The sequence below is a fragment of the Streptomyces xingningensis genome, from assembly GCF_054957865.1.
In genome coordinates, this window is record NZ_JBDJPF010000034.1 from 1 (window position 1) to 56,558 (window position 56,558).

Below are 56,558 nucleotides of genomic sequence, written 5' to 3' on the forward strand. Positions count from 1 at the left end.
GCGCAGCCCCTCCTGCCCTCCCCCCCCAAACCGCGAAGCGGTGCAGAAACACTCCACACCCAGCCCTGACCCGCAGATGACAACACACCGCCACCACCACCCCACCGTCAGGGCCGGCCACAGCCCCTCCCCTCCCCCCAATCCCCCCAATCCCTATGCCGGAGGCATCGGCTTGATGACGGCGAACGGTGCCCCGAAGGGATCCGCGAGCCAGGCGATGCGGCCGACATCCGGGATGTCCGAGGCCGGCAGCAGGACCGAGCCGCCGTGCTCGGTGGCCTTCGAGGCGGCGCCATCCACGTCCGCCACGCTGAAGTAGGGGACCCAGCGCGGCTCGTCGCCCTCCTGGAGCGGTGCCACGCCGCCGAAGGACGCCGGTTGCTGCTCGCCCTCGGCAGTGGACAGGATCTGGTAGGTCATGTCGGGGACCTGCATGTCCTCCGAGCGCCAGCCGAACAGGGAGCGGTAGAAGGCGAAGGCGGCCGTGGCATCGGTGACATGGAGCTCGACCCAGCAGAGGGCGTTGTCCTCGGAGGCCTGCTCCAGGCCCTGGAAAGCGGCGGGCTGCCAGACGGCGAAGTCCGCACCGCCGGGGTCGGTGAGACAGCTCATCCGCCCGGCGTCCATGACGTCGAACGGGGCGACCCGCACCCTGCCGCCGCCCTGCTCCACGGCCTTGGCCGTGGCGTCGGCGTCGGGGGTACGGAAGTAGACCGTCCACGCGGAGGAGGCTCCCTCTTCGGTGAGCGGCCCCACGGCCGCCACCGTCTTGCCGTCCTGCTGGAAGAAGCCATAGCCGCCCGCCTCGGGCCCGGCCGACTGGAACTCCCAGCCGAACACGGACCCATAGAACTCGGCGGCCGCCCCCGTGTCAGGGCTGCCGAGGTCGAGCCAACTGGGTGCCCCGGTCACAAAGTCAGTGGTGAGCATGGTGGTGTGCCCCTTTTGGTCTTTTGGCCCCTGTAGAGGTGCCGCCGATAGAGGTGCCGATAGAGGTGCCGATTCGACGGATTCAGTCTGGCACCGGCCACTGACAACCACTCGGTCGTGGAAGTCCGGGCGCCCCGGCGTGCACTACCGCGGTGGCGGCGCGACCATGGAATTGACGGAGCTGAGCAGGCTGACGCGCTACGCGCTCAGGAGGCACATCATGCTCACCGCGAAAGACATCATGCACAAGGGCGCGCACTGGATACCCAAGACCGAGACGCTGGAACACGCCGCCCGGCGGATGCGCGACCTCAATGTGGGGGCTCTGCCGGTCAGTGACGAGGACGAGCGCCTGTGCGGGATCATCACGGACCGCGACATCGTGATCAACTGCGTGGCGGAGGGCCATGACCCGTCCCGGTGCACCGCCGCCGATCTGGTCCATGGCACGCCGCGCTGGGTCGAGGCGAGCGCACCCGTGGACGAAGTGCTGTACGAGATGGGGAGCCGTCGCATCCGCCGTATGCCGGTGATCGAGAACAAGCGGCTGGTCGGCATGATCAGCGAAGCCGATGTGGCCCGGCACCTGCCCGACGACCAGGTCGCCGCGTTCGCCGGGCGCATCTACTCGCCCGCTCCCCCGGCGACCTGACGGACACAGCCCGGGAGTCCCTGGTCAGGCGAGGGAACCGCCGTCGATGTTGAGGGCGGTGCCGGTGATGAAGGAGGCAGCGGGACTGGCGAGGAAGACGATTCCGGCCGCGATCTCCTCGGGCCGGCCGTAGCGTCCCATCGCATTGGTGGATCGCTGGGCGTCCGAGTTTGGGCCGTCTTCCGGGTTCATATCGGTGGCGGTGGGACCGGACTGGACGACATTGACGGTGACGCCGCGGTGGGCGAGGTCCTGTGCGGCGCCCTTGCTGTAGGCGACGATCGCGGCCTTGGTCGCCGCATAGTCGGCCATGCCGGGACGCCCCGTGCGGGCGGCCAGATTGGAGCCCACCGTGATGATGCGTCCGCCCTCGCCGAGCACGGTGGAGGCGGCCCGTATCGCCGCGGTCACCCCGCCGACATTGACGGCGTACTGGTGATCGAAGGCGGCGATGTCTGCGGCCGGGTCGTCGACCGTACCGCGTGCGGCCACGCCCGCGTTGTTGACCAGGATGTCCAGGCCCCCGAAGTCCTTGGCCACGGTGGCCACCAGTCCGGCGACCTCGGTGGCCTGGGCCTGGTCCGCCCGGTAGGCGGCGGCCCGGACGCCGATGGCCTCGAGCTCCCGGACCACCGCCCGCGCCTTCTCCGCGGAAGCGGCATAGCTGATCGCCACCTGTGCCCCCGCCTGTGCCAGAGCGCGCGCGGTGGCCGCGCCGATGCCGCGCGAGCCGCCGGTGACCAGGGCGACCTTGCCCGCCAGTGCCTTGCTCATATGAGTCCTTGCCCCCGTCGAATTCTGTACCGATTGGTAGGTAAGTTGGAAGCTATCATATCGGTCGGTACAGAAGTTGACGGGGACAAGGACGGGAGGGAGGAAGGAGCAAGCCATGGTGACCGGACGTCCGCGTGAGTTCGACATCGACGAGCGGCTGGACCGCGCCCTGAGTGTGTTCTGGCGGCAGGGGTACGAGGGGACGGCGCTGTCCGATCTGACGGCGGCGATGGGCATCAACCGCCCCAGCCTGTATGCCGCTTACGGCAACAAGGAGGCGCTGTTCCGCAAGTGCCTGGACCGCTATCACGAGGGTCCGGCCCGTCATGTGGGCGAGGCCCTGGAGAAGCCGACGGCGCGCGCCACGGCCGAACATCTGCTGCGGGGGGTCATCGGCGTCACCACCCGCGAGGAGGGCCCAGGGTGCCTGCTGATCCAGGGCGCCCTGGCCACCAGCGCCCAGGCCGGACCCGTCCGCGAGGAGGTGGTCGCGCGCCGCCGGGCCACCGAGGAGGCTTTGCGGGAGCGGTTCCAACGGGCCCTGGAAGGTGGCGAGTTGGCGCCTGGGACGGATGCCGCCGATCTGGCGCGCTATATCAGCATGGTCTCGTACGGCATCGCGGTGCAGGCGGCGGGCGGTGCCACCGCCGAGGAGCTGGGGCGGGCGGTCGATCTCGCGCTGGGTGCATGGCCCGGAGCGTAGAGGTCCGCCCGGCAGGGGAGTAATCCCCCGGGTCCCCTCACGCACGGAGGCGCGCATGCGCACCCGCCACCGCCTGGCCGCCGATGCCGCTCTGCTCATCACCGCCGCCGCCTTCGCCGTGCCCCTGGCGTGGCTGCTGCTGGCGTCCGTCGACTCCGGCGCGGGCCTGAGCGTACGGGTCCCGAAGTCGCCCACCACGGAGAACTTCTCCGCCGTGCTGACCGACGAGATCACCTTCACCCCGATGCTCAACAGCCTGCTGCTGTGCGGCGGTGCGACCGCCCTCACGGTGGCCTGCGCCGCCCTGGCCGCCTACCCGCTGTCCCGCTTCCGCTCGCGCTTCAACCGGCCGTACCTGCTGACGGTCCTGTTCTCCACCTGTCTGCCCATCACGGCGATCATGGTTCCGGTGTACGGCCTGTTCGTACGGATCAACCTCGTCGACACGGTGTACGGCACGGCGTTGTTCATGGCGGCCGCCCAACTTCCGTTCGCCATCTGGCTGATGAAGAACTTCATGGACGGCGTGCCCAGGACCCTCGAGGAAGCGGCCTGGACGGACGGCGCGGGCTGGCTGCAGACCCTGATCCGGGTCGTCCTGCCGCTGATGGGACCGGGGGTGGCGGTGGTGGCGATCTACTGCTTTGTGCTGATGTGGGGGAACTTCTTCGTCCCGTTCCTGCTGTTGCTCTCGCCCGATCAACTTCCGGCGTCCGTAACCGTGTTCACCTTCTTCGGGAACTACGGTCAGGTCGCCTATGGTCAGCTCGCCGCCTTCTCGGTGCTCTACTCCACGCCCGTGGTGCTGCTGTACGCACTCATCGCCCGCCGGCTGGGCGGCGGCTTCACGCTCGGCGGGGCGGTCAAGGGATAGGCCCGTACGGCGCGGGTGCGACCGGGGTATGACGCCGTCCGTCTGGAGGACTACGGACCGGGGCAACCGGTGCCCAAAAGTGCGACACCATATTCCGGTCCTTTGGCTGACGCCTCGCTGACCTGCACGTTCGAGAATTGGAAGTGCTGATTCCCCCCACCTTCCAAGGAGATCCCGTGTCCCCTGTGGCTCCCCCGACCACCCCCCGCACCGGTGCGGTCGTCGCCCGGGCGGCCGGCCTGAGCAAGGTCTACGGCCATGGCGAGACCCGGGTGACCGCCCTGGACTCGGTCTCCGTGGAGTTCCGCCGCGCGGAGTTCGCGGCGATCATGGGGCCGTCCGGCTCCGGCAAGTCGACGCTGATGCACTGCATGGCCGGACTGGACACCGTGTCCGCCGGATCCACCCGGATCGGTGACACCGAGCTGTCCTCGCTCGGCGACCGGCAGCTGACCAGGCTCCGCCGGGACAAGGTGGGCTTCATCTTCCAGGCGTTCAATCTGCTGCCGACCCTGTCGGCGTTGGAGAACATCACGCTGCCGATGGACATCGCGGGCCGCCGGCCGGACCCCGAGTGGCTCGGGCAGATCGTGACCACGCTGGGGCTGGGCGAACGGCTGGCGCACCGGCCCGGCCGGCTCTCCGGCGGTCAGCAGCAGCGGGTGGCCGTGGCCCGTGCGCTCACCGCCAAGCCCGAGATCATCTTCGCGGACGAGCCCACCGGGAACCTCGATTCCCGCTCCGGCACCGAACTGCTGGGCTTTCTGCGGGAGTCGGTACGGGCGCTGGATCAGACGGTCGTCATGGTCACCCACGACCCCGTGGCCGCCGCCTACGCGGACCGGGTGGTCTTCCTGGCCGACGGCCGGATCGTCGACGAGCTGCACGAGCCGTCCGCCGATGCGGTACTCGACCGGATGCGCAAATTTCCCGGGGGGAACCCCCGGATCTCCGTCTTCGAGGCCAAGGGCCGCGCCGGCTGACCGCGCCTCCGGACCCCATCCGACAGCGGCGACCGGCCGACTCGTAGACCTCACCCAGGACAAGCTGTGATTCGTACTGCCCTGCGCAATCTCCTCGCGCATAAATCCAGGCTGTTGATGACCGCCCTCGCGGTCCTCCTCGGCACCGCCTTTGTCTCCGGCACGCTGGTCTTCAGCGACTCCGTGGGGCAGGCCTACCGGGACAGGCTGGCCAAGAGCCTCGACGACGTCGCGGTGTCGGTGACCCCGGAGCGCCCCGGCACCGACCCCAAGGACCGGGGCGCGCTGGACTCCCGGGTGGTCGGCACCGTCCGCGCCCTGCCCGGCGTCGCCTCCGTACGGCCGTCCGTCACCGGTACCGTCACGGTCGCGGACCGGCAGAACAACCCGGCCGGCAACGAATGGGGCAGCTCCGGGGCCAACTACGTACCCGGCAAGGACGGCAGGGACAGCCGCTACCCGATCGTCGGGGGCCGGGGCCCGGCCTCCGGCGACGAGATCGCCCTGGACGCCGGAACGGCCGGGAAGACGGGTGCCAAGCTCGGCGGCACCGTCCGGCTGGCGGTCGACGGGCCGGTCATCACCAAGAAGCTGGTCGGCATCGCCGGGACCGACGACCCCCGGGTGAGCGCGGGCGGCAGCCTGGCGCTGTTCGACACCGCGACCGCTCAGCAACTCTTCGGCAAGCGGGGCGAGTTCAGCGAGCTCGTGGTCTCCGCCAGGCCCGGCACCGAGCAGCGGAAGCTGGCCGCCGAGGTGCGTGCGGCGCTGCCGCGGAACTTCGAGGCCCAAAGCGGCGAGCAACTGGCCGCCGAGCAGGCCAAGATGATCGACCAGGAGACCCGGACGATCCGGAACACCTTCCTGGCCTTCGCCGGGATCGCGCTCTTCGTCGGCGTGTTCATCATCGCCAACACCTTCACCATGCTCATCGCCCAGCGCAGCCGTGAGATCGCGCTGCTGCGTGCGGTGGGTGCCTCCCGCCGTCAGGTGGTCCGCTCGGTGCTGATCGAGGCCGGGCTGCTGGGCCTGGCCGCCTCCATCGCGGGCTTCGGTCTGGGCCTCGGCGTCGCCCTGGGCATGCGCGCGCTGCTGGCCTCCAACGGCGCCCAGCTGCCGGACGGTCCGCTGGTGGTGGAGCCGAGCACTGCGCTGACCGCCCTGGCGGTCGGTGTCCTGGTGACCGTGTCGGCCGCCTGGCTGCCGTCCCGCAAAGCCGCGAAGATCGCGCCGGTGGAGGCGCTGGCCGCCGTGGACCAGGCGCCGACCGCCCGCAGCCTGGTGGTGCGCAACTCCCTCGGCGGCGCGCTGACCGCACTGGGCGTGGCGATCATGCTCTATGTGACGACGCTGCGCGACAGCGGGGGTCTCAACGCCGCCATGGCGGGTTCGGCGCTGACGCTCGCGGGCGTGATCGTCCTCGCTCCGCTGCTCTCGCACCCGGTCGTCAGGCTCTTCGGCAAGGCGGCGGTCCGCGTCTCGGGCGTCAGCGGCAAGCTCGCCCAGCGCAATGCGCTGCGCAATCCGCGCCGTACGGCCGCGACCGCCTCCGCCCTGATGATCGGCCTCGCCCTGATCACCGGTCTGACCGTGGCGGTGGTCTCCGCGAACCAGGGCGTGGACCGGATGGGCGCCCAGGACCTGACCGCCGACTACAAGGTCAGCTCGGCCGGTCACCAGGGACTCTCCCCCGAGGTCGGCAAGCGGCTCGCCGGGCAGCCGGGCGTCCGGGCGGCCGTGCCGCTGCGCCTGGTGGGCTTCCAGACCGACGGCCGTCCCTCGCTGCTGACCGGCACGCGCCCGGCCGAACTCGGCAAGGTCACCGAGGTGCGCTTCATCAGCGGGTCCGCCGCCGGCATCCGCGACGGCAGCGTCGCGGTGTCCGAGGGCTTCGCCAAGCGGCATGCCCTGAAGCCCGGTTCACGGCTGCCCATGGAGTTCTACACCGGCAAACGGTCCGCCCCCAAGGTCTCCGCGGTCTACGCGGACAATGACGTGCTGAGCGATGTCGTCGGCACCACCGCCCTGGCCGACCCGCACCTGGACAAGGTGCGCGACGACGAGGTGCTGATCAAGGCCGCACCCGGCAAGGCGGACAGCCTGCCCGGCAAGATCAGGGAGACGCTGGGCGGCAACCCGCTCATCAAGGTGCAGAGCCAGGACGACCTGCGCCGGTCCGAGGCGGGGAGCCTCGAGGACGTCCTGTATCTGATGTACGGGCTGCTCGGCATGGCCGTGGTCATCGCGGTCGTCGGCGTGGTCAACACCCTTGCCATGTCGGTCTTCGAGCGTACCCGGGAGATCGGGATGCTGCGCGCGATCGGCCTGGCCCGTACCGGGGTGAAGCAGATGGTGCGGATCGAGTCGGTGATGATCGCGTTGTTCGGCGCGGTGCTGGGCGTGGGGGTGGGTGTCTTCCTCGCCTGGTCCGGCGGGCATCTGCTGCGGTCCTCGTTCCCCGAGTACCGGATGGTGGTGCCCTGGGGCCGGATCGGGCTGTTTCTGCTGCTCGCCCTCGCGGTGGGGGTGCTGGCGGCGGTCTGGCCGGCCCGCCGGGCGGCGAAGCTCAACACCCTCGAGTCGATCGGGGCGCAATGACGGCCCGATCGACTCCAGGGTGTCCCCGGGCCGCAAAAGACGCCGGACGGGCCGCAGTTGCGGCCCGTCCGGCGTCTTCCGGGTCGGCTAGAACACCGACTCCGCCTCGTTCATCCGGTCCTCCGGCACCCGCTTGAGCTCGGTGATCGCGTCGGCCAGCGGCACCATGGTGATCTCGGTGCCGCGCAGCGCGGTCATCCTGCCGAAGTCGCCGCGGTGGGCGGCCTCGACGGCGTGCCAGCCGAAGCGGGTGGCCAGCACGCGGTCGTATGCGGTGGGGGTGCCGCCGCGCTGGACGTGGCCGAGGATGACCGGCCGGGCCTCCTTGCCGAGGCGGCGTTCCAGCTCACCGGCGAGCTTGGTGCCGATGCCGGCGAAGCGCTCATGGCCGAACTGGTCTATGGCGCCCTTGGCGTAGTCCATGGTGCCGTCGGCCGGGTGGGCGCCCTCGGCCACGCAGATGACGGCGAACTTCTTGCCGCGGGCGAAGCGTTCCTCGACCATCTTCACCAGGTCGGCGGGGTCGAACGGCCGCTCCGGCAGGCAGATGCCATGGGCTCCGCCGGCCATGCCGGATTCCAGGGCGATCCAGCCGGCGTGCCGGCCCATGACCTCGACGACCATCACCCGCTGGTGCGACTCGGCGGTGGTCTTCAGCCGGTCGATGGCCTCGGTGGCGACGCCGACGGCCGTGTCGAAGCCAAAGGTCCGGTCGGTGGAGGAGATGTCGTTGTCGATGGTCTTGGGCACGCCCACCACCGGCATGCCCGCGTCCGAGAGCATCCGGGCGGCGGTCAGGGTGCCTTCGCCGCCGATGGGGATGAGGGCGTCGATGCCGTACTCGCGGGAGAAGTCCTTGGCGCTCTCGCAGGCCTCGCGCAGCCGGGCCCGCTCCAGGCGGGCGGAGCCGAGGATGGTGCCGCCCCGGGCGAGGATGCCGCTGACCGCGTCCAGGTCGAGCTTGCGGAAGCGTCCGTCCAGCAGGCCCTTGAAGCCGTCTTCAAAGCCGATGACCTCGTCACCGTGCTCGACGAGCGCGCGGTGCACCACCGAGCGGATGACAGCGTTCAGGCCTGGGCAGTCGCCGCCCGCGGTGAGAACTCCGATGCGCATGGTGCTGTGTCTCCTGCTCGCTACTGGTACCTGTGAGCCGGACCCGATTGTTCCATGGGCCCGCCGGTGCTGCCGCATCCCACGACCGCCTTCACGGCCACCCGCCTGACGCGCGCCTTATCCAGGGACGCAGGTATTGTCAAGAGGTCAATGCCACCCTAACGGGTAATTTCACACGATGGACAAGCACGGCCATGGAGCAAGGAGAGCACGCGTGACGCGCAGCGTGTACGTGACCGGGACCGACCGGGGCGACGGACGCCAGGTCATCGAGCTGGGGGTCATGGAGCTCCTGACCCGCCATGTCGACCGGGTCGGGGTCTTCCGCCCGCTCGTCCATGGCGATGGACCGGACCGCCTGTTCGATCTGCTGCGGTCCCGCTACCGGCTCGAGCAATCCCCCGAAAGCGTATACGGCCTCAGCTATGCCGAGGCGTCCGCCCTGCAGGCCGAGAAGGGCACCGACGAGCTGGTCGCCCACCTCGTGGAGCGCCACCTCGCGGTGGCCCGCGAGTACGAGTACGTCCTGGTGCTCGGCACCGACTACGTCGGCTCCAATCTCCCCGACGAACTGGCCCTCAACGCCCGCCTGGCCAACGAGTTCGGCGCCTCCGTGATCACCGTGGTCGGCGGCCAGCGGCAGACCGCCGAGTCGGTACGGGCCGAGGCACGCAACGCCTACCGCGCCTACCAGGCGCTGGGCTGCGATGTGGTCGCCCTGGTCGTCAACCGGGTCGCCCCGGCCGACCGCGAGGCCATCGCCGAGCGGCTCTCGGCGAGCCTGCCCGTCCCCTGCTACGCATTCCCCGAGGACGCCTCGCTCTCCGCGCCCACCGTCGCCCAGATCGTCCGCAAGCTGGGCGCCGAGGTGCTGCTCGGCGACGACGCCGGGCTCGCCCGGGACGCCAAGAACTTCGTCTTCGGCGGCGCCATGCTGCCCGCCTTCCTGCCCGCACTGACCGACGGCTGCCTGGTGGTCACCCCCGGCGACCGGGTGGACCTGATCCTCGGCGCGCTCGCCGCGCACAGCGCGGGCGCCCCGCCCATCGCCGGAGTGCTGCTCACCCTCAACCAGAAGCCCGGCCCGGACATCCTGGCACTCGCGAACCGTCTCGCCCCCGGCACCCCGTTGGCCGCGGTGCACGAGGGCTCCTTCCCCACCGCCGCCGAGCTGTTCGCCATCGAGGGCAAGCTGGACGCCTTCTCTCCGCGCAAGGCCGAGACCGCCCTCGGCCTCTTCGAACGGCATGTCAACACCTCGGAGTTGACGAACCGTATCTCCGTCGCCCGCTCCAGCCGGGTCACCCCGATGATGTTCGAGCACGAGCTGATCGAGCGCTCCCGCTCCGCCCGCCGCCGGGTGGTCCTGCCCGAGGGCACCGAGGAGCGCGTGCTGCGCGCCGCCGATGTGCTGCTGCGCCGGGACGTCTGCGACCTCACCCTGCTGGGCGAGGAGGCGGCCATCCGCAAGCGGGCCGGGGAACTCGGCATCGACCTGGGCGAGGCCCAGCTCATCGACCCGCAGACCTCCGCGCTGCGCGAGCGCTTCGCCGAGATCTACGCCAAGGTGCGGGCCCACAAGGGCATGACGGTGGAGCTGGCGCACGATGTGGTCGCCGACGTCTCCTACTTCGGCACCCTGATGGTCCAGGAGGGCCTCGCCGACGGCATGGTCTCCGGCGCCGTGCACTCCACCGCCGCCACCATCCGGCCCGCCTTCGAGATCATCAAGACCGCGCCGGGCGCCCAGATCGTCTCCTCGGTCTTCTTCATGTGCCTGGCCGACCGGGTGCTGGTGTACGGCGACTGCGCGGTCAACCCCGACCCGGGCGCCGAGCAACTCGCGGACATCGCCATCCAGTCCGCCGCCACCGCCGTCCAGTTCGGGGTGGAGCCGCGGATCGCGATGCTGTCGTACTCGACCGGCACCTCCGGCTCCGGCGCGGACGTCGACAAGGTCCGCAGGGCCACCGAGATCGTCCGCGAGCGCCGCCCCGACCTGCTGGTCGAGGGCCCGATCCAGTACGACGCCGCGGTGGACCCGGCCGTCGCGGCCACCAAGCTCCCCGGCTCCGAGGTCGCGGGCAAGGCCACCGTCCTGATCTTCCCCGACCTCAACACCGGCAACAACACCTACAAGGCCGTCCAGCGCTCGGCCGGCGCGGTCGCCGTCGGCCCCGTGCTGCAGGGCCTGCGCAAGCCCGTCAACGACCTGTCGCGCGGCGCGCTGGTGCAGGACATCGTCACCACCGTCGCCATCACTGCCATCCAGGCACAGGGCGAGCAGCGCAGCGAGCGCGTCGAACCCTGAGACCCCCAAGGGCCCACGGCACGGCACCGTGGGCCCGTCCGTCTTCTCCACCGCCCCCACACGGAAAGCCCTTTATGACTGCCAACGGCACCCGAGTCCTCGTTCTCAACTCCGGCTCCTCCTCGGTCAAGTACCAGCTGCTCGACATGGCGGACGGCGCCCGGCTGGCCGTCGGCCTGGTGGAGCGCATCGGCGAGGCGAACTCGCGGCTGGTCCACACCCCCCTCGCGACCGGCGGCGGCAAGCGCGAGACCGAGGCGCCGATCCGCGACCACGCCGCGGCCCTGGAGGCCGTCTCCGCCGAGCTGGCCGCCGACGGCCTCGGCCTGGACTCCCCCGAGCTGGCCGCCATCGGCCACCGGGTGGTGCACGGCGGCAGTGAGTTCACCGAGCCGGCCCTGATCACCGACGAGGTGCTCGCCGAGATCGAACGGCTGATCCCGGTCGCCCCGCTGCACAACCCCGCCAACCTCACCGGCATCCGCACCGCCCGGGCGCTGCGCCCCGACCTGCCGCAGGTCGCGGTCTTCGACACCGCCTTCCACACCACGATGCCGGAGCACGCCGCGCGCTATGCGCTGGACACCGGGACCGCGGACGCGCACCGGGTGCGCCGCTACGGCTTCCATGGCACCTCGCACGCCTATGTCTCGCGGAAGACGGCGGAGCTGCTGGGCAAGGACCCGTCCGAGGTCAATGTGATCGTGCTGCACCTGGGCAACGGAGCCTCCGCCTCCGCCGTCCGGGGCGGCCGCTGTGTGGACACCTCCATGGGCCTGACCCCACTGGAGGGCCTGGTCATGGGCACCCGCTCCGGTGACATCGACCCGGCGGTGATCTTCCACCTGGCCCGCAACGCACGGATGTCGATGGATGAGATCGACTCGCTCCTGAACAAGAAGAGCGGTCTGATCGGACTGTGCGGAGACAACGACATGCGCGAGATCCGCCGGCGCATCGACGAGGGCGACGAGCAGGCGAAGCTCGCCTTTGACATCTATGTGCACCGGCTGAAGAAGTACATCGGCGCGTACTACGCGGTGCTCGGCAGGGTCGACGCGGTGGCCTTCACGGCGGGCGTCGGGGAGAACTCGGCGCCGGTGCGGGAGGCCGCGATCGCCGGTCTGGACGAGCTGGGCCTGGTCGTGGACCCCGACCGCAACGACCGGCGCCAGGACGCCGCGCGGCTGATCTCCCCGGACCACGCCCGGGTCGCGGTCGCCGTGGTGCCCACCGATGAGGAGCTGGAGATCGCCACCCAGGCGTACGCCCTGGTCACCTCCTGATCACCGGAGCGCCCCTTGGTCTTTCCCACAGCTCGAATATTCCCCTCTGAAACAAACCGATAGGATCGCCCCATGCGCCGTTCCAAAATCGTCTGCACCCTGGGCCCCGCCGTTGACTCCTTCGACCAGCTGAAGACGCTGATCGAGGCCGGCATGAACGTGGCCCGCTTCAACATGAGCCACGGGACTCACGCGGAGCACCAGGACCGCTACAGCCGCCTGCGCAAGGCCGCCGAGGCGACCGGCCGGGCGGTCGGCGTGCTGGCCGACCTCCAGGGCCCGAAGATCCGGCTGGAGACCTTCGCGGACGGCCCCGTGGAGCTGGTGCGCGGCGATGAGTTCACCATCACCACCGAGGACGTCCCCGGCGACAGGACGATCTGCGGCACCACCTACAAGGGCCTGCCCGGCGATGTCGCCAAGGGCGACCAGGTCCTGATCAACGACGGCAATGTCGAGCTGCGGGTGACCGAGGTCGAGGGCCCGCGGGTGCGGACCATCGTCATCGAGGGCGGTGTCATCTCCGACCACAAGGGCATCAACCTGCCCGGCGCGGCCGTCAATGTCCCGGCGCTGTCCGAGAAGGACATCGAGGACCTGAAGTTCGCGCTCGCAATGGGCTGCGACCTGGTCGCGCTGTCCTTCGTCCGCGATGCCAAGGACGTCCAGGACGTGCACCGGGTCATGGACCAGGTCGGCCGCCGGGTGCCGGTCATCGCCAAGGTCGAGAAGCCGCAGGCCGTCGAGAACATGCAGGAAGTCGTGATGGCTTTCGACGGTGTGATGGTGGCGCGCGGCGACCTGGCGGTGGAGTACCCGCTGGAGCGGGTCCCGCTGGTGCAGAAGCGGCTCATCGAGATGTGCCGCCGCAACGCCAAGCCGGTGATCGTGGCGACCCAGATGATGGAGTCGATGATCACCAACTCCCGCCCGACGCGTGCGGAAGCCTCCGATGTCGCCAACGCCATCCTGGACGGTGCCGACGCGGTCATGCTGTCCGCCGAGTCCAGCGTGGGCGCCTACCCGATCGAAACCGTGAAGACGATGTCCCGCATCGTCGAGGCGGCCGAGCAGGAGCTGCTCGGCCGCGGCCTGCAGCCCCTGGTGCCGGGCAAGAAGCCGCGCACCCAGGGTGGTTCGGTGGCCCGCGCCGCCTGTGAGATCGCGGACTTCCTGGACGGCAAGGCGCTGGTCGCCTTCACCAAGTCCGGCGACACCGCCCGCCGGCTGTCCCGCTACCGGACCTGCCAGCCGATCCTGGCGTTCACCACCGACCCGGCCACCCGCAACCAGCTCGCGCTGAGCTGGGGCGTGGAGACCTTCGTCGTGCCGCACGTGGACAACACGGACGCAATGGTCGACATCGTCGACGCCGAGCTGCTCAAGCTCAAGCGCTACAACGAGGGCGACACCATGATCATCACCGCCGGTTCGCCTCCCGGCATCCCCGGCACCACCAACATGGTGCGGGTGCACCACCTGGGCAAGGCCAACTGACGCCTGGTGTACCGGCCGTGGCCGCCATCCCTGCGACGGGGTGGCGGCCACGGCCGCTTGCGCTGCCGGGTCGCCATCCCACTGGATTGCCAGCACCCTGAGATCATGAGCTCCGAGCGAACAGGTCAAGCTGCCACCAACAAGGAGGGGAAGCATGGCGACTGACGGCTTCGAGGGGTTCCACGTCGAGACCCGGCCGGAATTCACCAGCTACGCCGAAGCGATCCTGGACGTACTCGCGGCGGACCCCGGGCGTCCGGCGCTGACCACCGCCGACGGAGTGCGGATCACCGCGGGCGAGTTGCACAACACTACCTGCCGGCTCGCCAGAGAGCTGGCCGACCGGGGCGCGGCCCGCCCGTACGTGACCCGTGGGCCGGCGTGACCAGTTCCATGACAGGCCGTTGAGTCGATCATGACTGCTCACCGTATGTCCGCTGTCCTGGGTGCCATCACTGCGACCGCTCTGCTCGCGGTAGCCGTACCGGCAGCTGCCCGTGCCGTGCCGATCCCGGATCGTCAGACCGCCGCGACCTCCGCCGCTCCGCGCAGCGTCAGCCTCACCAACGCCGACAACGGCCGCAGGCTGACCGCCCATCGGGGCGATGTGATCACGGTCAGACTGACCCATCTCCGCGAACAGGCCGCCACCTGGGTCTGGAGCCAGCCGCGGGCGAGCTCGCCGTCGGCTCTCCAACCGGGCCAGGGCGGTACAAGCTCGGCCGGTGATGCGATGGCGGTCTTCACGGCGATCGGCAACGGCACGAGTGAGATCACCTCCGCGCGGCACTGCTTCCCGGATCCGAACCACTTGTGCACGGACTTCGTCGCCCCCTGGCGGGTATCAGTCACCATCAGCTGACGGCCCCTTGGTGGGGTGGCGGCCACGGCCGTTTGTCGGGGCACGTCAACTACGTGGTTTCCGGTACGGACGGTCGAGGGCGCCATCCCGAGCACGGTTCAGCAGTGCGCGCCACGCGGGGGGCGTGGCGGTGAGGACGGTTGTGGGGTGGTCGCTCTCTCTGAGCTGAATGTGTGGCGGGCGGGTCACCGCCTCCTGCGCCAACGCTGCTTCCACACAGTCGTGGTCACCCACGTTGCTACTGAAGCTCGATTTCTGCCATGTGAGACCTGACACCACATCTGCCCTCATAGGGTGTACAGCACGTGCTGGATGAAGCTGAGCGAGTCCCTCCCAGTGTAGGACTCTCGTTCGAAGTCAATAACGATCGGCGGCAACGCAACGGCGGCCAGCTGATCGAAGGCCGCCGAATACTGGGCCAGATGACTCTCTTCGGTGAGGAAGGCCGATGACACGGGGTGCTCCACGTACACCGTGCGCAGCTCGGGAGCTGACGCCTCGAAGACGATGAACGGCGTTCCCAACGTGGTTGCCGCGGGCAGGTTAGCCCGGAAAGGCAGAAGTTGAATAGTCACGTTCGGCAGTCGCGCCATCTCAACAAGATGATCGATCTGACGTCGCATCACATCAATGGGCACGAACTGCATGTGCAGTGCGCCCTCATGAATCACAGCGTGATAGCGAGATCTTCCATCAGTCAGCACCTGCTGCCGCTTGAGGCGGAACTCCACATATGCGTCCACCCGGTCGGGCGTCGCGCTGGACTCACCACTCGCGAAGAGAGCATGCATGTAGTCGGAGCACTGCAACAGCCCCGGCACGAAGAGCCATTGGAACTGGCGTTGGGCGACAGCCGATGCCTCAAGCTCAGCAAGATCGAGCGCCTGAGCCCTGTGGCTGCGCCGGTAGTCGGACCACCAACCGCGACCGGTGGCCCTGCCCATACCGACGAGCGCCTCGACATAGGGATGGCTAGTGCAACCATAGGCTCGCACGAGAGTGCGGAGCTTCTCTTCGGGGATGCCCGTTCTGCCGTTCTCAATGTGACTCATGTGGGCCCGCCCCAACCCAGCATGCGCCCCGGCCTCGGTCGCTGACAAGCCGTTGGCCTCGCGCAGCTTGCGCAGTTCTTCACCCAGACGCCGCTGTCGTTGGCTCGGGTTGTTCCGTAGCCCCATCGATCAACTCCTCCGTGGATCAGCCGAAGTCTGCCCGGAACACCCAGGGTTGGTCCACTCGATGGAGCTATTTTCGGCGTTCTGGTTGAGCTAGCTAAACCAATGCTCCTACTGTCGAAGACGAACCGCACCGCCCTCCCCGGCGCCGTAAGCCGGAAGTGCACCCGCCGGGAAGACGCACACCCACTCCCTGAGCCCAAGGAGTCACGCATGTGCCCTACTGCCTCCGCGCTCCCTGCCCCTGGCCCCCGCTCATTCCCCCACCCCGACTTCTCGCTCGTCTTCCCGCCCGCGCCCTGCTGGGTCCGCACCGCCCGCGACGCCATCCGTACCGCGCTCGCCGCCGCCAACCGCCAGGACCTGACCGAGACCGCTGTCCTGCTCACCTCCGAGGCCGTGACCAATGCCATCAATGCTTGCCTGGACAGCGGCTGTTCAGCCCCGGTGAACCTGCACGCCGAGTGGACGATCGACGGGTCCCTGCGCGTGCTCGTACACGACGACGCACCCGGCGTACCCATCCTCGGCCCGCCCCGCCGACGCGAACCCGACGACCAACTCGCGGCCGGGCGCGGGCTACTGCTCATCAGCGCCTGCTCCGCCGAGTGGGGAATCTGCCACCGCACCCCCGGCCCGGGCAAGGCCGTGTGGTTCCGACTCGTCCGGTGAGGCGGCAACAGAGCCTCTTCGCGCAGTGGCAGCGTGCCGTGCTTGAGCGCGTCTTTGACCTCGGTGTGTTCGGAATTGTGGGATCCGCCGTAGCGCCGACTGGTCTGGATCTGATGAGGTAGCGGGATGCTCGGTCTGCTTATCCGCCTCCTCCCGTTCTGGGTCCGTGAGCCCCTGCTCATCGCTGTCGGTTTCCCCTTCAGCGGGTTCCTCTTCTACGCCGCCGCCCGGGACGGGAAGCCGCTCCTTGCCGCGATCGGCGCCGCAGTCCTCCTGTTCACGGGCATGCGGGTTTACGCCGTGATACGCCTGCTGCGTGCACGCCGGGCGTCCAAGGCGGCCGGCACGGCATGAGAAGTGTGCCGCTTACCCCTCGCCGTTCGGCTTGGTCGAGGGCGCGGCACCGAAATGGATCAGCGCTTGACTTCGCCCGGACCCGGCGGTGGAAGGTGTTGTACTACTCTTTCCAGTCGGGCAGCTGGCTCTGTCCGGCCTGGCGGCGATGGGGCATGAGGACTCCGGTGCCCTGGTAGCCGCCATCGGCGAGGACGACCGCGTCGCCGCAGGCGTCCTTGGTGCCGGACTCGACAAAGGCGGAGCAGTCGTTCCGGTTACCCGGCTGTGGCCGGCCGACTGCCAGCACGACCCGGGGCTCTGCCTTGACCAGGACCTGGAGGTTCGCCGAGTCGCGGTAGTTCTTCGAGGATGCCGATACTGTCCGGTCTCGAGTGGGCACCAACGTGCCGTCGATGACGAGGACTTGGCGCCATCCAGGCTTGCGTTTGCCAGGAGTCAGGGCCAGCAGAAGTCCACGCCAGCCGACGATCCAGCCGACGGCCGCCGGGGAGATCCCGAACAGCAGAGCAAGCTGCCGCATGGTGAGGTTGGTACGGCAGTACATCGCCACCAGCAGCACCCGGTCCTCCAGCGACAACGCCCACGGACGGCCCGGCAGACGGGGTCCAGGGCGCGGCCGCCCGCACAGTGGACAGTCCGCATCAGACGCTGGAGCTGGCGCGGGCGGAACCCGGTGAACACCTCGATGAGCACAGCCACCGCGCACATCCGAAGGGCCTCCTGCGTCGTCGGCGACAACTGCCGTGCATCCCCCACCAGTTCACTCACACAGAGATCAACGACCCAGAATATCTGGCTCTTGGGATCAACACTGCCGTCAGACATTCCAGAGGCCCCACCGGAAAATCCGGCGGGGCCACGACTGGATTACCAGCGAGAGCTCCTGTCAGTCAGGATCAAGTATTTTTTCGACTGCCGTCTTGATAGCTTCCAGCCCTTCATCGTCCACCATGAGTGGCGCTGCGAGCGTTTCGACCCACTGACGCAGCTCGACCGCGGATAGTTCTCGCCAACGCGGATGCAAGACAGCCCTTTGCGCGATGATCCCCCAGCGCTGCTGGTGCTGCGAGAGTCGATACCAGTCAGCCTGTTTCTGCGCTCGCCCTGGCATTGAGCTCGAACGCAACCCCGAGATTAAACCTTCGCGAAGATGATTCAACGCTGATGCATAGACCGGACTCCCATTGAGCACGTCCGTGTCATCGGAGAGCTCAAACTTGAGCTCCATGCCAGCACGGAGCAATATTTCCACCTGGGCGAAGTCGTCGAACTCGATCAGTTCTGACATCAGAAGGGGTTCCTTCCATGGAAGAGAACATTCCCCGCCGGGATCTTCAACGAGCCTCTCGTAATCAGCTCATTTGGCTGAGATCCTGGGCCAAGCTCGACACCTTCAGGCATTCGGAAGGCGAACATATAGTCAGCCTTTCCGGCATACATTGGGTTGCCGATGAAGATGTTCTGCTCAATCTCTGACGGGTTTCCAATTTCCTGGGTCACGTGGACCTTTCCGGCAGAGTTGGCACCAATTCTGAGACTGCCATCATCGGCCAAGATCCCACTGTGCCCGCCCTCGCTCGTGTAATGGAAGTAGACATTGTCATCGAGATTATCGACAACGCTCCCGACATCATGAGTCGCCGCATTACCGCAATTGTGAACGAGTACCGGCGTGACCCCCGCCCGCACATAGTACGTGTGCGTACCGTCAACGGTCAGGTTGTGGACAGTCGCCCGCTGGCTCCACGTCTGAACTCTGACGACCTGGACCCACGTACCGGACGAAGTCCTCAGCCACTGCCCGGGCTTGAGCTGGTCCGCGTTCACCCACTTCTTCAACTCGGGGACCCAGAAGGGGTGGTTGCCGGTCGCCGTGATGGTGTCGGTGGCCGAACCCTTGTCGCCGTCCGTGTCGACCGTCAGCTTCACGAGTTGCTTAATGCCGCGGCCTTCGATCGTGGCGGTCACCGGCCTGGCTTCTGTGACGCCCTTCTCCGGGTCGGTGGCCAGGACCTGGTCGCCGACCTTGAGTTCCTCGATCGGCTTGACGGTGCCGTCCCCAAGGACGACTTCGGTGCCGGGGACAAAGCTGTTGTCGGTGCATGACGCCTTGCCGCTGGCCGTCCGGTCGCCCTTCCCCGCTGCCGGGACGGGCTTGGACTTCGGCTGGGCCGGAGCTTCCGGCTTGGGTTCCGGCTTGGGCTTGGGGGCCGGGGGTGGGGTGGCCTCCTCCGCGGCCTTGGCAGCCTTTTCGGCGGCCTCCTTCTTGGCGTCCCTCGCCGCCGATTCTTCCGCGGCCTTCGCTGCCTTGGCCTGCGCCTCCGCCACCTTGGCTTCGGCCTTTGCCGCTTCCTGGGCGGCTTCCTCGGCCCTCGCGGCAGCCTTCGCCACCGCCTTGGCCGCATCGACGCCCTCTGCGACGTACTTCGCTCCCTTGGCCGCCGTGGCGCTCCACCCGGCTATCGGAATCATCGCGGCGAAGGAAAGGCTCGCGTCGACGTTGTCGCCTTCGGCCCAGTACCAGATGCCGTTGATTCCGTCAGCAATCTCACCGTAGACCGGCACCATGCCGAGCCCGTCGAGAGCGCCGTGCCCGATATCCTCCCAGTCCCAGTCGAAGTCCATTCCCCAGAGCATCCCGCTCGGATCGGGGAACCCCAGCGGGTTGTTGCGGCCGTACGCGTAGGCGTTCAGCTGCTGTGGGTCGGAGAAATCGACGACCGGATCGCCGGAGAGGAAGCGGCCTGCGATCGGGTCGTACTCGCGGGCGCCCAAGTGGGTCAGGCCCGTTGAGGCGTCGATGGTGCCACCGAGGAAGCCCTTGTCGGTTGGCCAGGCGACCTGCTTGGGGTCACGTGGACCTCCGAAAGGCAGGGTGCGGCGTTGGGTGATGGCCTGCGTCTTGGCGTCCACGGCGATTTCGTCAGTGCCGTTCTGGCCGCCGCCGAGCCAGTTGACTCCTTGGGGCGTGCGGACCGCCACTTGCCGGCCGCCGTGGGAGTAGTAACGCGTGCCGGTGACAGTCTGTTTGGCGGGATCGGACTCCTTGGTGTTCAGGGTGAGTTCCATGGATCCCAGGTAGAGGGTCACGGAGTTGTTCGCCGGGTCTCTGCGCAGCAGCCGGTTGCCGCCGGCGTCGTAGACGAAGGAAGTGGCCTGGCTGTTTTCCGGGGTGAGTTGGCTCAGGCGGCCTTCGACGTCCCAGAGCAGATTCTGTTTGGGGCCGGTGCCCAGCTTGCGCGCGGTGGTGTTGCCTGCCGCGTCGTATTCGTAAGTGTCCTTGGTCTGGACGGTTTTGCCACCCGTTGTCTCCGTGACGTCGACGGATTCGATGGCGTGTGAGGGAGCGTTGCCCTTGCCCCGTGGGTGGTAGACCCGGGTGGTTTGGGTGCCGCCCGGGCTGGTGGCGTAGTTGGTCTCTTTGGTCCGGTTGCCCGCGACGTCGTACTCGAAGGACTGGCGGTAGGGTGCCGGGCCGCCGAGTGCCGCCTTGGACGGGTCCGTGGCGCAGTCCGTCGCGTTCTGCGCCCAGGAGTCCGTTAGTCGGCGCAGGTAGTCGTAGCGGAAGCACTGCACATCGGCCGAGCGGTTGGCCGGTGTGTCAGCGATCTTGGTGGTGTTGCCCGCCGGGTCGTAGGTGTAGGAGACGTCGGAGTCGGCATCCTTCACGGTCTCGCGGTCCAGGCGGGAGCGTTGTAGGCGCCGGGTGCCCTCTTCGTAGAAGTAGGTCTGCCAGGTGTACTTGCTGCCGCTGGAGAGTCCCAGTTGAAGCTGGAGCGGCTCGCCGTAATTGGAGTACTTGGTATCCCGGGCGTAGTCGTTCAGCCCCATGGTGTACAGGGGCAGGCCAACCAGGTCGTAGCCGATACGAAGCGTCTCGGCGGGCAGGCCGCCTCCGGCCGGGAGTGCGACGGAGTCGATGGAGCCATCGGGGTTGTAGGCGGTGGTGGTGGAGTAGTCCCCGGCAAGCTTGCCCTCCACCTTGGGGATCTTGACCGTGCTCTTGGTCGGGCGGCCCGCGGTGTCGTAGGCGTCGACGGCCGTGGTGTACGCCTGGGGCTCCGCCGCTCGCGAGTCCTTGACATAGCGGGTGGAAGTGGCGGGCCGTCCAATGCCGTTGGGAGCAGTGTCGTAGGTCCAGCCGCTCAGCTGAGCGCTGCCCTCGTACACGCCAGTCGGCCGGCCGAGCACGTCATAGCGGTAAGTGAGGGTCTTGTTTCGGGCGTCGGTGGAGGAGACGACCTCGTCCAGGTCGTTGTACCGGAGTTCAGTGCGCCCCTTGTCGGGGTCGCCCGCCACCGTCTGCCGACCGCGTACGTCGTACTCATAGGTCCAGCGGTCACCGCTCGGGCTCTCGACGGAGGTCAACTGCCCGGTGCGGTCATAGGTATACGAGGTGGTGTCCGCTTCACCGGTGGGCGTGGTGCCCTTGTACTCCAGGAGCCTGGTGGACAGGCCCTGGGCGTTGGTGTATGTGGTGCGCGGTGTTTCCCCGGCCGGAGGTGTGACGTCGGTGTGGTCACCGTGGTACGCGGTGGTGGTGCGCCATTTCTCCTTGCCCTTGACTCGGAGGATCGAGTCGGTCGTCCGGCCCGCGGCGTCCATGACGTTCTCGGTCTCCGTCGGGGCGCCGTCCGCCGAGGCGGAGGGATCGACCACGGAGGTGCCGGGCGACGAGGAGTTGAAGTACGGACCCACCGACTTCACCGACAGACCCCGCGCGTCGTAGACCGTGTCGGAGATGATCCGGCCGCCGTTGGGGCTCGGAGCCTGGCTCTGTACTTGGCGGAGCAGGCCGTCGTAGAGCTGGTGGCTGACCTTTATGTCGCCGTTGGGGATGAGTGATCTGGTGGTGACGGCGTTCGGGCCGTCGTTGCGGATGAGGTAGATGTATTCGGAACTGGGAAGATCCGAGCCCTTGTTCCGCCCGGGCATCCAGACCTTGAGCCGTCGGCCGAGGCTGTCGTACGCCATGTCCGTACGCAGCTTGTTGGCGTCGGTGCTACTGGTCACCAGGCCCCAGGCCGGGTCGACTGTGGAGGTGATCCTGCGCTTGAGCGGATCGGTCACGGTCATGCCGGTGACGGGTCCGCCGGTGATGGGGACGTACTCGGTGGTGGTGGTGCGCTTACCGGCGTCGGTCGTGGCGGTCACCCGGCCGTGCGCGTCGTAGTCGCTCTCGGTGACGGTGATGAACTGCGGGGTGTCACCGTCGAAGCCCTTGAGCTCCTCGGTCCGGGTGACATCGCCCTTGCTGGGTGCCGAGCCGTAAGAGCCGTGGTCGTAGGTGGTACGGACTTCGGATATCGCGTCGGACGGGCCGGTGTCCCGACCGCACGCCTTGGAGAACGTCGCGGTGCGCTTGACCAGGGTCAGCAGATTACCGTCGGTGTTCCGGGCGTACTCATAGACCGTGCAGGTGTCGTCCTTGGCGTCATCGCCGTCGTTCTTGCCGTCGGCGCCCATGTCGCCCAGGTCGTGGGAGGACGCGAGCATGCCGTAGGCGTCATAGGTGTGCTCGATGCCGGTACGGCGCACACCCTTGTCCAGCGCAGTGCGGGTGACGGTCCGGGCGATGCCGGTAAGCGTGGCCTTGTCCTCGCCTTCGACAGCGGTCGGTTCGGAGACCCAGGGGGTGCTGACCTTGCCACTCACCTCGGCGGAGTCGTCGAACGAGCCGTTGAACTGCCGCTGTTCGAGGACGAAGCCCTGGGTCCGGTCCAGGTCCTTGACCTCGGTGCCGTCACCGGCCTTGACCGAGACGGCCTTCTTGCCGCCGTCCTTGCCCTTGCGGTCATCGTCCATGCCCCGCAGATAGGTGGTTTCGGTGCGGAGTTGTTTGGTGCCGGTGTCACCAGTGATCGTGCGGATCTTCTGGAAGCCGCGCCACTGGCTCCAGGTCTTGTTCTCGGCCTTGACGATCTCGCTCTCGTCGTAGTGCCAGGCCGCGCCGCCGAGGTAGTCATAGCGCGTCACCTTGTTGGTGCCGTTGGCCAGTCGGCCGTCCTCGACCACGTTGTCCACGACGTATTTGTGGAACCAGTCCTCCTTCTCACCGATGGAGCCGGACTTGGACCAGAAGGACGGGAAGCAGAGCTTGGTGTTGGCCGTGGGGTCGGGCAGGTTGGATGGAGTGCACTCGGGCGCCTTGTAGTTCACCGAGACAGTGCCGCCGGACTCCGACTGGATGGCCCTGATCCGCCACTTGACCATGGCCGGGCGGTCGTCGAACGACTTGTCCACGCGCCCGGTGAGCTGGGTGCCGTAGAAGATGGTCTTGGGCAGGGACAGCGTCGAGCCCTGCGCCTTGCCGTTGTGCGCGATGGACTTCAGCCAGAGGCCGCCAGTGAGGCCGTCACCTGGTACGGGGTAGTAGTGGTCGAGCTGCCACTCGTCCACGTCCTGGTAGCCGTTGCCCTTGAGGACCTGGGTGGTGATGGAGGACAGACGCTTGCGGGTGAAGAAGGTGGGTGCCCACTGGTCTTTGCAGTGCTTGTCGTCGGTGCAGATCTGGTCATAGGGGACGTCCGGCCAGCGCTTGGCCGTCTCCTCCTTCAGATCGCCGGGCTCACAGTCGGCGGCCGAACCAGTGCACCGCTCGGCCACGTTGAAGACCACCTGGGACGGTGCCTTGCCGGACCGTTCCGCTCCCTCGCGCGTGCCGTACTCGATGCGCTTGAGGTACCCGCCGCGGTCGTAGGAGACGGAGGTGTCGTCGCGGTCGGCGCCGTACCGGTTCTTTTCCGTGTCCCAGAAGTACGTCATGGAATTGCCGTGCACATCCACGACGTAGTCGAGGTTCCAGCGCCATGCCTGCTGGCAGCGGGAGTCTTTGAAGGAGTCGGCGTGACAGGGCTCGTCCTTGTCGTCACCGTAGACCGGAGTGGTCCAGGCGGACTTGGTGTTCTCCTTGTCCTCCGCGGCCCGCTTGCCCTTGCCGAAGAAATAGCGCGTGCCATCGGTGGTGGTGACGACCCAGTACTCACCGTTGTTGTCATCGTTGGAGCCACCGGTTTTACGCTCGATCCGGGTGCCGTCGTCGGCCTTGAGCCGCCAGGTCCCGTCCGACTTCTTGACCAGCTCACCGTTTCGGCCACCGAAGTTCATGGTGGCGTTGTCGGAGTGCCAGCACAGGTCGTACTTCTCCTCGCCCTCCGTGTCGTGCCCGTCCTCCTTGCACGACTGATAGGAGCGCTCGATGTACCCCACCGAGAGGTCGAATCCCTCTCCGATCCAGGAGGGCTGATTGTTGGTCGATCCGACCCGGCCGTCTATGGAGCCGGAGTTATAACTGATCGCCAGCTTGGGTGATGGACCGGCGACGGCGGGCGGCACTCGCAGCGGATACTGCCAGGAGAAGCTCCCGGTGTTCCCTGCCATCTGCCAACTTCCCGATGGGGAAAGGGAAGTGGCCCCATAGCTTCCGGCGGCTCCAGACGCTCCGGCACTCACCGCCAGTAATTGCCCGTCGGCGGCAGCGACAGCATTTCGCTTGCCGGGTGTCGTGGGCTGAGCGGCAACATCCGCGGTCAGCTTGCTGCCACGAATGTTGTTACGTGTCCGGAGGGGTTTGCGGTCCTGGCACTCCTTTGCCGGGCCGTCGATGGCACAGCCCGGCACGGTGGACAGCACCAGGCGCGAAGCCCAGTCCCCGCCATAGGCTCGGGCGAACCTGGAATAATCCACTTCGAGGTTTACCGGTGCCGCGGCCTTGCCACCGTCCGCCCGGGTCACCTTCAGCAGGATTCCGTCGACTCCGGCCTTGCGGGCGTATTTCCGATCGAGGACCTCGACCCGTACCTTGTCGGGTGTGGCGCCCGGCTTGTCCACTGCCGCTCCGAATGCTCTGGCGGAGCGATCCAGCTGTGCGGAGGAAGATGCGCCGATGCGTATCGGCAGCGAGCCGACCCGCATTCTCGCCGCGTCGGCCTTGGATCCGGACTTGGACATTGTCGTACGTGCCGACCGCGAACCAGGCAACTCGGCCTCGGCAGCAGCTGGTTCGGGCCACTGGACATTGGGCAGGGGGACATTGGCGGCCTTGGCCGTCTCGTCCTCCGGCCCGGGCTTCAAACCAACGTCCTCGACCGGAATGGACGGGGTGCTCTGGGTCTCGGGTCGCCGCTCATCGCGTGACTGATCGTCAGCCCGGGCCGCCGGTGCGCCTTGTAGGAGCGCTGCGGCCAGGGCGGCGGCCGTTACGGCGGACAGGGAAACGCGTCGTCGCCGTATGCGCCGTCTCCGTAGTTGATTTCTGCCGGGTATGCGGAACAGGCCGTTTCTCACGGCTGATTCCTTTCAAGGGATGGTTGATCGGACAGGCCGGACCGCGCGCCGGAGACGATTACTCCGGCACGCGACGGCAAGGGATTGGGTGAGTCGTGGTGTGATCAGCGACCGGCAATATGGGCGACGTCGTCGTTGGTCAATAGACCGGCATGAACGCGGACGTCATCGATATCGCCCGCGAACAAGTCGGTGTCCATGCGGTCGTCCCAGCGTGCCCGCCCCACTTCCAGGCCCTTGGCGGCGTTCCAGTTGCCGTTGCAAGAGGCTTCGCCCGCGAGAACGCCATTGACATACAGGCGGATCTTCTTGGCCAGCGGGTCATAGGCGCCGGTCAGGTGGGTCCATTCACCCGAGCGTGGTGCTTGGTCGGTCCTGGACATCGCCCGCGCCAAGTCGTCGGTCGATGTGTGCGTCTTGTCGACGCCAAGCCTGCCGAACACCCAACGCTTGAACGTGGACGAGTAGTAAAGGGCGTAGCCATAGGAGTGCTCACCCGACTGACTCAGCACCATCAGGTTTCGGTCGAGGGTCGTGGGACGAACCCAGGCACTGACCGTGAACGCCTGCCGGGTGTCGACCGGCGAAGTCGCGGATGCGTAGTCACCGGTCCCGTTGAACCGCAGGGCCTTGTCCGATGGATCGCTCCCCGTCTTGCGTCCGGCCACCACGTCGGCGCCCGAGACCTTGAGCACGTGATCCTTGCCGCTGCTGTCCGGACTCGTCCCCGATGCGACCCAGTCGAGGTGATAGGTGGCCGCCGAGCAGGCATCGGTGAGGTCATCCGGGCAAGGGCGCACCGGCTTGAAGATGTACTGGGTGAGCGGACCGCGATTCCCCGCCCGATCCACGCTCCGCGCATACAGCACATTGGGGCCGAAGGTGGTCGGCGTGATCTTCACGGTGGCGTCTCCGCCAACCTGCGCCGGGACTGCCCGGCGGTCCGGCTCGTCGTCACCTATCGCCCACTCGTAGTAGGCGATGTCATTGCCGTAGACGGAATCCTTCGCGCCATTGGCGCGGAAGGTGAAGGAACCTGCCTGGCCCGCCGCCTTGCCTTCCTGTTCGACGGGGAAATCGGCGGAGGAGACGGCTGGGGCGGTGTTCGGTGCCTCTGTGTCCACGCCGAATTCGCAGTAGTCGGACCATTCGGTACTGTCGTCGATCCCATCGGTTGTGCCCGCGTGCCACTTGTAGGCCTGGCCGTGCTTGAGCTTCCCGTGCGGGATGGTCTCCTTGAAGTCGCCCTGCGCGTGATAGCCGTCCACGCCCTCGTAGACCATGGGCTTCTCCGGGATCGCGTTCCACACCCGGAAGGTGGCCTTGAGGTTCTGATGGTCGTCGTCTGTGCCTCTCACCACCATGGTCGGCGTATCGGTGCGGATCCAGGGGCGGTCGCCGCCTCGCTCGCAGGACGTGGCCGGGTTGCTGGTGCGTCCGTCGGTGGGCTTCTCCGGCGGGGTGTTGTAGGTGACGGACAGCTTGGCATCGCTGCCCCGGAAGCGCTTCCAGGAGTATGGATCGCTCTCGTCCTTCGCCGTCAGCGAGAAGGCGATGGGTTTTCCGGAGGCCGCGTACTTCTTGACGGTGGGAGTGAGATTCTCGTTCTTCTCGTCCGGGTTGTCATAGAACTCGACCCGGGCGGCCGGGCATCGGTCACCTCGCCCGTAGGCCACCTTGCGATCCACCATCAGATCGCCGTCAACTGGCTTGTTGTTCCAGGTGGTGCTCTTGCCTATCTTCGTTTCGTCGACCAGTGCCAGATCCACCCAAGTCGGTGTGCAGGAGAAGGCGAAGGTTTCCTGGGCCGAGAAGGTCGCCTTCCGTATCTTGCGCTTCTTCCACCCGCTCGTATTGAACTTGAAGTACATCCGGTCGGTGTAGGGAGAACTACTGCACACGGCCCAGCCCTCGCTGGTGTCTGCATAGGAGCAGCGCCCGACGCCCCGGCCACTCCGCTCGTCCTTGAGATAGGTGGTGTCCGGACTGCTGCTGCTCACGTAGAGCCACTCGACCTGGGTCATGTCATCGGTAGGCGGGTCGATGTACACCGGGTATGTGATGCCGGCGCCGTTGAGCAGGGATTCATCGGGAGTGACGGCAACAACGCCGTTTTCGACAGACGTTGCGATCCGGGCGATCTTGTCCCCGGGTGAGGGTGAATCAACCGAATCCCCGCCGCCTGCTCCGGGTTCGGCCTTACCGGAGGAATCCCACATTTGTGCGGCCGGTCCGGAGAAGACCTCGGCCCCTGCATCGTCCAGTGCCCGGAGGCCGCCGGAGGTGTTCGTCGCAAGGTGAAGACCGCTGGTGTCCGCCTTTAACTCGATGCGCTTGAGAGCGGGGTTCTTGGCAGCACTGGCGTTCTTGATCACTAGCGCGTAGGAATAGCCGGTGACGGACGCGTTGACGCGCAGGTCGACGTCGGGAAGAACGTCGGGGTACTCGGCCGTCGGGCCGTTGAGTCTGGGCTTCGGGAGTTTTCCCGGCCAGTTGAGCGCAAAAGCCTTGTCTCCCTTGGCGATTCTCACCAGCGGCTGATCCGATCCCCCACCGGAGAAAGCCAGTCGCACCACGGAGGAACGCGGACCGATGCTTCCGTCCGCGCGCTCGACCAGTGTGGCATCCGCTGCCTGCCAGGAGCCGTCCGCCTGCCGGACTCGTTGCGGCTGGGCGGTTTGCTCGGCCGTGAACGTACCGTCGGGATTGGCGAATACCTCCTCGACCTCGGTACGCTCCTCGACCACCTCGACACGTTGTCCCGAAGCCCTGGCTACATCCGAGGCATGTTGTTGAGCGGTTGTCGTCCTGGGTTCAGGTCTGCTGTCGGCTCTCGCGGCCGTTGTCGCTGGTTGCGCCATTTCGACGGCCAGTGCCACCACAAGAGAGCCGACAGCTGTAACTAACCCACCCCTGTACGATCTTCGGCGCTTCAATCGCTTCACCATCCTTACCATCCAGAAAAAGCAAAGGAAGCCTATGGATGGAGCGATGGGGAGTCCATCCATTCGCAAAGGACGGAGCGAGGACAAAGGGGCATCGAGGGGCATTTACGCCCGGTGATCTTCACCATGTGCGGCCAGGGTGTGACATGGTGTCCGGGAGGGTAAAGCGAAGGTTTCGCAGAGGGCAACGCCAGTCGACACCCTCCCAAGCCAACGGCCGTGGCCGCCAACCCCGTTGCGGAGTGGGCGGCCACGGTCGTTTCCGGCGGCTCCCGGAGATCTAGGGGTAGGTGCCGTTGGTGATGCTGAGGACAAGGTTCGGGTTGGTGAGCGTGCCGCCCGTCTGCCCGGCCTGGCGGACCTTGACGTCGTCGATCCAGACGGGGATGGGCATGGGCAGGCCCGGGATCATCGGGGGCGGCTTGGACGGCGTCCAGTCCACCGGGAGAATGCCGAGCAGCTTGCCCTTCATCTCCTCGGTGTACATGGTGACTTTGCCGTTGGTGATGGTGGAAGTGGCGCCGAAGCCGGTCTGGTGGAGGACGTGGCCCCGGTCGTTGACCAGCGCGTGCATGTTCTTGATGTCCAGGCCGGAGGCGGTGAACTTCAGGACGGTCTTTTCCTTGCCGCCGCCGGTCGTGATCTTCTTTACGCCCTCGAAGGTCGCACCGTGCAGGGTGAGCCTGGAGGACTCCAGAAACCAGGGGTTGTCCGCGAAGACCGCCTGCCCCCGGTCGCCCTTGGGGTCGGGCTTGGGGCACGGCGGCGGGGTCTTGGAGGCGGACGCGCTCGGGGACGGGGTCGCCGAAGCCGAAGGGGAGGCAGAGGGGGAAGCGGACTCGGAGGGCGAGGCGCTGGGTTCGGCCTTCTGTGAAGGCGAGGCCGTCGGCTCCTGGGTCTTGCCGGTCCGGTCCGCCTTCTCCTTCCCGGTGGGCTTGGGCGTGGGCGGGTGCGGGGTGGCGCTCGGCTCGGCCGTCTTCCCGCCCGAAGGGGACGGAGTCGCGGACGGCGAAGGGGACTTCGTCGCCGAGGTGGATGGCGACGGGGTGGCGGAGGGCGAGGCCGTCGGGGTGCCGGAGGGAGTGGCGCCCGGGATGTGCGAGGGCGCCGGAACCGGCTTGGAGGCGTCGTCGTCGCGCTGGTGGCTCCTGGTCGGCGAAGGGGCGGGAGCGGGCTTGTCGCCCTTGCCCTCGTCACTCTCGTCACCGGCCGGGGAGGGGCTCGCCTTCGGAGGCTTCTTCTCGCTCGCGCTGGGGCTCGCGTCCGCACTGGTACTCGGGGTGGAACTCGGCGTCGCCGTGGGCGACTTGTCGGGGGCCGTGGCACACAGCGCATCGCCGAAAGGGTTCGGCGGCGCGGTCGGCTTGGCCTGGGCCAGCTGGGGGGTGAAACCCAGGCCCATCAGCACGGCGCTGGGCATCGCCACCAGGGCGACGGCCTTTCCGGCCGGCAGGTGCAGCCGGGTCAACAGTGGCTTTCTGGGCGCGGCATGGCGCGGGCCGGTTCTCGGCCGGTCGTCCTCGTGTGCGTCATCAGTCGGCACGATGGCTCCCGTTCGTCTCCTTCACGAGGTTCACCAGGCCCGGGCCCGAGCCCGGATCGCCGCCCCCGCCCGGGGGCCGGGGGTCCGCGTCGCCGCCGTCGGGTGCCGCCGCGGCGAGCGGCTTGCCCGGCATCCAGGAGATGGCGAGCGCTCCGCCCAGGAGTGCCGGGATGAAGCCGAGCAGGAAGCCGCCGAAGTTCGAGACCACCAGCGAGACCACGGCCAGCAGAATGGCCGCGATACCGGCGAAGACCCTGGACTGCCGCTGGAACCACATGGTCAGCCCCAGCACGACCAGCAGTACCCCGATGATCAGTGAACCGGCGCCCGCCGTGGTGGACAGCCGGATGCTCAAGTCGCCGATCTTCATGGTCTGGTAGGGGATGTACATGATCGGTACGCCCGAGAGCAGGGTCCACAACCCGCCCCAGAACGGGCGCCGCCCCCGCCAGTCCCGGAACGAACGGCGTGCGCTGCCAAAGGTGTCGATCGGCCGTGGTCGCGTGTCGGCGCTCATGGTGTACAGCTCCTCGGGACTGGCGAATCGGTGGTACCCGAGCCGATGGGCTCGATGCCGCCGCCCCGGCCTACGGGGAAGCGGCATGGCCGGGTACGGAAGCAGCAACTCCGCTTCCGTACCCGTCCGTTCACTGCGTCACTTCACTTCGCACTTCTGGGCACCCAAACTGACGCCCATCTTCAGGTCGGGCAGAGTGAACGTTCCCGCCGAGGTCGCCCACGCCGTCTGCTTGACCTTGCTGAACTCCACCGAATCGGCCTGCTGGGTGAACGAATCGGGCACAACATTGTCACCCGGGTGCTTGCCGGGGCCCTTGGTGATGTGATCCGAAGAGACACCGATGTCGATGTTGTTGAACACGGCGGTCTTGACGTTCATGTCGGTCGCGTCGATGAAAAGCGTGGTCGCCTCGACGTCGGTCCCGCCGTTACCGGCGGTCAGCTTGAGCCCCACATTGCCGAAGGGCGTGGGGATCGTCACCGCCTGGCAGAGGTTCCTGATCTTCGCCTCGTGGAGACCGACCACAGCCACCGGGTTGGGGTTCTTCCCCTTGGGATCGGCCGCACCGTACTGGGTGAAGCCGGTGCCCTTGATGTGGTCCGCCGCGACCTCGAACTGCTGGCCCGACACACTGAACGACGCCGCCAGCGCGCCCTGGGCGATGGCCATGACGACCACACCCGAAGCGGCGACGCTGGGCACCATGACAACGGCGAACCGCTTCCATCTGGTCCCACCGCGAGCCTGGGACTTCATACTTGCCTCCTTCTCGGACGTACACCCCAGGTGCGGGCCGTGGGAGCCCTTGCCTCGGGTGGGAGACGTGCTACGTCCTCGGGAAGAAGAGCGCCGTCGTCGCATGCGGCAGCGTCATGCACAACACCGCGCCCGCACACCGGCGATCACCCCCGAGCGACAACCACTTGGCCACGCCTTTTACGCAACCTCGGGACCAGGCACCGCCCTTGACGACGGAGACCCCCCTGCTCCCTGGACCGGCACAGGCCGCCGGCCCACCCGGTGGGGACCCAACTCCCGCGCGCCGACCGGTGAGGGCGGGCTGACGGTGATGGACCGGGCTGCGCCGATCGTGGTCCATTCCGGAGCAAGGCACAAGAGGTTCATTACTAGCGAGTAACGCACCGATAACCGAAGAGCGTCCGGTATGCATCACCCGGGCACCCGGTGCTTGCGGAGCGTGTCCGGACAGAGCGGAAGGCATACGAAAAACCCGGGCAAACACCCGGGTTTTCGTTACCTGCCGTAGCAACTGCCGCATTTATTAAGATTTGATAAAGGGCAGCCGCTGTTTCGTTTGTTACGGGCGTGAGACCAGATCCCCCACCGGCCGTCAGAACAGCGCGCGCGACAGCGCCGTACGGGCGGCCGTCACTCGCGGATCGTCCGGACCGATGACCTCGAACAGCTCCAGCAGCCGCAGCCGGGCCGCGTCGCGATCCTCACCGGCCGTCCGCCGCACGGCATCCAGCAACCGCCCGAAGGCGTCCTCCACATGCCCGCCGACCAGGTCGAGATCGGCCGCGTCGATCTGCGCCCGCACATCGCCCGGCGCATCGGCCGCCGCCTTGCGGACCTGCTGTGGGTCCATCCCCTGGACGCGCTGCAGGAGTTCGGCCTGGGCGAGGCCCAGCCTGGCCTCCGCATTGCCCGGGTCGTCGGACAGGACGTTCCGGTAGGCCCGCACCGCGCCGCCCAGGTCGCCGTTGTCCAGTGCCTCATGCGCCGCGCTCAGCGCAACGTCATACGGGCTCGCGGGCTGCGCCGGCGGCGGCTGCTCGGCGGCGCCCGCCTCGGCGGGAGCGCCCACAATGCCGAACTGCTTCTCCGCCACCTGGATCAGCTGGTCCAGCACCTGCCGGATCTGCTGCTCGGGCGCGGCCCCTTGGAACAGCGGCAGTGCCTGCCCGGCCACCACCGCGAACACCGCGGGGATGGACTGCACACCGAACTGCTGGAAGAGCAGCTGGTTGGCTTCGACGTCGATCTTGGCCAGCACAAAGCGGCCGGCGTACTCGTCGGCCAGCCGCTCCAGCAGCGGGCTGAGCTGCTTGCAGGGCTCGCACCAGTCGGCCCAGAAGTCGATGACGACCGGCACCTCGGCGGAGCGCTGCAGAACCTCCTGCTCGAAGCCGGCCTCGTCGACGTCATAGACGAGCCGGCCCGCGGTGGGCTGCACCCCCTGGCGCACCGCTTCGGCCCGCGCCTGCTCCGCCTTCTGCTTGGCTTCCCCGGCCGCCTTCACCGCGGCGAGGTCGACCACTCCACTCATGGACATGTTCCGTGGCTGCATGGGTCTATCCTCCCCCCTCCGCGCGGTGAACAGAAAAGTAGCGGTGGCTCGTCCTGACGCCGGGTCCCCACCTGGCGTCCGTGGTTGTCGCTCGCTCTTACGCTACGACTCGTAGCGTAACTGGAACCCCCTGGCTCACGGCGGGGATTTCCCGTGATCTGGCTCATACTCCGGGGGCTGGGCTACTCGGCGGTAAGGTCGCCGCATGAACCGAGCCCATGGCCGCACCGGCCGGCCCCGCAGCGCCGAGGCCGACCGTGCGATCCTCGACGCGACGCGCGCCGCGCTGGTCGAACTCGGCTGGGGGAAGCTGACGCTGGGCGATGTGGCGGCCCGGGCCGGGGTCGCCAAGACCACCCTCTACCGGCGCTGGGCGGGCAAGAGCGAACTCGTCGTGGACGCGGTGGCGGATCTCTTCGACGAGCATCTGGAACTGCCGGACCGGGGCAGCCTGCAGGCCGACATCGAGGGCGTGGTGCTGCAGTTCGCCGCACTGCTGGACCGTCCGGAGACAAAGACCGCCCTGATGGCGGTGGTTGCCGAGTCCACCCGGGACGACGCCCTGCGGGATCGCATCCGCTCGGCCATCGTGGACCGGCAGAAGACGCTGGTGCTGCTGGGCCGCTCCCGGGCCCAGGAGCGCGGAGAGCTGCCCTACGAGCCCGACCCCGCGCTGGCCGCCCGCACCGCGGACCTGATCTTCGACGTGATCGCGGGCGCGGTGGTGCACCGGACGCTGGTCAGCGCGGAGCCGGTGGACACGGAGTGGGCGCGGGGATTCACGGCACTGCTGGTGGGCGGGCTGGGGTCGGGGGGAGCCGACGCCGGGGGGGTGCCCCCGGCGCCCGGCTTATGACGTGTACGCCTTTGCTCAGAACCCCGCGGGCTCCGTGTACGTACCCCACTCCGCGCGGAGCACATCGCAGATCTCGCCCAGGGTGGCCTCCGCGCGCACCGCGTCCAGCATCGGCTCGATCATGTTGGAGCCGTCGCGGGCGGCGGCCAGCATGGCGTCCAGCGAAGTGCGCACCCTCGCGTCGTCGCGCCCGGCCTTGCGCGCGCCGAGCGCCCTGACCTGCTCGCGCTCCACCTCGTGGCTCACCCGCAGGATCTCCAAGTCGCCCGTCACCGAGCCCTCGTGGCAGTTGACGCCGACCACCCGCTTGTCGCCCTTCTCCAGGGACTGCTGGTAGCGGAAGGCGCTCTCGGCGATCTCGCCGGTGAACCAGCCGTCCTCGATGCCGCGCAGAATGCCGGAGGTGATGGGGCCTATGGGGTGGACACCGTCCGGGTGGGCGCGCAGGCCGCGTTCCTTGATCTGCTCGAAGATCTTCTCCGCGTCGGCCTCGATGCGGTCGGTGAGCTGCTCGACGAACCACGAACCGCCCAGCGGATCGGCGACATTGGCGACGCCGGTCTCCTCCATCAGCACCTGCTGGGTGCGCAGGGCGATCTCGGCGGCCTGCTCGCTGGGCAGCGCGAGGGTCTCGTCGAGGGCGTTGGTGTGCAGGGAGTTGGTGCCGCCCAGCACCGCGGCGAGGGCCTCCACGGCGGTGCGCACCACATTGTTGTACGGCTGCTGGGCGGTGAGCGAGACCCCGGCGGTCTGGGTGTGGAAGCGCAGCCACTGGGCCTTGTCCGTCCGGGCGCCGTAGACCTCCTTCATCCAGCGGGCCCAAATGCGGCGCGCCGCACGGAACTTGGCGATCTCCTCGAAGAAGTCCACATGGGCGTCGAAGAAGAAGGACAGGCCGGGGGCGAAGACATCGACGTCCAGGCCGCGGGAGAGGCCGAGTTCGACATAGCCGAAGCCGTCGGCGAGGGTGTAGGCCAGCTCCTGCGCGGCCGTCGCCCCCGCCTCGCGGATGTGGTAGCCGGAGACGGAGAGGGGCTTGTAGGCCGGGATGCCGGAGGCGCAGTGCTCCATCAGGTCGCCGATCAGGCGCAGATGGGGCTCGGGCTGGAAGAGCCACTCCTTCTGCGCGATGTACTCCTTGAAGATGTCGGTCTGCAGTGTGCCGTTGAGGATGCCGGGGTCCACACCCTGCCGCTCGGCGGCGACCAGGTACATGCAGAAGACGGGGACGGCCGGGCCGCTGATCGTCATCGAGGTGGTGACGTCGCCGAGCGGGATGTCCTTGAAGAGGACCTCCATGTCGGCGGCGGAGTCGATGGCCACCCCGCAGTGACCGACCTCGCCGAGCGAGCGGGGGTCGTCGGAGTCGCGGCCCATCAGGGTCGGCATGTCGAAGGCGACCGAGAGGCCGCCGCCGCCCGCGGCCAGGATCATCTTGTAGCGCTCATTGGTCTGCTCGGCGTTGCCGAAACCGGCGAACTGGCGGATGGTCCAGGTCCGGCCGCGGTAGCCGGTCGGATGGAGGCCCCGGGTGAAGGGGTACTCGCCAGGCCAGCCGATCCGCTCGAAGCCCTGGTAGCTGTCGCCCGGGCGCGGGCCGTAGACCGGGTCGACCGGGTCGCCGGAGAGCGTACTGAAGTCGGCGTCGCGCTTGCGGGCCGCGTCGAACCGGGCCTGCCAGCGGTTGCGTCCCGCCTCGATGGCTGCTGCGTCCATGGTGGTGCCGTCCGCCTCTCCGCGCCCCGCGCGACTCAATTTTACTAGGACGTCCTAGTAAATGGTCGCGCAAGTGTGCCCCGAGCACAAGGGGTGCCCGGGGCGGTGTTGCCGACTGCTGCCGTCGGTCAGGCCTTCGCGGGGGCGGCCGCCTGCTCGGCGAACAGCGGCTCCAGCTCGCGGGAGACCCTGCGCTCGACGATGAAGGCGGCGGTCGGAATGGTGCCGGCCACCAGCACCCAGGCCAGCTTTCCGAACGGCCACTTGGCCTTGGAGCCCAGGTCGAAGGCGAGGACCAGGTAGAGCACGAAGAGCCAGCCGTGCGCGATGGCGACGACCTGGACCAGACCGGCGACGCCGTCCATGTCCAGCCCGTACTTGGCGATGACACCGATCGTGAGGAGGATCAGCAGCACACCGGTGGTGTAGGCCAGCGCGCGGTAGCGGGTCAGCACGGAACGCTTCATGCCCACGAGCGTAACGGTAGGTTCCGGGGTGATCTTCGCCGCCCCTCACTCCGTTTCGAAGTCGTTCGCGGCGACTCGCAGCGGGCGCAGCAGCTCGAAGATCCGCCCGCAGTCCTCGGCGTCGTACACGCCCAGCCCGAAGTCCATCGCCATCAGATCGCGGGTGGCCGCCTCGACGACCTCGCGGCCCTTCTCCGTGATCGAGGCCAGCGTGCCGCGCCCGTCCTTGGGGTTGGGGCGCTTGTCCACCAGGCCGCCCCTGACCAGGCGGTCGACGGTGTTGGTGACCGAGGTGGGGTGGACCATCAGCCGCTCGCCGATCTTTGACATCGGCAGCTCACCGGCCTTGGAGAAGGTGAGCAGCACCAGCGCCTCATAGCGGGCGAACGTCAGCCCATAGGGCTTGACGACCGCGTCGACCTGACCGAGCAGGATCTGCTGGGCGCGCATGATCGAGGTGATCGCGCCCATGGAGGGCACCGAACCCCAGCGCTGCTTCCACAGTTCGTCGGCGCGGGCGATGGGATCGAAGGGGAGGCTGAGCGGCTTGGACACGGTATGAGCGTACCGGGCGGCCGGATGGCGGTCGGTGGCGTCTCGGACTCCGGACCGATGCCTATCGGTCGCCCCGCGGTGCCGAGCCGACGACCAGCCGGATGACGAACCCCACGGCGGCCGCCCCGATCGCTCCCGCTGCGGCGATCACCTGGTGCGGGGGCAGGAACTCGGCCGCCGCGCCCGCGAGGGCCATGCCCAGGCCCTGGATGGTCATCATGCCCGCCGTCTGGAGCGTCATCGCCCGGCCGCGCAGCTCCTCGGGCACCGAGGCGATGAACCACCGGTCCGCGCCCAGGGTGTGCACATTCGCCGCACCGGCCAGTACCAGGGCGGGGATGGCCCAGCCCAGCGGGGGGTGGCACAGGTAGATCAGATACGGCAGCAGCACCACGGCCACCGTCGGCAGGGCGATCCGCTCCCGGGTGCGCGGGGTCAGCAGCGAACCGCCCAGTGCCTCGCCGGCGATGGTGCCGATGGGCAGCGAGCACATCAGCAGCCCGAGGCCCACCGGACCGGCGCCGATGGAGTCCGCGTACGGGGCGGCCAGGGCCTCCGGCGCGACCAGGAAGAAGGAGGGCACCCAGGCGAGCAGCAGCAGGGCCCGTATTCGCCGGTCGGCGAGCAGCCGCCGGGTGCCGGACAGCGAGGACTTCAGCAGCGTGCCGCCCTCCTCCGCACGCCCCGGGCGCCGCCGGGTGCCGAAGCGCAGCAGCAGTGCCGAGGTCAGGAATCCGGCGACGGTGACGCCGAGGGCGGCGCGCGGCGATATCACCGTCAGCAGCACTCCGGCCGCCGCGAATCCGGTGAGCTGGGCGCCCTGTGAGACGAGGCGCAGCAGCGAGCGGCCCAGGACGAACCGGTCGCCCTCGCCGAGGATGTCCCCCAGGGTGGCCGCCCTGGTTCCGCTGAAGACGGGTGAGATGACGGCGTTCAGGCAGCGCAGCACGAACAGCGCGGCCACCGGGGTGGCCGGCAGCGCCATGGCCAACGCGCTTGCGGCGCACAGCAGATCGCAGGTCACCAGCACCCGCCGGGCGGGCATCCGGTCGGTGATCGAGGAGAGCAGCACCCCGCCGATCAGGTAGGGGAGAAAGCCGAGTGCGAAGGTCAGCGCGGTCAGCAGCGGCGATCCGGTCAGCCGGTAGACGAGCACGGACAGGGCGAGTTCGGCGACGACCACGCCGAGCAGGGACAGTGCGTGCGCGGCGAAGACGGCCCGGAATTCGCGGACGGCGAAGACGGCCCGGTAGCCGATTCTGCCGGTGGTGGGTGCGGTGGTGGCGGACATGAGCGCAGCGTGCCGGGTGGCGGGTGATCGCTCTAGTGATTTTCATCTGCGGTTCGGAGCCGAGGACTTGCTGCGCTGCCGGTTCACGGTCTCACCGCTGTGGGAGACGCTGCGGGCCGTCCGAACGCCGACCAAGCCTGAAGGGTGGCCACCGGATCTCGGCGTCTCGCAATTTCAGGCCTCACCAGAGAGGCGTGAAGTGTACAGTTCCTCACATGAGTGACACGCTGCCCATCACCGAGGCCCGCGCTCGCTTCGGTTCTCTGGTCCGCCGGGCCTCACACGCCCGCGAGCGCATCACGATCACGGATCACGGCCAACCTGCTGCAGTGCTCATCAACCCTCAAGAACTGGCCGATATCGAGGACGCATTGGCCGTGGCCCAGTACCGGGAACGCCAAGCCGCCGGCACGGTGGTCGGGGTACCGCATGACGAAGTCCGTGCGCTGCTCGGCCTGGAGCGTGAGTGAGCTACAAGATCATCTGGGACGACCCCGCGATCAATGCGGCGGCTCGTTTCCTCAAGGATGACCCTGACGGTCTGCGTCAGCTCTTTGCCGCTGTCGATCTCCTGGCAGACAACCCCCGCCCGGAGGGGACCTTCGCCTACGGCTCACCCGACCTGCGGCGCATGCACGTTGGCCGGTACCGGGTCATCTACGAGATCACCGACTCCACGGTCACCATCGTGATCGCCCATACAGGCCGCATCGGCTGAGCGGCGTAACCGGCAATGCCCGGTCCGCGCTCGCCGACACGCGAGTCCGGACCGGGCGGTCTTCATCCGAATGCGGCGGCCGAAGGGCGCTCAGCCCTCGGCGAGGTGCCGTTCGACGGTGGCCACCTTGGTGGTCAGCCCGTCCGTGACACCCGGCCGGATGTCGGCCTTGAGGACCAGTGACACCCGGCCGCAGCGGGCTTCCACGGCGGCCACCGCGCGCTTGACCACGTCCATCACCTCGTCCCACTCGCCCTCGAGGGAGGTGAACATCGCGTCCGTGCGGTTGGGCAGACCGGATTCGCGGACCACCCGCACCGCGGCGGCCACATACTCGCCGACGTCCTCGCCGGCGCCGATCGGGGTGACCGAGAAGGCGACGATCATGCGTTCACCACGCCTTCCTTGCGGGCGCGGGCGGCGATGACGCTCGCCTCGGCCTCCCGGCGCAGCATCCGGTCGGCGAAGAAGCCGCCGGTGGGCAGGACCGAGAGGAAGAGGTAGAGGGCGGCGGTCTTGAGGGGCCACTTGGTGCGGTTCCAGGCATCGGCCAGGAAGACCACATAGAAGATGAAGAGGATGCCGTGCACCCAGCCCATGACCGGTACGGCGTTGAACGAGGTCGTGTTCTTCAGCACGATGCACACGATCAGCAGCAGCCAGGAGACGGCCTCCGGGGAGGAGACCAGTCGGAGCCGGCGCAGGGCGGAGGCGGTCTTGAGGTCCACGGGGCAACCTTCGGGTCGGGGGCGGGTGGCCGGGCGGTCACGGCTTGTGACCGCATTCACAAGTTTTCCCATTGTCGCAGCCGGGCTGTCGATCAGCGGATCCGGGTCCACCCGGAGGGCGGCGGCAGGGCCCGGACCAGGGTCGGACCAGGGATCGGTCCGGGTCGTTGGACCTGTTGGACGGGTGCGAAGGCCAGCTAGCGTCGGGGCGTGGCACAGTTTCGGCTCCAAGGGAGCAAAATCCTCGCCGTCGACATGGCGGGTGACGCGGTCAAGGCCAAGAACGGCGCCATGGTCGCGTACGAGGGGGAGATGACGTTCAAGAAGATGACCGGTGGCGGTGATGGCCTGCGCGGCATGGTCACCCGCCGGCTCACCGGCGAGCAGATGGCGGTCATGGAGGTGAAGGGCACGGGCACCTGCTATTTCGCCGACCGGGCGAGCGAGATCAATCTGGTGACGCTGCACGGCGAGACCTTGCATGTGGAGGCGAGCAATCTGCTGTGCACGGACGCTTCGCTGCGCACCGGCACCACCTTCACCGGGCTGCGCGGCGCCGCTCAGGGCAACGGCCTGTTCACCACGACGGTGGAGGGTTCCGGGCAGGCGGCGATCCTGTCGGAGGGCACGGCGGTGGTGCTGCGGGTGACGCCGCAGCTGCCGCTCCAGGTGGATCCCGGTGCATACATAGCCCACACCGGCCGCCTCAAGCAGCACTTCCAGACGGGTGTGAACTTCCGCACGGTGATCGGGGAGGGTTCGGGCGAGTCCTTCCAGATCCGCTTCGAGGGCGAGGGGCTGGTGTATGTGCAGCCCAGCGAGCGGGACACCTTCGGGGGTGAGCTCTGATGTCCTTCCGGTTGCTGAACCCGCGGATGGTGGAGGCCCAAGTGCGGCCCGGGCAGCGGCTTTTCAGCCAGCGCGGGGCGATGCTCGCCTACCGGGGGGACGTCTCCTTCACTCCCAGCATCACCGGTGGCCAGGGCGGGGTGATGGGGATGATCGGCCGCCGGGTCGCCAATGAGGCGACGCCGTTGATGACCGTGGAGGGCGAGGGCACGGTGATGTTCGGCCATGGCGGCCATCACGTCCATGTAATGGAACTGACCGGGGACACGCTGTATGTGGAGGCGGACCGGCTGCTGGCCTTCGACGGCTCCCTGCAGCAGGGCACGATGTTCATGGGATCCCAAGGGGGGGTGATGGGAGTGGTGCGCGGTCAGATGACCGGGCAGGGTCTGTTCACCACGACCCTCAAGGGTCATGGCGCGGTGGCGGTGCTGGCGCACGGTGGCTTCATCGAGCTGCCGATCACCCCGCAGCGGCCGGTGCACGTCGACCCGCAGGCCTATGTGGCGCACCGCGGCGAGGTGCGCAACAGGCTGTCGGCCGCGATCGGTTGGCGCGAGCTGGTCGGCCGGGGCTCGGGCGAGGCGTTCCGGCTGGAGCTGTCGGGCAGTGGCACGGTCTGTGTCCAGGCGTCGGAGGAGAAGTTGTGAACGGTCCGGTGATCCATGATGCGGCCACGCTCCCGGTCAACGACAACGTCAACCCCTATGCGTTCAGCGTGGATCTCGACGGCCGGTGGTTTCTGCAGAAGGGGAAGATGGTCGCCTATTACGGACGCATCGACTTCCATGGCATAGGGCACGGCCCGCTGGACCACCTGATAGCCACCAGCTTCCACACTCCGCTGCACGCCTCGGACTGGGTGGTGGCGGAGGGCCGGGGCAAGATGCTGCTCGCGGACCGGGCGTTCGACGTCAACTCCTATGACCTCGAGGACGGCAATCTGACCGTGCGTTCGGGCAATCTGCTGGCCTTCGAGCCCTCGCTCTCGCTGAAGCAGTCGATCGTCCCGGGGTTTCTGACGCTGATCGGCACCGGCACGTTCGTGGCCGCCTCCAACGGTCCCGTGGTCTTTGCCGAGCCGCCCATCCGGGTGGACCCCCAGGCGCTGGTGGGGTGGGCCGACTGCCCGTCGCCCTGCCATCACTACGACCACCGGTATCTGCGCGGAGTGCTGGGCGGGATCCGGGCGGTCACCGGTTTCGGCGGGACGTCGGGTGAGGAGCACCAATTTGAGTTCGTCGGCGCCGGCACGGTGCTGCTGCAGTCCACCGAGCAGTTGATGGAGGAGCGGGCGACGGGCGCTCCCTCGGGCGAAGCGGGCGTTCCCGGCGCCGGCCCTCCGCAGCAGCCATCGGGGCCCCGGCTCCCGGGCCAGCTCGGGGACCTCCAGCGCCGCTTCGGGCTGTGAGCGGTACCCTCCATAGGGTGACGTCGAACGCATGAACCCTCGTTCCGGCCACCCCCCGACCCTCATTTGTTCAGAATTCAACTTTCTTAGGTAGAATCCCTTTATGGACACCGAGAACGGCACACGCTGGCTCAGCGGCGAGGAACAGCGGACCTGGCGAACCCACCTGGAGGTCAGCAGGCTGCTGATGCACCAGCTCGAACGGGATCTCCAGCCGTTCGGCCTCACCAACAACGACTACGAGATCCTGGTCAATCTCTCCGAGTCGCCGGACCACCGGATGCGGATGAGTGACCTCGCGACCGCGACCCTGCAGTCCAAGAGCCGCCTCTCGCACCAGATCACCCGCATGGAGAGCGCCGGGCTGGTGCGGCGCGAGAATTGCGAGTCCGACCGCCGCGGCCTGTTCGCCGTCCTCACCGAGCAGGGCTGGGAGACGATGCGCAAGGTCGCGCCCCACCATGTCGCCTCGGTGCGCGAGCACTTCATCGATCTGCTGTCGACCGAGGAACTGACGGCCCTGCAGGGGTCGTTGGCGCCGGTGGCCAAGCATCTGCGGGCCACCCGGAAGGGGTAGGCCGTGCGGGAGCGGGAGTTGAGCCCAGGGCCCGGCTCCCGCCTCAGCGGCCCTCGGTGAGGCCCTCGATGAGTTCGTCCGCGGCCGTGTAGGGGTCCAGCTCGCCGCGCACCACGCGCTCGGCGAGCGCGGCCACATGGCGGTCGCCGCTCAGGTCGCCGATGCGGGCGCGGAGCGCCGTCACGGCGATCGTCTCGATCTCGTGCGCCGCGCGCGCCGCACGGCGCTCGGCGAGGGCTCCGCGCTCCTCCATCCAGGCCCGGTGCTTCTCCAGGGCCTCGACCACCTCGTCGATGCCCTTGCCGCGGGCGGCGACCGTCTTGACGATCGGCGGGCGCCAGTCGCCGGGTGCGCGGGCCTCGCCCAGGCCGAGCATGTGGTTCAGCTCGCGGGCGGTGGCGTCCGCACCGTCCCGGTCCGCCTTGTTGACCACATAGACATCACCGATCTCCAGGATCCCGGCCTTGGCCGCCTGGATGCCGTCCCCCATGCCGGGGGCCAGCAGCACCACCGAGGTGTCGGCCTCCGAGGCGATCTCCACCTCCGACTGCCCCACCCCCACCGTCTCCACCAGCACCACATCGCAGCCGGCCGCGTCCAGCACCCGGATCGCCTGGGGCGCGGCCCAGGCCAGGCCGCCCAGGTGACCGCGGGTGGCCATGGAACGGATGTAGACGCCGGGGTCGGAGGCGTGCTCCGACATCCGCACCCGGTCGCCGAGCAGCGCACCGCCGGAGAACGGCGAGGAGGGGTCCACGGCCAGCACCCCGACCCGCTTGCCCATCCGCCGGTAGGCCGTCACCAGCCCCGAGGTGGAGGTCGACTTGCCGACCCCGGGCGAGCCCGTCAGCCCCACCACATAGGCATGGCCGGACAGCGGGGCCAGCGCCGCCATCACCTCGCGCAGCTGTGGGGACGCCCCCTCCACCAGCGAGATCAGCCGGGCCACGGCCCGCGGCCGACCCGCCCGCGCCTGTTCCACCAGTGTGGGGACGTCCGTCATGAGCCCTCCGCTCCGCCCTGCCGCCGCCGGATGATCTATCGGGTCACTTGCCGGGTACCCGGATGATCAGCGCATCGCCCTGGCCGCCACCGCCGCACAGCGCGGCCGCGCCGATCCCGCCGCCGCGCCGCTTGAGCTCCAGCGCGAGATGCAGCACGGTACGCGCACCGGACATGCCGATCGGATGGCCCAGCGCGATGGCACCGCCGTTGACGTTCACCTTTTCCGGGGATACGCCCAGATCCTTCATTGACTGCACCAGAACGGCCGCGAACGCCTCATTGATCTCGATCAGATCGAGGTCCCCGACGGTGAGCCCCTCCTTGCGCAGCGCGTCCTTTATGGCGTTGGACGGCTGCGAGTGGAGGGAGTTGTCGGGCCCGGCCACATTGCCGTGCGCACCGATCTCGGCGATCCACTCCAGGCCCAGCTCCTCGGCCTTGGCCTTGCTCATCACCACCACCGCGGCGGCGCCGTCGGAGATCTGCGAGGAGGTGCCCGCCGTGATGGTGCCGTCCTTGGTGAACGAGGGCCGCAGCTTGGCCAGCGCCTCCACGGTGGTTTCCGGCCGGATGCCCTCGTCCTTGCTGAAGATCACCGGCTCGCCCTTGCGCTGCGGGATCTCCACGGGGGTGATCTCGGCCTCGAAGAGGCCGTTCTTCTGCGCGGCGGCGGCCCGCTGGTGGGAGCGCGCGCCGATCTCGTCCTGCTCGGGGCGGCGGATGCCCAGGCGCGTGTTGTGCTTCTCGGTGGACTCGCCCATGGCGATGTTCTCGAACGGGTCCGTCAGCCCGTCGTGCGCCATCGCGTCGAGCATCTCGATCGCGCCGTACTTGTGGCCCTCGCGGGACTTGGGCAGCAGATGCGGGGCGTTGGTCATCGACTCCTGGCCGCCGGCCACCACGATGTCGAACTCCCCCACGCGGATGAGCTGGTCGGCCAGCGCGATGGCGTCGAGCCCGGACAGGCACACCTTGTTGACGGTCAGCGCGGGCACGCTCATCGGGATGCCACCGTGCACTGCGGCCTGGCGGGCCGGGATCTGCCCGGTGCCGGCCTGCAGCACCTGGCCCATGATCACGTACTGCACCTGGTCGCCCCCGATGCCCGCCCGGTCGAGCGCGGCCTTGATGGCCACGCCGCCCAGTTCGGCCGCGGAGAACGACCGCAGCGAGCCGAGGAGACGGCCCATGGGCGTCCGCGCGCCGGCGACGATCACGGAGGTGTTGCCGGTCGAACCGTTCGTACCAGACATGAACGCGGCTCCTTCAGGCGGATTCCAAGCGGATGGAGTTAACGGTGGTTTCGTCAATGTACTGAGCGGTACGCCACCGGTCACCGGGCGGAAGGTGTGATCGCGCGCACGTTGCGTAACCGGTCGCACGGCGGTGCACTGGTTCCATGCTGACGCGCATCGACCACATCGGGATCGCCTGCTTCGATCTCGACCAGACCGTCGACTTCTACCGTGCCACGTACGGCTTCGAGGTGTTCCACACCGAGGTCAACGAGGAACAGGGCGTACGCGAGGCCATGCTGAAGATCAACGAGACGTCGGACGGCGGCGCCTCCTACCTCCAGCTCCTGGAGCCCACCCGGGAGGACTCCGCCGTCGGCAAGTGGCTCGCCAAGAACGGCGAGGGCGTTCACCACATCGCGTTCGGCACCGCCGATGTGGACGGCGACGCGGAGGACATCCGGACCAAAGGGGTGCGGGTGCTCTACGACCGGCCGCGCACCGGCTCCATGGGCTCCCGCATCACCTTCCTGCACCCCAAGGACTGCCATGGGGTGCTGACGGAACTCGTCACCTCCGCGGCCACCTCGGCGCCCCGCCCGGCCGAGGAGCACTGACCCACACCTTCCCCGGCCGGTAGAGTGCAGGTTCGGCCGGGGTGCGGGTGGGGCCCGGCCCAGGCTGTGCCGATGATCTGACACCATTTCTTCGGAAGGGCGGGCTCCGGGTTCCACCACCGTGCAGGACGGGGGCAGGACGGGGCCGGCCGCCGACGCGACCAGGGGACGGATGGACCGCGCTGTGCGGGGCTACGAGCGCCAGGAGAGTCAACGGGCGGAGGCCGACACCCTCTCGATGTTCGAGGCCGAGATGGAGCGGCTGAAGACCGAGCGGGAGAAGGCGGTCCAGCACGCCGACGACCTCGGCTACCAGGTCGAGGTGTTGCGCGCCAAGCTCCATGAGGCGCGCCGCAACCTCGCGCACCGTCCTGCCTATGACTCGTCCGGCATCGACTACCAGGCCGAGCAACTGCTGCGCAGCGCGCAGATCCAGGCCGAGCAGCTGCGCACGGACGCCGAGCGCGAGCTGCGCGAGGCCCGCGCCCAGACCCAGCGGCTGCTCCAGGAGCAGGCCGAGCGGCAGGCCCGGCTGGAGGCCGAGCTGCACGCCGAGGCCGTGGCCCGTCGCCAGCGGCTGGACGAGGAGCTCAACGAGCGCCGCCAGACCGTCGAATCGCATGTCAACGAGAACGTCGCCTGGGCCGAACAGCTGCGTTCCCGTACCGAGTCCCAGGCCCGCAGGCTGCTGGAGGAGTCGCGGACCGAGGTCGAGCAGGCGCTCGCCGCGGCCCGCGCCGAGGCGCAGCGGCTGACCGAGCAGGCCCACAGCCGGCTGAGCGTGGCCGCCGAGGAGGCGCGCGGCGAAGCCGAAGCGATCCTGCGCCGGGCGCGCACGGACGCCGAGCGGCTGCTGACCGCCGCCTCCGCGCAGGCCCAGGAGGCCACCGACCACGCCGAGCAGCTGCGTTCGGCCACCAGCGCGGAGTCCGACCAGGCCCGTACCACCTCCGCCGAGCTGACCCGGGCCGCCGAGGCGCGGATGCAGGAGGCCGAGACGGCGCTGCGCGAGGCGCGGGCCGGGGCGGAGAAGCTGCTCGCCGAGGCGAAGGAGGCCGCCGCCACGCGGCTGACGGACGCCGAGTCGGACAACGAGCAGCGCACCCGCACCGCCCGGGCGGAGATCGCCCGGCTGGTGGGCGAGGCCACCAAGGACGCCGAGGCGCTGCGAGCCGAGGCGGAGCAGCTGCGGGCGGACGCGGCGGCGGCGGCGGAACGGCTGCTGGCCGAGGCGGCGGAGAAGGCGCGCAACGCCGTCGCCGAGGATTCGGCGGCGCAGCTCGCCAAGGCGGCGCGGACCGCGGAGGAGGTGCTGACCAGGGCGTCCGAGGATGCCCAGGCCACCACCAAGGCGGCGGCCGCGGAGGCCGAGCGGATCCGCCGGGAGGCGGAGGCGGAGGCCGAGCGGCTGCGGGAGCAGGCGGCGGACACCGCCGAGCAGCTCAAGGGCGCGGCGAAGGACGACACCAAGGAGTACCGGGCCAAGACCGTCGAGCTCCAGGAGGAGGCGCGGCGGCTGCGCGGCGAGGCCGAGCAGCTGCGGGCCGAGGCCGTGGCGGAGGGCGAGCGGATCCGGTCCGAGGCCCGCCGGGAGGCGCTGCAGCAGATCGAGGGGGCAGCCGGCACCGCGGAGGAGCTGCTGGTCAAGGCCAAGGCGAGCGCCGAGGAGACCCGGAGGGGCGCGAGCGCCGAGAGCGAGCGGGTGCGCACCGAGGCGGCCGAGCGCTCGGCGACGCTGCGCAAGCAGGCCGAGGAGGCGCTGGCGCGGGCGCGGGCCGAGGCCGAGGAGATGGCCGAGGAGGCCGAGGACCACGCCGAGCGCGTCCGGGCGGAGGCCGCGGAGGCCGCGGCCCGGCTGCGCGAGGAGGCCGAGCGGGCCGCCGAGGCGCGGCGCACGGAGGCCGCCGAGGAGCTGGCGCGGCTGCACACCGAGGCCGAACAGCGGGTGGAGGCCGCCGAGTCGGCGCTGCGGGACGCCCGGAGCGAGGCGGAGCGGCTGCGCCGGGAGACGGCGGAGGAGACGGAGCGGCTGCGCGCGGAGTCCGCGGAGCGGGTGCGCACGCTGACCGGGCAGGCGGAGGCGGAGGCGGAGCGGCTGCGCGCCGAGGCGGCCGCCGATGTGTCCGCCGCCCGGTCCGAGGGCGAGGCGGCCGCGGTGCGGCTGCGTACCGAGGCGCAGGAGGAGGCGGAGCGGCTGCGCGGCGAGGCGCAGGAGACGGCCGACCGGGTGCGGGCCGAGGCCAACGCGGCCGCCGAGCGGACCGCCGCCGAGGCCGTCGAGGCGTTGGCGGCGGCGCAGGAGGAGGCGGCGCGGCGGCGCCGGGAGGCCGAGGAGCTGCTGGGCGACGCGCGTTCCCAGGCGCAGGCGGAGCGCGAGGCGGCGCAGGAGCAGAGCGAGGAGCTGCTGGCCGCGGCGCGCACCCGGGTCGCCGAGGCGCAGCAGGAGGCGCAGCGGCTGGCGGAGGAGGCGGAGCAGCGGGCCACCGAGCTGGTGTCCGCCGCCGAGCAGACCGCCCAGCAGGTGCGGGAGTCGGTCGCGGGGCTGCATGAGCAGGCCGAGGAGGAGATCGCCGGGCTGCGTTCGGCCGCGGAGCACAGTGCCGGACGGACCGTCACCGAGGCGCAGGAGGAGGCGGACCGGGTTCGCGCGGAGGCCTATGCCGAGCGCGAGCGGGCCGGGGAGGAGGCGGCGCGGATCCGGGCCGAGGCGCAGGCGGCCTCGGCGGCGGCGCAGGAGCTGGCCGAGCGTACGGTCACGGATGCCATCGCCGAGGGCCAGAGCGTGGCGGAGGAGGCCGCCCGCATCCTGGAGGAGGCGCGTACGGCGGCCAACTCCCGTCGTACGGAGGCCGCGCGGCAGGCCGATGAGCTGGTCGCCGAGGGCACCGCGGAGGGCGAGCGGCTGCGCGCCGAGGCCTCGCGGACGCTGGAGGAGGCGATCGAGGCCGCCGAGGCGGAGCGGGCCGAGGCCAGGGCCGAGGCGGCGCGGCTGGTGGCCGAGGCGGCCCGCACGGTGGACGAGGCGCGGGACGTCGCCGACGCCCATCGGGTGGAGTCGGCGCAGCAGGCGGACGAGCTGCTGGCCAAGGCGACCGCGGAGGCGGAGCGGCTGGTGTCGGACGCGTCCGCGAAGTCGCGGCAGTTGCGTACCGACGCCTCCGATGCACTGGCCTCGGCGGAGCAGGATGCGGCGCGGGCCCGCGCGGAGGCGCGCGAGGACGCCAACAAGATGCGGGCCGACGGCCATGCCGAGGCCGAACGGATCGTCAATGAGGCGGCCGAGCTGACGACTTCGGCGCAGGGCGACGCCGAGCGGATCGTGGACGAGGCGCGGGAGCGGGCGAACGCCCGCCGGGCGGAGGCCGCCCAGCAGGCGGACGAGCTGATTGCCGAGGCGACCGGCGAGGGCGAGCGGCTGCGGGCCCAGGCGGCCCGCACCCTGGAGGAGGCCCGGGAGGCGGCGGGGGCCCACCGGGCCGAGGCGGTCGCGGAGGCCGAGCGGGTGCTGGCGGACGCCGCCGCGGCGGCGGAGCGGCTGCGGGCGGACGCGGCCGAGGCGCTGGAGGGCGCGCGCCGGCAGGCGGAGCGGATGGCGGACGAGGCGCGGGAGGCGGCCAACTCCCGCCGGGCGGAGGCCGCCCAGCAGGCGGACGAGCTGATTGCCGAGGCGACCGCGGAGGCGGAGCGGATGGCCACCGAGGCCGCCGCGGCGCTGGCGGCCGCCCAGGAGAACGCCAACAGCACGCGGGCCGACTCCGCGAAGCTCAAGGCCGATGCGGTGCTGGAGGCGGAGCGGCTGCGGGCCGAGGCCCGGGCCGAGGGCGAGCAGGTGGTCGACGAGGCGCGGGAGGCGGCCGCCAGGCGGCGGGCGGAGGCGGCCGAGCAGGCGGACGCGCTGGTCGCCAAGGCACAGGAGGAGGCCGTGCGGTCGGCGGCCGCGGCCGAGGAGCAGGCCGATGCCATGGTGGGCGCGGCGCGCCGGGAGGCGGAGCGCCTCGTCAACGAGGCCACCGGCGAGGGCAATGGGCTGGTGGAGCGGGCCCGGGCGGATGCCAACTCGCTGCTGTCGGAGGCGCGTGGGGATGCCACGGCCATAAGGGAGCGGGCGGACGAGCTGCGCTCCCGGGTGGAGGGCGAGGTCGAGGAGCTGCACGAGCGGGCCCGCCGGGAGGCGGCCGAGGCGATGCAGTCGGCGGGCGAGCGCTGCGACAAGCTGGTGGCCGCGGCGACCGAGCAGCTGGCCGACGCGGAGGCGAAGGCCAAGCAGTTGCTGTCGGATGCGAGTGGCGAGGCGAGCAAGGTCCGGATCGCCGCGGTGAAGAAGGCGGAGGGGTTGCTGAAGGAGGCGGAGCAGAAGAAGGCCGCCGCCGTACGCGACGCGGAGCGCCTGCGCACCGAGGCGACGGAGGAGGCCGAGCAGCTTGTCGACGGCGGCAGGCGGGAGTTGGAGGCGCTGGTCCGGCGCCGCGAGGACATCAACGCGGAGATTTCCCGTGTCCAGGACGTGTTGGAGGCGTTGGAATCATTTGAGTCCCCCGGGGCAGGCGGCTCCAAAGAGGGCGGGGTGAAGGCGGGAGCTGGTGCCGGCTCAACTCGATCGGGTGGTAAGCAGTCCCAGAAGTAGCCACTCAATCGAGGGGACATTTTCCAGATCCCCCCACCAATTACAACCATCTGCTCGATGACACGCCGCTCTCGCCCCTAGGATTCCCTCTATCACCTCACCGGTCTCTTTCGACAGGAACCCCATGAGCGACACTTCCTCCCCCTTCGGCTTCGAGCTCGTGCGGCGTGGATACGACCGCGGCCAGGTGGACGACCGCATTACCAAGCTCGTCGCCGACCGTGACAGCGCACTGGCTCGGATCACCTCTCTGGAAAAGCGCATCGAGGAGCTGCACCTCGAAACGCAGAACGCTCAGGCCCAGATCAATGACTCGGAGCCGTCCTACGCGGGGCTCGGGGCACGGGTCGAGAAGATCCTTCGGCTGGCCGAGGAAGAGGCCAAGGATCTGCGCGAGGAGGCCCGGCGGGCCGCGGAGCAGCACCGTGAGCTGGCCGAGTCGGCGGCGCAGCAAGTGCGCAACGACGCCGAGTCGTTCGCCGCCGACCGCAAGGCGAAGGCGGAGGACGAGGGCGCGCGGATCGTCGACAAGGCGAAGGGCGATGCCTCGACGCTGCGTGCCGAGGCGCAGAAGGACGCCCAGTCCAAGCGCGAGGAGGCGGACGCCCTCTTCGAGGAGACGCGGGCCAAGGCGGCCCAGGCGGCGGCCGACTTCGAGACCAACCTGGCCAAGCGCCGCGAGCAGTCCGAGCGCGATCTGGCGTCTCGTCAGGCGAAGGCGGAGAAGCGGCTGGCGGAGATCGAGCACCGGGCCGAGCAGCTGCGCCTGGAGGCGGAGAAGCTGCGCACGGACGCGGAGCGCCGGGCCCGGCAGACGGTGGAGACGGCGCAGCGTCAGGCGGAGGACATCGTCGCCGACGCCAACGCCAAGGCGGACCGGATCCGCAGCGAGTCCGAGCGCGAGCTGGCGGCGCTCACCAACCGCCGGGACAGCATCAATGCGCAGCTGACGAACGTGCGCGAGATGCTGGCCACGCTGACCGGTGCGGCGGTGGCCGCGGCCGGTGTCCCGGGCGACGACGAGCCGATCTCGCGCGGCGTCCCGGCCCAGCAGAGCCGCTGAGGTCAAGGTGTTCGGGGGGACCGCCCGGCGCGCCGTATGCCGCTGTCGTACGGCGCGCCGGAGCAGCGGTTACGGACTTGCCGGCTCCGGTGGCGAGGCGTTCCGCATGCCCTTACCGTGGGTGAATGATCGAGCTTGAGGGGCTGACCAAGCGCTACGGCGACAAGCTCGCCGTGGACAACCTCACCTGTACCGTGCGGCCCGGTATCGTCACCGGTTTCCTGGGCCCCAATGGGGCGGGCAAGTCGACGACCATGCGGATGATGCTCGACCTCGACAACCCGACCGGCGGCACGGTCCGTATCGACGGCAAGCACTACCGGCAACTGCACAATCCGCTGCGGACGGTGGGCGCCCTGCTGGACGCCAAGGCCATCCACGGCGGCCGCAGCGCCTACCACCACCTGCTGTGCCTGGCGCAGAGCAATGGCATCCCCAGCTCCCGGGTGCGGGAGGTGCTGGATGTGGTCGGCCTCTCGGCGGTGGCCAGGAAGCGCTCCAAGGGCTTCTCGCTCGGCATGGGCCAACGGCTGGGCATCGCCGCCGCGCTGCTCGGCGACCCGCAGATCCTGATGTTCGACGAGCCGGTCAACGGCCTCGACCCCGAGGGCATCCACTGGATCCGCAATCTGATGAAGAGCCTGGCCGCCCAGGGGCGCACGGTCTTCGTCTCCTCGCACCTGATGAGCGAAATGGCGCTCACCGCCGACCACTTGGTGGTCATCGGCCAGGGGCGGCTGCTCGCCGACACCTCCATGTCCGACTTCATCGCGCAGAACTCCCGCTCCTATGTGCGGATGCGCTCGCCCGACCGGGAGCGGCTGCGCGAAGTGCTCTCGGGGGCCGGGATTTCCGCCACGCCGGATGACGAGGGTGCTCTGGAGGTGCACGGCGAGGATGCCGCACACCTGGGCGAGCTGGCCGCCCGCCACCAGATCACCCTGCATGAGCTCAGCCCCCAGCAGGCCTCGCTGGAGGAGGCCTTTATGCAGCTCACCGCCGGAGCCGTGGAGTACCACGCGCACGCCAACCACATGGCGACGCCACCCGAGCCGCCGGCCGGGGGCTGGGGGGCCGACTGGCAGCAGAAGGGATCCTGACCATGGCGGTGGCAACGCAGGTCCTGCGCTCGGAATGGACGAAGATCAAATCCGTGCGTTCCACGGTGTGGACGCTCGGCATCGCCGTGGTGGTGACCGTCGGCCTCGGAATACTGATCAGTGCACTGGCCAACAACGGCTTTGACAAAATGTCCATGAAGGACAAGCTCACCTTCGACCCGACCTTCATCAGCTTCGCCGGCATGGGCCTGGGCCAGCTGGCACTGATCGTTTTCGGGGTGCTGGTGGTAGCCAATGAATACAGCACCGGAATGATCCGCACTTCGCTGGCCGCCGTTCCCCAGCGCGGCACTTTTCTGTTCAGCAAGATCGCCGTGGCCACACTGCTCGCCCTGGTCGTCGGCATGGTCACCAGCTTTCTGTCCTTTTTCCTCGGCCAGGCGATGCTGGGCGACCACCGGGCGCACATCGGTGATCCGGGCGTGCTGCGCGCGGTCCTCGGCGGCGGCCTCTATATGACGCTGATCACGGTGTTCTCGATGGGCGTCGCCGCGATGCTGCGCAGCCCCATGCTGTCGCTCGGCATTCTGATGCCGTTCTTCTTCCTGATCTCCAACATCCTCGCCAGTGTGTCCGCCACCAAGAAGGTCGCCGAATACTTCCCCGACAAGGCGGGCCAGAAGGTCATGCAGGTCATCGAGGGGACCGACGAGGCCCCTTACGGCCCCTGGGGCGGTCTCGCGATCATGGTGCTCTGGGTGCTGGCCGCGCTGCTGGGCGGCTACGCCGTGCTGAAGAAGCGCGACGCGTAGGCCCGATGGACCGGACGCTGCGCGCGCTCGGCCTGGACACCGTGCCGTTCCGGCACCCGCTGACCTATCCCGGCCGCCCGGTCCCCGGCCCGTGCCTGCTCACCGGCCGGGAGCTGCTCCCGCTGCGGGTACGGGCGGCGGCGCTGGGGACCTGGCAGGTGCCGGGCGACGACCGGACCGTGCGGCTGGACCAGGCCCTCACCGCCCTCGGCCAGGCGCCCGTCGCCGAGCGCCACCCCGTCATCGCGGTGGGCTCCAATGCCTCCCCCGCCCAGGTGGTGCACAAGCTGGAAGGCCGCTCGCTGCCGGTCGCCGTGCCCATGGTGCCGGTACGCGTACCCGGCATCGCGATCGGCTGCTCGGCGCATATCGGCCGGGCCGGCTATGTGGCCGCCGCCCCCTACGCCGACCCGGCCGCCGAGACCGGGCTGGTGATCAGCTGGCTGGATGCGGCGCAGCTCGCGGCCATGGACGTCACCGAGCTCCACTACCGCCGGGTGGCACTGTCCGGGGACGCCTTCGCCCTGACCCTGCCGTCCGGGGAGCGGCTGCCCGGCGCGTCCGTCTATGTCTCCCACCACGGTGTGCTGCTGGACCCGGCCACCGGCCGGCCCCGCCCCGGCGGGGGCGACCAGGGCACCCTGCTCACCGCGCTGCTGCGGGCCTCGCCCCGGCTGCGCGCCCTGCTCGGACCCGATCCGGCCGACTGGACACAGCGGGCCCGGGCCGAGGAGGCGGTACGGGCGGAGGGCGCCCGGATCTTCGTCGAGGAGGGCTGGGTGCGGCCGCCCGGCGATCTCCCCTGGCCAGCCGCGCAAACCCATGGCCATTCGCGTTGAATTCGAGGGAACCGTCAACCCCTCGTTATCCTCCTTACCCGAACGGGGGCAGTTGCCCCGACCATCTCGCGAGGGGCGGAGAATGATCGAGGCAGTCGGCCTGACCAAGCGCTATGGCGCCAAGACGGCCGTGCACAATCTGACCTTCCAGGTGCGGCCAGGCGCCGTCACCGGCTTTCTGGGCCCCAATGGCTCGGGCAAGTCGACGACCATGCGCATGATCCTCGGCCTGGATATGCCAACGGCCGGGCAGGTCACGATCGGCGGACGCCCCTTCCGGCAGCTGCCGAACGCCCCCCGGCAGGTCGGTGCGCTGATCGACGCCAAGGCCGTGCACGGCGGCCGCAGCGCCTACCACCACCTGCTGTCCCTGGCCCAGCTCTCCGGGATCCCGGCCCAGCGGGTGGACGAGGTGCTGGCCGTGGTGGGCCTCACCGAGGTGGCCAAGAAGCGCTCCAGGGGCTTCTCGCTCGGCATGGGCCAACGGCTGGGCATCGCCGCCGCGCTGCTCGGCGACCCCCAGGTGCTGCTCTTCGACGAGCCGGTCAACGGCCTCGACCCCGAGGGCATCCTGTGGGTCCGCAATCTGATGAAGCGGCTGGCGGCGGAGGGCCGTACGGTCTTTGTCTCCTCGCACCTGATGAGCGAAATGGCGCTCACCGCCGACCACTTGATAGTGATCGGGCGCGGGCAGCTGCTCGCCGATATGAGCATCCAGGACTTCATCGCCGCCAACTCGGCCGGCTTCGCCCGGGTCCGCATACCCGACGGGCAGCCGGAGCAGCGCGAAAAGCTCACCACCGCGCTGGTCGAGGCGGGCGGCCAGGTGCTGCCGGAGCAGGACGGCGCGCTGCGCATCACCGGCCTGCCGCTGCCGCGCATCAGCGAGGTCGCCCATGCCTCGGACATCCGGCTGTGGGAGCTCTCCCCGCACCAGGCCTCCCTGGAGGAGGCATACATGCGGATGACCCAGCACGCGGTCGACTACCGCTCCACGGCGGATCTGCGGGCCGGTTTCCAGCAGCCCGCCCCGGGCCACGGCGCCCCGGGCGCACCGCTGCCGCCGGGCTGGAACGCGCCGGGCGGCTATCCGGTGCTGCCGGGCGAGCAGCCCAATCCCTACGCCCGGCAGCCCTCGGCCGCTCCCCCGCCGCCGCAGAACGCTCCCGCCCCCGAACCGACCACGCGCGACAACGAGGACGCCCGATGACCGCCCCGATGCCCCCGCAGCCACCCGCGCCCCCGCAGCCCGCCCAGCCGCACTGGCCCGGCGCGGCGGTCCCGGGCGGCTATGTCTCGCCGATCCCGGTGCGCGAGGCGAACCTCGGCGACGCCGTCAAGGCCGAGTGGACCAAGATCAAGTCGCTGCGGTCGACGATGTGGACGCTCGGCGTGATGCTGCTGGTCGTGATCGGCATCGGCACGCTGATGATCCTGGTGGCCGACAGCAAGCTGTCCGAACAGGACCTCACCGACGTCACCCCGCTGAACCTCGGCTTCACCGGCGTCCTGCTCGGCATCATCCCGGTGCTCACCCTGGGCGTGCTGACGATCTCCTCCGAGTACGGCACCGGACTGATCCGCACCACGCTCACCGCCTGCCCCAGCCGCACCCGGGTGCTGGCGGCCAAGTCGATCGTGTTCTTCGCGCTGACCTTTGTGATGACCCTGATCGCGACCGTGCTGGTGGCGCTCCTCGGCGAGGGGGTCCTGAGCGGCCGGACCGGGCAGGACAGCACCGGCTCGGAGTGGCTCAAAGCGACCTTCGGGGTCAGCATCTATGTGGCACTGCTGGGGCTGATCGCGCTCGCCGTGGGGGCCATGCTGCGGCACTCGGCCGGTGCCATCACCACCATGCTGGGCGTGGTGCTGCTGCCGCTGATCCTGGCGATGTTCCTGGGGAGCTTCCACTCGCTGCAGAAGGCGCTGCTCGAGTACTCGATCCCCATGCAGCTCGCCGCCATCTACGGGACCTCCTCCGACACCTCGACCTCGGGCCCCGGCACCGGGACGGTGATGCTCATCGCGGTGCTGGCCACGGCGGCCGCGCTGGCCGGTGCCTACGCCGTGATGACCAAGCGCGACGCATAGGCCCTGCCGGGCACGCCCCAGGGGATGCCCCCTAGCGACGCGGCGCGTTACGAGACCGCTGGAGCCGGGCGCTCCGGCGGTCTCGCGCGTTCCAGCAGGCCTTGTGCCAGTGCCGCCGGTCCTCGACCCCGGCGCCGTACTGCGGCCAGGCGACCAGGTGCGGCACCCCGGGCGGGATCTCCTGGTCACAGCCGGGGCACCGGTAGTGCTTGGCCGCCGCCCCGCCGCCGATCATGCGCACCGACCACTCCTCGCCCTGCCAGCTCTCGGTGCGCTCCAGTCCAAAGCGCTCGCCGCCCTCCTCCCGCTCGCGCGGAACGTCGGCTCGCCTGTCGGCTCCGCCTCGCGGGCGGTTTCGGCGCGGAGACACGGGGCACCTCGGGGCGTCTGGGGGGCTACGGGTTGTGACCAGCCTACGCGGCACGGTCACCATCCCGGCCGGGCCCCCTCCTCTGTGATCATCATGAAAACCTTCCGTACGCCCGTACCTTCGGGCACCTGTCAGGCGTTATTGCCTCCAGGGGGGCGGCGTTCGATCGCCAGTCCGTCGCTAGGAGGCACGCAAGCGATGCGCGTTGGAGCATTCGTCCTGGCCGCCCAGTTCCCGGGCCAGGGCCATGCAGAGGCTCTCTACCGGGCCGTACGGACGGCGGAGGTCGCCGAAGAGGCCGGGCTGGACGCGGTCTGGGTGGCCGAGCACCACTTCGTCCCCTATGGCGTCTGCCCGTCCGCGGTGACGCTCGCCGCCCTGATGCTGGGGCGCACCCACCGGATCGGCGTGGGCACGGCGGTGAGCGTCCTGCCGACCGCGCACCCGGTGGCCCTGGGCGAGCAGACGGCCCTGCTGCACCTCACCTCCGGCGGCCGGTTCACCCTTGGGGTGGGCCGGGGTGGACCCTGGGTGGACCTGGAAGTGTTCAACTCCGGCCTGGGAGCTTACGAAGAGGCGTTCCCCGAGTCCCTCGCACTGTTGATGCGCTGGCTGCGCGAACCCCGGGTCGGGTCGGCAGGTGAACGTTTCGCCTTCCGGGAGGTCCCGGTCGTGCCCCGCCCCGACGAGCTGCTCGACCGGCCCGGACCGCCGGTGATCGTCGCCTGCACCTCGCCCGCGAGCGTCCGGCTGGCGGCCCGGCACGGGCTGCCGATGCTGCTCGGCATGCACAGCGCGGACGAGGAGAAGGCGGAGATGATCGCCCTGTGGCGCAAGTGCGCGCTGGAGGCCGGGAGTTCACCCGAGGCGGTCGCCGCGGCCGGGCATGTGTCGGCGGGCGTGCTGCAGATCGCGGACCGGTGCCCGGAGGCCGCGGAGACCCTGCTGAAGGCGATGCCCGGGTGGCTGCACCAGGGGCTCGGCGCGCATGTGACGGTCGACGGGCGCGTCCGCCGGATGCGCGACCCGCTGGCCTATACCGAGCTGCTCTGCGGTCTCCACCCGGTCGGCTCGCCACGGCTGTGCGCGGACCGCCTCGCGGCCACCGCCGAGCGCACCGGCATCAGCCGGTTCGCGCTGCTGTCCGAGGGCTCCGGCGACCTCGCCGCCACCGAGGAGAACCTGCGCCGGCTCGGCTCCGACGTACTGCCCCTGCTCGGCTGAACGCTTCCGGTTCCCCGGCCACAGGATCCGGGGAGCTGCCGCTCCCGTACCGATCGC

At 69.3% G+C, this 56,558-nt stretch carries 50 protein-coding genes; 28 read left to right on the top strand and 22 right to left on the bottom strand.

The annotated features are described in order from the left end of the window. Positions 1-153: 153 nt before the first annotated feature. Positions 154-930, bottom strand: coding sequence for a VOC family protein (locus ABCR83_RS18815; protein WP_462696210.1), 777 nt, complete (start codon positions 928-930; stop codon positions 154-156). A gap of 220 nt (positions 931-1,150) precedes the next feature. On the opposite strand from ABCR83_RS18815, the gene ABCR83_RS18820 reads away from it, so the two are divergent. Further along, positions 1,151-1,582: a CBS domain-containing protein gene (locus ABCR83_RS18820; protein WP_462696211.1), complete on the top strand. Its 432-nt coding sequence runs from the start codon at positions 1,151-1,153 to the stop codon at positions 1,580-1,582. Positions 1,583-1,606: 24 nt separating this feature from the next. Here ABCR83_RS18820 and ABCR83_RS18825 read toward each other — a convergent pair whose 3' ends face one another. Next, positions 1,607-2,356: an SDR family NAD(P)-dependent oxidoreductase gene (locus tag ABCR83_RS18825; RefSeq protein WP_462696212.1), complete on the bottom strand. Its 750-nt coding sequence runs from the start codon at positions 2,354-2,356 to the stop codon at positions 1,607-1,609. Between the two features lie 115 nt (positions 2,357-2,471). On the opposite strand from ABCR83_RS18825, the gene ABCR83_RS18830 reads away from it, so the two are divergent. The 4 genes from ABCR83_RS18830 (at position 2,472) to ABCR83_RS18845 (ending at position 7,514) form a co-directional block, all read left to right on the top strand. Further along, positions 2,472-3,059: a TetR/AcrR family transcriptional regulator gene (locus ABCR83_RS18830; RefSeq protein ID WP_462696213.1), complete on the top strand. Its 588-nt coding sequence runs from the start codon at positions 2,472-2,474 to the stop codon at positions 3,057-3,059. 55 nt (positions 3,060-3,114) lie between these two features. After that, a complete protein-coding gene (locus tag ABCR83_RS18835; RefSeq protein WP_462696214.1) occupies positions 3,115-3,933 on the top strand; it encodes a carbohydrate ABC transporter permease in 819 nt (272 codons plus the stop codon). A gap of 176 nt (positions 3,934-4,109) precedes the next feature. Beyond that, entirely contained in the window at positions 4,110-4,916 is an 807-nt protein-coding gene (locus ABCR83_RS18840; RefSeq protein ID WP_462696215.1) for an ABC transporter ATP-binding protein, read from the top strand. A gap of 66 nt (positions 4,917-4,982) precedes the next feature. Further along, a complete protein-coding gene (locus ABCR83_RS18845) occupies positions 4,983-7,514 on the top strand; it encodes an ABC transporter permease (protein WP_462696216.1) in 2,532 nt (843 codons plus the stop codon). A gap of 87 nt (positions 7,515-7,601) precedes the next feature. Here ABCR83_RS18845 and ABCR83_RS18850 read toward each other — a convergent pair whose 3' ends face one another. Further along, positions 7,602-8,627, bottom strand: a complete 1,026-nt coding sequence (locus ABCR83_RS18850) for an ATP-dependent 6-phosphofructokinase (RefSeq protein ID WP_462696217.1) — start codon at positions 8,625-8,627, stop codon at positions 7,602-7,604. Between the two features lie 214 nt (positions 8,628-8,841). Between ABCR83_RS18850 and pta the strand changes: the two genes are divergently transcribed. From pta to ABCR83_RS18875, 5 genes are all read left to right on the top strand, one after another. Further along, positions 8,842-10,938, top strand: a complete 2,097-nt coding sequence (pta, locus tag ABCR83_RS18855; RefSeq protein WP_462696218.1) for a phosphate acetyltransferase — start codon at positions 8,842-8,844, stop codon at positions 10,936-10,938. Between the two features lie 74 nt (positions 10,939-11,012). Then, positions 11,013-12,224 carry an acetate kinase gene (locus tag ABCR83_RS18860; RefSeq protein ID WP_462696219.1) on the top strand — a complete coding sequence of 404 codons (1,212 nt, stop codon included), beginning with the start codon at positions 11,013-11,015 and terminating at the stop codon, positions 12,222-12,224. 72 nt (positions 12,225-12,296) lie between these two features. Beyond that, entirely contained in the window at positions 12,297-13,721 is a 1,425-nt protein-coding gene (gene pyk, locus ABCR83_RS18865; RefSeq protein ID WP_462696220.1) for a pyruvate kinase, read from the top strand. Positions 13,722-13,875: 154 nt separating this feature from the next. After that, positions 13,876-14,106, top strand: coding sequence for a hypothetical protein (locus tag ABCR83_RS18870; protein ID WP_462696221.1), 231 nt, complete (start codon positions 13,876-13,878; stop codon positions 14,104-14,106). Positions 14,107-14,136: 30 nt separating this feature from the next. Continuing rightward, complete coding sequence (locus tag ABCR83_RS18875) at positions 14,137-14,583, top strand: hypothetical protein (RefSeq protein WP_462696222.1); 447 nt, start codon at positions 14,137-14,139, stop codon at positions 14,581-14,583. A 45-nt stretch (positions 14,584-14,628) separates the two neighbouring features. On the opposite strand, the gene ABCR83_RS18880 is transcribed toward ABCR83_RS18875, so the two are convergent. Continuing rightward, the gene (locus ABCR83_RS18880) at positions 14,629-14,874 is read right to left on the bottom strand and encodes a DUF397 domain-containing protein (RefSeq protein ID WP_462696223.1); all 246 of its coding nucleotides are present in this window, start codon (positions 14,872-14,874) and stop codon (positions 14,629-14,631) included. Continuing rightward, positions 14,871-15,761, bottom strand: coding sequence for a helix-turn-helix domain-containing protein (locus tag ABCR83_RS18885; RefSeq protein WP_462696224.1), 891 nt, complete (start codon positions 15,759-15,761; stop codon positions 14,871-14,873). Before ABCR83_RS18885 ends, ABCR83_RS18880 begins: the two co-directional genes overlap by 4 nt. A 210-nt stretch (positions 15,762-15,971) precedes the next feature. On the opposite strand from ABCR83_RS18885, the gene ABCR83_RS18890 reads away from it, so the two are divergent. Both ABCR83_RS18890 and ABCR83_RS18895 read left to right on the top strand, forming a co-directional pair. Next, positions 15,972-16,430, top strand: coding sequence for an ATP-binding protein (locus ABCR83_RS18890; RefSeq protein ID WP_462696225.1), 459 nt, complete (start codon positions 15,972-15,974; stop codon positions 16,428-16,430). A gap of 126 nt (positions 16,431-16,556) precedes the next feature. Beyond that, a complete protein-coding gene (locus tag ABCR83_RS18895; RefSeq protein ID WP_462696226.1) occupies positions 16,557-16,784 on the top strand; it encodes a hypothetical protein in 228 nt (75 codons plus the stop codon). A 103-nt stretch (positions 16,785-16,887) separates the two neighbouring features. On the opposite strand, the gene ABCR83_RS18900 is transcribed toward ABCR83_RS18895, so the two are convergent. From ABCR83_RS18900 to ABCR83_RS18935, 8 genes are all read right to left on the bottom strand, one after another. Beyond that, positions 16,888-17,364, bottom strand: a complete 477-nt coding sequence (locus ABCR83_RS18900; RefSeq protein ID WP_462696227.1) for a transposase family protein — start codon at positions 17,362-17,364, stop codon at positions 16,888-16,890. A gap of 309 nt (positions 17,365-17,673) precedes the next feature. Next, a complete protein-coding gene (locus tag ABCR83_RS18905) occupies positions 17,674-18,075 on the bottom strand; it encodes a hypothetical protein (RefSeq protein ID WP_462696228.1) in 402 nt (133 codons plus the stop codon). After that, positions 18,075-24,860, bottom strand: a complete 6,786-nt coding sequence (locus tag ABCR83_RS18910) for a polymorphic toxin-type HINT domain-containing protein (RefSeq protein ID WP_462696229.1) — start codon at positions 24,858-24,860, stop codon at positions 18,075-18,077. The genes ABCR83_RS18905 and ABCR83_RS18910 overlap by 1 nt, the downstream gene beginning before the upstream one ends. A gap of 317 nt (positions 24,861-25,177) precedes the next feature. After that, positions 25,178-27,820: a LamG-like jellyroll fold domain-containing protein gene (locus ABCR83_RS18915; protein ID WP_462696230.1), complete on the bottom strand. Its 2,643-nt coding sequence runs from the start codon at positions 27,818-27,820 to the stop codon at positions 25,178-25,180. Between the two features lie 478 nt (positions 27,821-28,298). Beyond that, the gene (locus tag ABCR83_RS18920) at positions 28,299-29,561 is read right to left on the bottom strand and encodes a hypothetical protein (protein WP_462696231.1); all 1,263 of its coding nucleotides are present in this window, start codon (positions 29,559-29,561) and stop codon (positions 28,299-28,301) included. Beyond that, positions 29,551-30,078 carry a DUF6114 domain-containing protein gene (locus ABCR83_RS18925; protein ID WP_462696232.1) on the bottom strand — a complete coding sequence of 176 codons (528 nt, stop codon included), beginning with the start codon at positions 30,076-30,078 and terminating at the stop codon, positions 29,551-29,553. Before ABCR83_RS18925 ends, ABCR83_RS18920 begins: the two co-directional genes overlap by 11 nt. Before the next feature lie 138 nt (positions 30,079-30,216). Beyond that, the gene (locus ABCR83_RS18930) at positions 30,217-30,837 is read right to left on the bottom strand and encodes a DUF6230 family protein (RefSeq protein WP_462696233.1); all 621 of its coding nucleotides are present in this window, start codon (positions 30,835-30,837) and stop codon (positions 30,217-30,219) included. Between the two features lie 595 nt (positions 30,838-31,432). Then, entirely contained in the window at positions 31,433-32,392 is a 960-nt protein-coding gene (locus ABCR83_RS18935; protein ID WP_462696234.1) for a tetratricopeptide repeat protein, read from the bottom strand. A gap of 205 nt (positions 32,393-32,597) precedes the next feature. On the opposite strand from ABCR83_RS18935, the gene ABCR83_RS18940 reads away from it, so the two are divergent. Then, on the top strand, positions 32,598-33,248 hold the full coding sequence (locus tag ABCR83_RS18940; protein ID WP_462696235.1) for a TetR/AcrR family transcriptional regulator: 651 nt from the start codon (positions 32,598-32,600) through the stop codon (positions 33,246-33,248). Between the two features lie 15 nt (positions 33,249-33,263). Here the strand turns inward: ABCR83_RS18940 and ABCR83_RS18945 are convergent, their stop codons facing one another. The 4 genes from ABCR83_RS18945 to ABCR83_RS18960 form a co-directional block, all read right to left on the bottom strand. Continuing rightward, positions 33,264-34,964: an acyl-CoA mutase large subunit family protein gene (locus ABCR83_RS18945; RefSeq protein ID WP_462696236.1), complete on the bottom strand. Its 1,701-nt coding sequence runs from the start codon at positions 34,962-34,964 to the stop codon at positions 33,264-33,266. A 128-nt stretch (positions 34,965-35,092) separates the two neighbouring features. Then, positions 35,093-35,431 carry a DUF3817 domain-containing protein gene (locus ABCR83_RS18950; protein ID WP_462696237.1) on the bottom strand — a complete coding sequence of 113 codons (339 nt, stop codon included), beginning with the start codon at positions 35,429-35,431 and terminating at the stop codon, positions 35,093-35,095. 45 nt (positions 35,432-35,476) lie between these two features. Continuing rightward, the gene (locus ABCR83_RS18955; protein WP_462696238.1) at positions 35,477-35,986 is read right to left on the bottom strand and encodes a MarR family winged helix-turn-helix transcriptional regulator; all 510 of its coding nucleotides are present in this window, start codon (positions 35,984-35,986) and stop codon (positions 35,477-35,479) included. A 61-nt stretch (positions 35,987-36,047) separates the two neighbouring features. Next, entirely contained in the window at positions 36,048-37,277 is a 1,230-nt protein-coding gene (locus ABCR83_RS18960; protein WP_462696239.1) for an MFS transporter, read from the bottom strand. Positions 37,278-37,492: 215 nt separating this feature from the next. Here ABCR83_RS18960 and ABCR83_RS18965 point away from each other — a divergent pair, with 215 nt between their 5' ends. Both ABCR83_RS18965 and ABCR83_RS18970 read left to right on the top strand, forming a co-directional pair. Continuing rightward, positions 37,493-37,747, top strand: coding sequence for a type II toxin-antitoxin system Phd/YefM family antitoxin (locus ABCR83_RS18965; protein WP_462696240.1), 255 nt, complete (start codon positions 37,493-37,495; stop codon positions 37,745-37,747). After that, positions 37,744-37,995: a type II toxin-antitoxin system RelE family toxin gene (locus tag ABCR83_RS18970; protein WP_462696241.1), complete on the top strand. Its 252-nt coding sequence runs from the start codon at positions 37,744-37,746 to the stop codon at positions 37,993-37,995. Before ABCR83_RS18965 ends, ABCR83_RS18970 begins: the two co-directional genes overlap by 4 nt. A gap of 90 nt (positions 37,996-38,085) precedes the next feature. On the opposite strand, the gene ABCR83_RS18975 is transcribed toward ABCR83_RS18970, so the two are convergent. Continuing rightward, the gene (locus ABCR83_RS18975) at positions 38,086-38,382 is read right to left on the bottom strand and encodes an MTH1187 family thiamine-binding protein (protein WP_462696242.1); all 297 of its coding nucleotides are present in this window, start codon (positions 38,380-38,382) and stop codon (positions 38,086-38,088) included. Beyond that, positions 38,379-38,723 (bottom strand): DUF3817 domain-containing protein, encoded by a 345-nt coding sequence (locus ABCR83_RS18980; RefSeq protein ID WP_462696243.1) that lies wholly within the window; start codon positions 38,721-38,723, stop codon positions 38,379-38,381. The genes ABCR83_RS18975 and ABCR83_RS18980 overlap by 4 nt, the downstream gene beginning before the upstream one ends. A gap of 210 nt (positions 38,724-38,933) precedes the next feature. Between ABCR83_RS18980 and ABCR83_RS18985 the strand changes: the two genes are divergently transcribed. The 4 genes from ABCR83_RS18985 (at position 38,934) to ABCR83_RS19000 (ending at position 41,560) form a co-directional block, all read left to right on the top strand. After that, a complete protein-coding gene (locus ABCR83_RS18985; protein WP_462696244.1) occupies positions 38,934-39,572 on the top strand; it encodes an AIM24 family protein in 639 nt (212 codons plus the stop codon). Beyond that, complete coding sequence (locus ABCR83_RS18990; protein WP_462696245.1) at positions 39,572-40,222, top strand: AIM24 family protein; 651 nt, start codon at positions 39,572-39,574, stop codon at positions 40,220-40,222. Before ABCR83_RS18985 ends, ABCR83_RS18990 begins: the two co-directional genes overlap by 1 nt. Then, a complete protein-coding gene (locus ABCR83_RS18995; protein ID WP_462696246.1) occupies positions 40,219-40,983 on the top strand; it encodes an AIM24 family protein in 765 nt (254 codons plus the stop codon). The genes ABCR83_RS18990 and ABCR83_RS18995 overlap by 4 nt, the downstream gene beginning before the upstream one ends. A gap of 103 nt (positions 40,984-41,086) precedes the next feature. After that, positions 41,087-41,560, top strand: coding sequence for a MarR family winged helix-turn-helix transcriptional regulator (locus ABCR83_RS19000; protein WP_462696247.1), 474 nt, complete (start codon positions 41,087-41,089; stop codon positions 41,558-41,560). A gap of 43 nt (positions 41,561-41,603) precedes the next feature. On the opposite strand, the gene meaB is transcribed toward ABCR83_RS19000, so the two are convergent. Both meaB and ABCR83_RS19010 read right to left on the bottom strand, forming a co-directional pair. Further along, complete coding sequence (meaB, locus tag ABCR83_RS19005) at positions 41,604-42,563, bottom strand: methylmalonyl Co-A mutase-associated GTPase MeaB (RefSeq protein WP_462696248.1); 960 nt, start codon at positions 42,561-42,563, stop codon at positions 41,604-41,606. 43 nt (positions 42,564-42,606) lie between these two features. Next, a complete protein-coding gene (locus ABCR83_RS19010) occupies positions 42,607-43,818 on the bottom strand; it encodes an acetyl-CoA C-acetyltransferase (RefSeq protein ID WP_462696249.1) in 1,212 nt (403 codons plus the stop codon). Between the two features lie 146 nt (positions 43,819-43,964). Here ABCR83_RS19010 and mce point away from each other — a divergent pair, with 146 nt between their 5' ends. The 8 genes from mce to ABCR83_RS19050 all read left to right on the top strand — a co-directional run bounded on the left by mce (position 43,965) and on the right by ABCR83_RS19050 (position 54,907). Continuing rightward, positions 43,965-44,417 (top strand): methylmalonyl-CoA epimerase, encoded by a 453-nt coding sequence (mce, locus tag ABCR83_RS19015; protein ID WP_462696250.1) that lies wholly within the window; start codon positions 43,965-43,967, stop codon positions 44,415-44,417. 184 nt (positions 44,418-44,601) lie between these two features. Then, on the top strand, positions 44,602-49,041 hold the full coding sequence (scy, locus tag ABCR83_RS19020; protein ID WP_462696271.1) for a polarized growth protein Scy: 4,440 nt from the start codon (positions 44,602-44,604) through the stop codon (positions 49,039-49,041). 124 nt (positions 49,042-49,165) lie between these two features. Beyond that, entirely contained in the window at positions 49,166-50,104 is a 939-nt protein-coding gene (locus ABCR83_RS19025) for a cellulose-binding protein (protein WP_462696251.1), read from the top strand. Between the two features lie 125 nt (positions 50,105-50,229). Beyond that, positions 50,230-51,204 carry an ABC transporter ATP-binding protein gene (locus ABCR83_RS19030; protein WP_462696252.1) on the top strand — a complete coding sequence of 325 codons (975 nt, stop codon included), beginning with the start codon at positions 50,230-50,232 and terminating at the stop codon, positions 51,202-51,204. 2 nt (positions 51,205-51,206) lie between these two features. After that, positions 51,207-51,977 carry an ABC transporter permease gene (locus tag ABCR83_RS19035; RefSeq protein ID WP_462696253.1) on the top strand — a complete coding sequence of 257 codons (771 nt, stop codon included), beginning with the start codon at positions 51,207-51,209 and terminating at the stop codon, positions 51,975-51,977. A gap of 5 nt (positions 51,978-51,982) precedes the next feature. Then, positions 51,983-52,816: a hypothetical protein gene (locus ABCR83_RS19040; RefSeq protein WP_462696254.1), complete on the top strand. Its 834-nt coding sequence runs from the start codon at positions 51,983-51,985 to the stop codon at positions 52,814-52,816. A gap of 82 nt (positions 52,817-52,898) precedes the next feature. After that, positions 52,899-54,026 carry an ABC transporter ATP-binding protein gene (locus ABCR83_RS19045; protein WP_462696255.1) on the top strand — a complete coding sequence of 376 codons (1,128 nt, stop codon included), beginning with the start codon at positions 52,899-52,901 and terminating at the stop codon, positions 54,024-54,026. Continuing rightward, on the top strand, positions 54,023-54,907 hold the full coding sequence (locus ABCR83_RS19050) for an ABC transporter permease (RefSeq protein WP_462696256.1): 885 nt from the start codon (positions 54,023-54,025) through the stop codon (positions 54,905-54,907). The genes ABCR83_RS19045 and ABCR83_RS19050 overlap by 4 nt, the downstream gene beginning before the upstream one ends. Before the next feature lie 31 nt (positions 54,908-54,938). Here the strand turns inward: ABCR83_RS19050 and ABCR83_RS19055 are convergent, their stop codons facing one another. Beyond that, on the bottom strand, positions 54,939-55,277 hold the full coding sequence (locus ABCR83_RS19055) for an ATP/GTP-binding protein (protein ID WP_462696257.1): 339 nt from the start codon (positions 55,275-55,277) through the stop codon (positions 54,939-54,941). Positions 55,278-55,475: 198 nt separating this feature from the next. Here ABCR83_RS19055 and ABCR83_RS19060 point away from each other — a divergent pair, with 198 nt between their 5' ends. Beyond that, a complete protein-coding gene (locus ABCR83_RS19060; RefSeq protein ID WP_462696258.1) occupies positions 55,476-56,501 on the top strand; it encodes an LLM class flavin-dependent oxidoreductase in 1,026 nt (341 codons plus the stop codon). Positions 56,502-56,558 lie beyond the last annotated feature (57 nt).

What these genes read in the sequence shown, in the direction of transcription:
- ABCR83_RS18815 (WP_462696210.1), bottom strand. Translation starts at nt 930, where the DNA reads ATGCTCACCACTGACTTTGTGACCGGGGCACCCAGTTGGCTCGACCTC.
- ABCR83_RS18820 (WP_462696211.1), top strand. Translation starts at nt 1,151, where the DNA reads ATGCTCACCGCGAAAGACATCATGCACAAGGGCGCGCACTGGATACCC.
- ABCR83_RS18825 (WP_462696212.1), bottom strand. Translation starts at nt 2,356, where the DNA reads ATGAGCAAGGCACTGGCGGGCAAGGTCGCCCTGGTCACCGGCGGCTCG.
- ABCR83_RS18830 (WP_462696213.1), top strand. Translation starts at nt 2,472, where the DNA reads ATGGTGACCGGACGTCCGCGTGAGTTCGACATCGACGAGCGGCTGGAC.
- ABCR83_RS18835 (WP_462696214.1), top strand. Translation starts at nt 3,115, where the DNA reads ATGCGCACCCGCCACCGCCTGGCCGCCGATGCCGCTCTGCTCATCACC.
- ABCR83_RS18850 (WP_462696217.1), bottom strand. Translation starts at nt 8,627, where the DNA reads ATGCGCATCGGAGTTCTCACCGCGGGCGGCGACTGCCCAGGCCTGAAC.
- ABCR83_RS18860 (WP_462696219.1), top strand. Translation starts at nt 11,013, where the DNA reads ATGACTGCCAACGGCACCCGAGTCCTCGTTCTCAACTCCGGCTCCTCC.
- pyk (WP_462696220.1), top strand. Translation starts at nt 12,297, where the DNA reads ATGCGCCGTTCCAAAATCGTCTGCACCCTGGGCCCCGCCGTTGACTCC.
- ABCR83_RS18870 (WP_462696221.1), top strand. Translation starts at nt 13,876, where the DNA reads ATGGCGACTGACGGCTTCGAGGGGTTCCACGTCGAGACCCGGCCGGAA.
- ABCR83_RS18875 (WP_462696222.1), top strand. Translation starts at nt 14,137, where the DNA reads ATGACTGCTCACCGTATGTCCGCTGTCCTGGGTGCCATCACTGCGACC.
- ABCR83_RS18880 (WP_462696223.1), bottom strand. Translation starts at nt 14,874, where the DNA reads ATGAGGGCAGATGTGGTGTCAGGTCTCACATGGCAGAAATCGAGCTTC.
- ABCR83_RS18885 (WP_462696224.1), bottom strand. Translation starts at nt 15,761, where the DNA reads ATGGGGCTACGGAACAACCCGAGCCAACGACAGCGGCGTCTGGGTGAA.
- ABCR83_RS18890 (WP_462696225.1), top strand. Translation starts at nt 15,972, where the DNA reads ATGTGCCCTACTGCCTCCGCGCTCCCTGCCCCTGGCCCCCGCTCATTC.
- ABCR83_RS18895 (WP_462696226.1), top strand. Translation starts at nt 16,557, where the DNA reads ATGCTCGGTCTGCTTATCCGCCTCCTCCCGTTCTGGGTCCGTGAGCCC.
- ABCR83_RS18905 (WP_462696228.1), bottom strand. Translation starts at nt 18,075, where the DNA reads ATGTCAGAACTGATCGAGTTCGACGACTTCGCCCAGGTGGAAATATTG.
- ABCR83_RS18925 (WP_462696232.1), bottom strand. Translation starts at nt 30,078, where the DNA reads ATGAGCGCCGACACGCGACCACGGCCGATCGACACCTTTGGCAGCGCA.
- ABCR83_RS18930 (WP_462696233.1), bottom strand. Translation starts at nt 30,837, where the DNA reads ATGAAGTCCCAGGCTCGCGGTGGGACCAGATGGAAGCGGTTCGCCGTT.
- ABCR83_RS18935 (WP_462696234.1), bottom strand. Translation starts at nt 32,392, where the DNA reads ATGCAGCCACGGAACATGTCCATGAGTGGAGTGGTCGACCTCGCCGCG.
- ABCR83_RS18940 (WP_462696235.1), top strand. Translation starts at nt 32,598, where the DNA reads ATGAACCGAGCCCATGGCCGCACCGGCCGGCCCCGCAGCGCCGAGGCC.
- ABCR83_RS18945 (WP_462696236.1), bottom strand. Translation starts at nt 34,964, where the DNA reads ATGGACGCAGCAGCCATCGAGGCGGGACGCAACCGCTGGCAGGCCCGG.
- ABCR83_RS18950 (WP_462696237.1), bottom strand. Translation starts at nt 35,431, where the DNA reads ATGAAGCGTTCCGTGCTGACCCGCTACCGCGCGCTGGCCTACACCACC.
- ABCR83_RS18960 (WP_462696239.1), bottom strand. Translation starts at nt 37,277, where the DNA reads ATGTCCGCCACCACCGCACCCACCACCGGCAGAATCGGCTACCGGGCC.
- ABCR83_RS18965 (WP_462696240.1), top strand. Translation starts at nt 37,493, where the DNA reads ATGAGTGACACGCTGCCCATCACCGAGGCCCGCGCTCGCTTCGGTTCT.
- ABCR83_RS18975 (WP_462696242.1), bottom strand. Translation starts at nt 38,382, where the DNA reads ATGATCGTCGCCTTCTCGGTCACCCCGATCGGCGCCGGCGAGGACGTC.
- ABCR83_RS18990 (WP_462696245.1), top strand. Translation starts at nt 39,572, where the DNA reads ATGTCCTTCCGGTTGCTGAACCCGCGGATGGTGGAGGCCCAAGTGCGG.
- ABCR83_RS19000 (WP_462696247.1), top strand. Translation starts at nt 41,087, where the DNA reads ATGGACACCGAGAACGGCACACGCTGGCTCAGCGGCGAGGAACAGCGG.
- meaB (WP_462696248.1), bottom strand. Translation starts at nt 42,563, where the DNA reads ATGACGGACGTCCCCACACTGGTGGAACAGGCGCGGGCGGGTCGGCCG.
- ABCR83_RS19010 (WP_462696249.1), bottom strand. Translation starts at nt 43,818, where the DNA reads ATGTCTGGTACGAACGGTTCGACCGGCAACACCTCCGTGATCGTCGCC.
- mce (WP_462696250.1), top strand. Translation starts at nt 43,965, where the DNA reads ATGCTGACGCGCATCGACCACATCGGGATCGCCTGCTTCGATCTCGAC.
- ABCR83_RS19025 (WP_462696251.1), top strand. Translation starts at nt 49,166, where the DNA reads ATGAGCGACACTTCCTCCCCCTTCGGCTTCGAGCTCGTGCGGCGTGGA.
- ABCR83_RS19030 (WP_462696252.1), top strand. Translation starts at nt 50,230, where the DNA reads ATGATCGAGCTTGAGGGGCTGACCAAGCGCTACGGCGACAAGCTCGCC.
- ABCR83_RS19035 (WP_462696253.1), top strand. Translation starts at nt 51,207, where the DNA reads ATGGCGGTGGCAACGCAGGTCCTGCGCTCGGAATGGACGAAGATCAAA.
- ABCR83_RS19040 (WP_462696254.1), top strand. Translation starts at nt 51,983, where the DNA reads ATGGACCGGACGCTGCGCGCGCTCGGCCTGGACACCGTGCCGTTCCGG.
- ABCR83_RS19045 (WP_462696255.1), top strand. Translation starts at nt 52,899, where the DNA reads ATGATCGAGGCAGTCGGCCTGACCAAGCGCTATGGCGCCAAGACGGCC.
- ABCR83_RS19050 (WP_462696256.1), top strand. Translation starts at nt 54,023, where the DNA reads ATGACCGCCCCGATGCCCCCGCAGCCACCCGCGCCCCCGCAGCCCGCC.
- ABCR83_RS19060 (WP_462696258.1), top strand. Translation starts at nt 55,476, where the DNA reads ATGCGCGTTGGAGCATTCGTCCTGGCCGCCCAGTTCCCGGGCCAGGGC.